Below are 57671 nucleotides of genomic sequence, written 5' to 3'. Positions count from 1 at the left end.
CCGGGGCGGTCACCGGCGGGCCGCCCCGGGCGAGGGCGTGTTGCGAAAGTGGCGCCGTCCGCCCGAAGGGCGGGGCCCGCGGCGTCCGGTGCGTGCAATCGCAAGGCGGAGGGTCGCCCTCGTACTGGACGTACTTGGGCGATTCCGACAACGCGGCGAGTGTGCGTGCCGGGCGTCGCGGGCCAGGCGGGACTTTCGCAACACGCCCTAGGTGTATTGCCCTGTGAGGTTGGGGACGCGGCTGGTGGGTGGTTTGCCTGCGAGTGCGGTGTGTCCGCGGTGGTGATTGTAGGTGTGGAGCCACTGCGGGAACGCTGCCCGGCGTTCTGCTTCTGACTGGTAGGGGCGGGCGTAGGCCCATTCGTCGAGCAGGGTGCGGTTGAGGCGTTCGACTTTGCCGTTGGTCTGGGGTCGGTAGGGCCGGGTTCGCTTGTGGGTGATCCCGGCCGCTGCCAGGGTGTCGCGCCAGGCGTGGGATTTGTAGCAGGCGCCGTTGTCGGTCAGGACGCGTTCGACGGTGATCCCGGCCTCGGTGAAGTATGCGTGGGCGCGGGTCCAGAAGGTGGTGGCGGTGTCCTTCTTCTCGTCGGGCAGGATTTCGCTGTAGGCGAGGCGGGAGTGGTCGTCGACGGCGGTGTGGATGTAGCTGTATCCGGCCCCGGAGCGGGTTTTCCGCCCGGCCTGGCGGCCCAGTGCCTTGTGGCCTCCGCCGTCGGGGATGTTGCCGAGTTTCTTGATGTCGACGTGGACGAGTTCGCCGGGGCGGTCGCGTTCGTAGCGGCGTATGACCCGTCCGGTGGCCCGGTCGAGGTGGGACAGGCGGGCCAGCCGGTAGCGGGTCAGGACCCGGTGGACGGTCGAGGGCACCAGACCCAGGAGGTGGGCGATGCGGGCCGGTCCCCACCGGCGCAGGACACGGACTTTGATGATCCGGCGCTCGGTCCGGTCCGGGGTCCGGCGGGGGCTGTGGTGCGGGCGGGACGACCGGTCAGCCATCCCGGCCTCGCCCAGCACCCGATAGCGGCCGGCCCACCGCTGAGCTGTGGTCGGCGAGACCTGGAAACGTTCGGCGGCCCGCCGCAGTGGCCAGCCGTCCTCGACCACGCACCGGGCCAGGCGAAGACGTCCGGTCTCGGTCAGGGGTGCATTACGGTGGGGCATGAGGGCCTTCTGTCGTTCGGTGGAGATGTCGCAATCCACACCGAACCCGGGAGGCCCTCGCCCATTCAAGACCCCACAGCCGAGACCTCGCTCACCCGTCCACAACCTCCCGGGGCAATACACCTAGGGCGTCAGACCGCCGCGACGGCCGCCCGGCACTCCTCCGCGTAGCGCGCCGCCGCCGCCCGCAGGTCGGCCGGATCCGGACCCTGACGGAGTACGCCCCGGCTGACACTCGGCACCACCTGGCGGACCGCGGCGCCGAAGACCCGCGGCAGATCGGCCGGGGTCGCGCCCTGGGCACCGATGCCCGGGGCGAGCAGCGGGCCGTTGATCGCCAAGTCCACCCCGGCGTCGGCGAGGGTGGCGCCGACCACCGCGCCGACCGAGCCCATCGGGTCGGCTCCGGCGTTCTCGGCGGCCATGTGGTCCAGCATCACCTGGGCCAGCGGACGGCCGTCGGCGGCGGTGGCCCGCTGGACCTCGGCCCCCTCCGGGTTGGAGGTCAGGGCCAGCACGAACACCCCGGCACCGGCGGCCCGGGCGGCGTCCAGCGCCGGGCGCAGGGAGCCGAAGCCCAGATACGGGGAGACGGTGACGGCGTCCGAGAAGAGCGGCGACGCCGGGTCGAGGAAGGCCGAGGCGTAGGCGGCCATGGTGGAGCCGATGTCGCCCCGCTTGGCGTCCATCAGGACCAGCGCGCCCGCGGCCCTGGCCTCCTCGACGGTCTTCTCCAGCACCGCGACGCCCCGCGAGCCGAACCGCTCGTAGAAGGCGGCCTGCGGCTTGAGGACGGCGACCCGGTCGGCGAGCGCCTCGACCGCGGTCCGGGAGAACCGCTCCAGGCCCGCCACGTCGTCGTTCAGTCCCCACTCGGTGAGCAGCGACGCATGGGGGTCGATCCCGACGCAGAGGGGGCCCCGGTCGTCCATGGCGGCCCGCAGCCGGGCGCCGAAGGGGGTGGTTCCGGCGGTCATGCGGCCTGCTCCTGATCCCCGGTGGTCCCGGTGGCGGCGGTACGGACATCGGCGCCGACGGCCTCGGCGAGGGTGGCGTACGGGCTGTCCGCCAGCCGGGCCGCGAGGCCCCGGTGGATCGCCCGGCTCCAGAAGGGGCCCTGGTAGACGAAGGCGCTGTAGCCCTGGACCAGGGTGGCCCCGGCGAGGATCCGCTGCCAGGCGTCCTCGGCGGTCTCGACACCGCCGACGCCGACCAGGGTGATCCGGTCGCCGACCCGGGCATAGAGCCGCCGCAGGACCTCCAGGGACCGCTCCTTGAGCGGGGCGCCGGAGAGTCCGCCGGTCTCGGCGGTCAGCTCCGCCGGGGAGAGCAGGCCCTCGCGGGCGATGGTGGTGTTGGTGGCGATGATGCCGTCCAGGCCGAGTTCGACCGCGAGGTCGGCGACGGCGTCGACGTCCTCGTCGGCCAGATCGGGGGCGATCTTGACCAGCAGCGGGACCCGGCGCCGGGTCTCGGTCCGGTCGGCGGCCTCGCGTACGGCGGTCAGCAGGGGCCGCAGTGCCTCGGTGGCCTGCAGATTCCGCAGTCCGGGGGTGTTGGGCGAGGAGACGTTCACCACGAGATAGTCGGCGTGCCGGGCGAGCCGCTCGGTGGAGGTGACGTAGTCGGCGACGGCCTCCGCCTCGGGGACGATCTTGGTCTTGCCGATATTGACGCCGACGACGGTACGGAAGACCTCGCGCCGCTCCCCCAGCCGCCGGGCGACCTCGGCGGAGCCGTCGTTGTTGAAGCCCATCCGGTTGATCAGGGCCCGGTCGGCGACCAGCCGGAAGAGCCGCTGCTTCGGGTTGCCGGGCTGGGCCAGCGCGGTGACCGTACCGATCTCCACATGGTCGAAGCCGAGCATCGCCAGGCCGTCGATCCCGGCGGCGTTCTTGTCGAAGCCCGCCGCGAGTCCGAAGGGGCCGTGCATCCGCAGGCCGAGGGCCTCGGTGCGCAGCTCCTCGTGGCGGGGGGCGAGTACGGCGGCGGCGTAGGTGCGCAGTACCGGGATCCGGGCCAGCAGCCGGATCCAGCGGAAGGCCAGGTGGTGGGCGGCCTCGGGGTCCATCCGCTTGAAGAAGAGGTTGAAGAAGAGCTGGTACATGGGGTGTGGGGTCCTCGGTCCTGAAGGAGGGGCGGCCTGGGGCGGTCATGAGGAGGGGGACACCGTGTCGTCGGTGTCCCCCTCGTCGGATCCGCTAGTCGCGCGCCGCGGTCAGTTGTTCCGCGTGTTCCTGGAGGGAGCGGACTCCGACGTCGCCGCGGTTGAGCGCGTCGATGCCCTGGACGGCCGCGGCGAGGGCCTGGACCGTGGTGAGGCAGGGGACGGCGCGGGCGACGGCCGCGGTCCTGATGTCGTAGCCGTCGAGGCGGCCCCCGGTGCCGTACGGGGTGTTGACGATCAGATCGACCTCGCCGTCGTGGATCAGCTGGACGATGGTCTTCTCGCCGTTCGGCCCCTCGCCCTCGCTCTGCTTGCGGACGACGGTGGCGTTGAGGCCGTTCCGCTTGAGTACCTCGGCGGTGCCGGAGGTGGCGAGGAGCTCGAAGCCGTGGGCGACCAGCTCGCGGGCCGGGAAGATCATCGAACGCTTGTCGCGGTTGGCGACCGAGATGAAGGCCCGGCCCTTGGTGGGCAGCGGCCCGTAGGCGCCCGCCTGCGACTTGGCGTAGGCCGTGCCGAAGACGGAATCGATGCCCATGACCTCGCCGGTGGAGCGCATCTCGGGGCCGAGGACGGTGTCCACCCCGCGGCCGTGGATGTCCCGGAACCGGGACCACGGCATCACGGCCTCCTTGACCGAGATCGGGGCGTCCATCGGCAGGGTGCCGCCGTCGCCGGTGGCGGGCAGCAGGCCCTCGGCGCGGAGTTCGGCGACGGTGGCGCCGAGCGAGATCCGGGCGGCGGCCTTGGCCAGCGGTACGGCGGTGGCCTTGGAGGTGAAGGGGACCGTACGGGAGGCCCGGGGGTTGGCCTCCAGGACGTAGAGGATGTCCCCGGCCATGGCGAACTGGATGTTGATCAGTCCGCGGACGCCGACACCGCGGGCGATGGCCTCGGTGGAGGCGCGCAGCCGCTTGATGTCGAAGCCGCCGAGGGTGATCGGGGGCAGCGCGCAGGCGGAGTCGCCGGAGTGGATGCCGGCTTCCTCGATGTGCTCCATGACGCCGCCGAGGTACAGCTCGTGGCCGTCGTAGAGGGCGTCGACGTCGATCTCGATGGCGTCGTCGAGGAAGCGGTCGACCAGGACCGGCCGGGTGGGGCTGATCTCGGTGGACTCGGCGATGTACGACTCCAGCCGGGCCTCCTCGTACACGATCTCCATCCCGCGTCCGCCGAGGACGTAGCTGGGGCGGACCAGGACCGGGTAGCCGATCTCGTCGGCGATGGCCTTGGCCTCGGCGAAGGTGGTGGCGGTGCCGTGCTTGGGGGCGGGGAGTCCGGCCTCCTTGAGGACCCGGCCGAAGGCGCCGCGGTCCTCGGCGGCGTGGATGGCCTCCGGGGAGGTGCCGACGACGGGGACGCCGTTGTCCTTGAGGGCCTGGGCGAGGCCGAGCGGAGTCTGGCCGCCGAGCTGGACGACGACTCCGGCGATCGGTCCGGCCTGGGCCTCGGCGTGCACGATCTCCAGTACGTCCTCCAGGGTGAGCGGCTCGAAGTAGAGCCGGTCGGAGGTGTCGTAGTCGGTGGAGACGGTCTCGGGGTTGCAGTTGACCATCACGGTCTCGTAGCCCGCGTCGCTGAGCGCGAAGGAGGCGTGGACGCAGGAGTAGTCGAACTCGATGCCCTGGCCGATCCGGTTGGGGCCGGAGCCCAGGATGATCACGGCGGGCTTCTCGCGCGGGGCGACCTCGGTCTCCTCGTCGTACGAGGAGTAGAAGTACGGGGTCCGGGCGGCGAACTCGGCGGCGCAGGTGTCGACGGTCTTGTAGACCGGGCGGATGCCGAGGGCGTGCCGGACCTCGCGGACGATGTCCTCGCGCAGGCCGCGGATCCCGGCGATCTGGGCGTCCGAGAAGCCGTGCCGCTTGGCCTCGGCCAGCAGTTCGGGCGTCAGCTCGTCGGCGGCGGCCAGTTCGTCCGCGTACTCCTTGATCAGGAAGAGCTGGTCGACGAACCAGGGGTCGATCCGGGTGGCGTCGAAGACCTCGCCGGGGGTGGCCCCGGCGCGGATGGCGGCCATCACGGTGTTGATCCGGCCGTCGGTGGGACGGACGGCCTCGCGCAGCAGCTCCGCCTTGTCGCCGAGGTCGGCGACGGGGGTGGCGAAGTCGAACTGGCTGCCCTTCTTCTCCAGGGACCGCAGGGCCTTCTGGAGGGCCTCGGTGAAGTTGCGGCCGATGGCCATGGCCTCGCCGACCGACTTCATGGTGGTGGTGAGGGTGGCGTCGGCGGAGGGGAACTTCTCGAAGGCGAACCGGGGGGCCTTGACCACGACGTAGTCGAGGGTGGGCTCGAAGGACGCCGGGGTCTGCTCGGTGATGTCGTTGGGGATCTCGTCCAGCGTGTAGCCGACGGCCAGCTTGGCGGCGATCTTGGCGATCGGGAAGCCGGTGGCCTTGGAGGCGAGCGCGGAGGAGCGGGAGACCCGGGGGTTCATCTCGATGACGATGATCCGGCCGTCGTCGGGGTCGACGGCGAACTGGATGTTGCAGCCGCCGGTGTCGACGCCGACCTCGCGGATGATCGCGATACCGATGTCGCGGAGCCGCTGGTACTCGCGGTCGGTGAGGGTCATCGCCGGGGCGACGGTGATGGAGTCGCCGGTGTGGACGCCCATCGGGTCGAAGTTCTCGATCGAGCAGACGACCACGACGTTGTCGTTCTTGTCGCGCATCAGCTCCAGCTCGTACTCCTTCCAGCCGAGGATGGACTCCTCCAGGAGTACCTCGGTGGTCGGGGAGAGCGTGAGGCCCTGTCCGGCGATCCGGCGCAGTTCCTCCTCGTCGTGGGCGAAGCCGGAGCCGGCGCCGCCCATGGTGAAGGAGGGGCGGACCACGACGGGGTAGCCGCCGAGGGTGTCGACGCCCTTGATGACGTCGTCCATGGAGTGGCAGATCACCGAGCGGGCGGACTCGCCGTGGCCGGTCTTGGCCCGGACGGCCTCGACGACGCCCTTGAAGAGGTCGCGGTCCTCGCCCTTGTTGATGGCTTCCACATTGGCGCCGATGAGTTCGACGCCGTACTTCTCCAGAACGCCCTGCTCGTGCATGGAGATCGCGGTGTTGAGGGCCGTCTGGCCGCCGAGGGTGGGCAGCAGCGCGTCGGGGCGCTCCTTGGCGATGATCTTCTCGACGAACTCGGGGGTGATCGGCTCGACGTAGGTGGCGTCGGCGATCTCCGGGTCGGTCATGATCGTGGCGGGGTTGGAGTTGACCAGGATCACCCGCAGGCCCTCGGCCTTGAGGACGCGGCATGCCTGGGTGCCGGAGTAGTCGAACTCGGCGGCCTGGCCGATGACGATCGGGCCCGAGCCGATGACCAGGACGGACTGGATGTCGGTGCGCTTAGGCACGCTGGCCCTCCATCAGGGTGACGAAGCGGTCGAACAGGTAGGCGGCGTCGTGCGGACCCGCTGCCGCTTCGGGGTGGTACTGGACGCTGAAGGCCGGCCGGTCGAGGAGCCGCAGCCCCTCCACCACGTCGTCGTTGAGACAGACGTGGGAGACCTCGGCCCGGCCGTAGGGGGTGTCGGAGACGGTGTCGAGGGGCGCGTCGACGGCGAAGCCGTGGTTGTGGGCGGTGACCTCGACCTTGCCCGTCGTACGGTCCTGGACGGGCTGGTTGATGCCGCGGTGGCCGTACTTCAGCTTGTAGGTGCCGAAGCCGAGGGCGCGGCCGAGGAGCTGGTTGCCGAAGCAGATCCCGAAGAGGGGGGTCTTCTTCTCCAGCACCGCCCTGACGACGGTGAGGTCGGCGGTGGCGGGGTCGCCGGGGCCGTTGGAGAGGAAGACTCCGTCGGGTCCGCCGGGGGCGACCGCGTACACCTCGTCGACCGTGGCGGTGGCGGGCAGGACGTGGACCTCTATGCCGCGTTCGGCCATCAGGGCCGGGGTCATGCCCTTGATCCCGAGGTCGAGGGCGGCGACGGTGAACCGCTTCTCGCCGACCGCGGGGACGACGTACGTCTCGGTGGTGGCGACCTCGGCGGAGAGGTCGGCGCCGGTCATCTGGGGGGCTTCCTTGACCCGGGCGAGCAGGGCGGCGTCGTCGGCGAGGGCGTCGCCGGAGAAGATGCCGACCCGCATGGCGCCGCGCTCGCGCAGATGGCGGGTGAGGGCGCGGGTGTCGATGCCGCTGATGCCGACGACGCCCTGGGCGGTCAGCTCCTCGTCGAGGCCGCGGCGGGAGCGCCAGTTGGAGGGGGTCCGGGCGGGGTCGCGGACCACATATCCGGCGACCCAGATCTTCCGGGACTCGTCGTCCTCGTCGTTGACCCCGGTATTGCCGACGTGGGGGGCGGTCATGACGACGACCTGGCGGTGGTACGAGGGGTCGGTCAGGGTCTCCTGGTATCCGGTCATCCCGGTGTTGAACACCGCTTCGCCGAAGGTCTCCCCCACGGCCCCGTAGGCACGGCCGCGGAAGGTGCGGCCGTCCTCCAGGACGAGTACGGCGGGAGCCGTGGTCCGCCGTGCGGCGGCTCCCCTGGTGGAGGTGGTCATCGTGCGCCTTCCGTCGTGGTGATCAGGTTGTTCAGGGTGGCGACCCAGTCGTTGTGCTCGGCGGCCCGGTCGGAGCGGAAGCCGGAGTCGATCAGCGTGCCGCCGTGCTCCCAGGTGAGGACGAGCAGTCCGCCCTCGGCGAGGACCTTTCCGGCGATGCCCTTGTCGAGGCGGGCCTCGCGCAGGGCGGCCCGGGGGATGTGGAAGTCGCGGGCCCCGGGGCGTACCACATCGAGTCCGGCCTCGGTGAGGGTCAGCTCGACCCGGCTGCGGACGCCCAGGCCGTGGGCGACGATCCGGTCGAGCCACTGTCCGGCGGTGGTGGAGCCGTGGTAGCGGCCTTCGAGGACGGCGAGCGGGGTACCGCCGTCGCCGGTCACCGGCGACGGCTCGGGGAGGTCCGACTGGAGGCTGCCGCGCCACTTCCAGCCCTGGCGCATCAGCCAGTAGACCAGGGCGACGAAGAGCAGCAGTCCGACGACCCAGCCGATCCGGGCGGCCCAGTCGGTGACCTCCGCGGATTTGCGTTCTTCGGCCGCGAGGATCTCGATGCCCGCTGCGATGGTGGTGAGAGTTGTCACGTCAGCTTCCCGTCGACGACCGTTGCCCGGCCCCGCAGGAAGGTGTGGGTGACGCGTCCCGGCAGCTCGAGGCCCCGGTAGGGGGTGTTTCGGCTGCGGGAGGCGAAGTCCGCGGGGTCCACGGTCCCACGGTATGCCGGATCGACCAGGACCAGGTTGGCGGGCTCACCGGAGGCGACGGGACGGCCGTGTCCTTCGAGGCGGCCGATCCGGGCGGGCCGGAAGGACATCCGGTCGGCGACCCCGGCCCAGTCGAGCAGTCCGGTCTCGACCATCGTCTCCTGGACGACGGAGAGCGCGGTCTCCAGACCGACCATGCCCATGGCCGCGGCGCCCCACTCGCAGTCCTTGTCCTCGTGGGGGTGGGGGGCGTGGTCGGTGGCGACACAGTCGATGGTGCCGTCGGCCAGCGCCTCACGCAGGGCCATCACGTCGTTGGCGGTGCGCAGCGGCGGGTTGACCTTGTAGACCGGGTCGTAGCTGCGGACCAGCTCGTCGGTGAGGAGCAGGTGGTGCGGGGTGACCTCGGCGGTCACGTCCCAGCCCTTGGACTTGGCCCAGCGGACGATCTCCACGGATCCGGCGGTGGAGAGGTGGCAGATGTGGACCCGGGAGCCGACGTGCGCGGCGAGCAGGACGTCCCGGGCGATGATCGATTCCTCGGCGACGGCGGGCCAGCCGCCGAGTCCGAGTTCGGCGGAGACGACGCCCTCGTTCATCTGGGCGCCCTCGGTGAGCCGGGGCTCCTGGGCGTGCTGGGCGACGACCCCGTCGAACGCCTTCACGTACTCCAGGGCGCGGCGCATGATCACGGCGTCGTCGACGCACTTGCCGTCGTCGGAGAAGACGGTGACCCCGGCGGCGGAGTCGTGCATGGCGCCCAGCTCGGCGAGCTGCTTGCCCTCCAGGCCGACGGTGACGGCGCCGACGGGCCGTACGTCGCAGTAGCCGGACTCCTTGCCGAGCCGGTAGACCTGCTCGACCACGCCGGCGGTGTCGGCGACGGGGAAGGTGTTGGCCATGGCGTGGACGGCGGTGTAGCCGCCGACGGCCGCGGCGCGGGTGCCGGTGAGGACGGTCTCGGAGTCCTCGCGGCCGGGCTCCCGCAGATGGGTGTGGAGGTCGACCAGACCGGGCAGCAGGATCTTTCCGGCGGCTTCGACGACGGTGGCGTCGCCGGGCTCGATCGTGTCGGCGACGGCGCTGATCGTCGCGCCGTCGATCAGGACGTCCTGCGGCTCCCCGCCGAGTACCCGCGCGCCGCGAATCAGGATCTTGCTCATGGTTACTTGGTCTCCTCGGTACGGGCGGTCTCGGTACGGGCGGCGGGGGCGGCGGACTCGTTGCCGCCGAGCAGCAGATAGAGCACCGCCATCCGGATGGACACCCCGTTGGCGACCTGTTCCACGGCGGTGCAGCGGTCGGAGTCGGCGACCTGTGCGGTGATCTCCATACCCCGGTTCATCGGTCCGGGGTGCATCACGACGGAGTGTTCCGGCATCCGGGCCATCCGGTCGCCGTCCAGGCCGTAGCGGCGGGCGTACTCGCGCTCGGTGGGGAAGAAGGCGGCGTTCATCCGCTCGCGCTGGACCCGGAGCATCATCACCGCGTCGGACTTGGGCAGTACGGAGTCGAGGTCGTAGGAGACCTCGCAGGGCCAGCTGTCGACCCCGATCGGGACCAGGGTCGGCGGGGCGACCAGGGTGACCTGGGCGCCGAGGGTGTGGAGCAGCAGCACATTGGAGCGGGCGACCCGGCTGTGCAGTACGTCGCCGACGATGGTGATCCGGCGTCCGGCGAGGTCGCGGCCCATTCCGGTGTCGCGGCCGACCAGTCGGCGGCGCATGGTGAAGGCGTCGAGGAGGGCCTGGGTGGGGTGCTCGTGGGTGCCGTCTCCGGCGTTGACGACCGAGCCGTCGATCCAGCCGGAGTTGGCCAGCCGGTAGGGCGCGCCGGAGGCGTGGTGGCGGATGACGACCGCGTCGGCGCCCATCGCCTCCAGGGTGAGGGCGGTGTCCTTGAGGGATTCGCCCTTGGAGACGGAGGATCCCTTGGCGGAGAAGTTGATGACGTCGGCGGAGAGCCGCTTGGCGGCGGCCTCGAAGGAGATCCGGGTCCGGGTCGAGTCCTCGAAGAAGAGGTTGACCACGGTACGGCCGCGGAGGGTGGGCAGCTTCTTGATCGGCCGGTCGGCGACGCGGGCCATCTCCTCGGCGGTGTCGAGGATGAGGACGGCGTCGTCCCGCGTGAGATCGGCGGCCGAGATGAGGTGGTGCTTCATCTGGGTGGGCTCCGGTGGGTCGGCTCGGGTCGGCACGTTCGGCGTACGGGGGCACGCCGCCGCGTTCGGGGTGCCGGGGCGCACGGGGGCGCCCGGACGCCGCTCGGGGGGGCGTACGGGGCGAGGGCTAGTGCTGTGACCGGAAAGGTTCACCGGCCCGCGACGTCCGGCACGGCACTTCGCCGCGTTGTCGGACCACGCAAGTACGTCCAGTACGAGCCGTGGACCTCCGCCTTGCGACGCACCGCACCGAACGCCGCGGGCCCACGGCAAACCTTTCCGGTCACAGCACTAGGCGTCGGTGTCGCGGACGCCGAGCAGGACGGTGTCGCGGCCGTCCTCCTCGGAGAGGAGCACCTTCACGGTCTCGCGGAGCGACGTGGGCAGGTTCTTGCCCACGTAGTCGGCGCGGATGGGCAGCTCGCGGTGGCCCCGGTCGACCAGGACGGCGAGCTGGACCGCGCGGGGGCGGCCGATGTCGCCGAGGGCGTCGAGCGCGGCGCGGATGGTGCGGCCGGAGAAGAGCACGTCGTCGACGAGGACGACCAGCCGGCCGTCGATCCCGTCGCCGGGGATCTCGGTCCTGGCCAGCGCGCGGGCGGGCCGCATCCGCAGGTCGTCGCGGTACATGGTGATGTCGAGGGAGCCGACCGGCACGGGGCGGCCGGTGATCTGCTCCAGCTTTCCGGCCAGTCTGCGGGCGAGGAAGACGCCGCGGGTGGGGATGCCGAGGAGCACCACGTCGTCGGCGCCCTTGGCGCGTTCGACGATCTCGTGGGCGATCCGGGTCAGCACCCGGGCTATGTCGGGTGCCTCCAGTACGGGGCGGGCCGTGTCGGCGCCGCCTGCGTGGCTGTTCGTGTCCATGGCTGACATGGAGAAACAGACCTCCTTCTCCGCCTCACGGGACGGACCTTAAAGGACGTCGGATAGTGCGTCCCCTACCGTACCAGGGCCATTCGGGGGAACCCCGCGGGGCCCGGTCCGGACCAGGGGCGATGCGCGTTGTGATCATGACAGGCCACCGGTCTGGACCCGTTCGGCTTGACGCCCCCGAATCACGCTGCGTAACCTCACAGTGAGTCACCAGCAGCGCGGCGGAGCCGCACGTTGTCCCAGCGTCCCGGGAGCTATATGTCCAGCGAATACGCAAAGCAGCTCGGGGCCAAGCTCCGCGCCATCCGTACGCAGCAGGGCCTGTCCCTCCACGGCGTGGAGGAGAAGTCCCAGGGCCGCTGGAAGGCCGTGGTGGTCGGCTCGTACGAGCGCGGCGACCGCGCTGTGACGGTCCAGCGCCTGGCCGAGCTGGCGGACTTCTACGGCGTCCCCGTGCAGGAACTGCTGCCGGGCACGACGCCGGGCGGAGCCGCCGAGCCGCCGCCGAAGCTCGTGCTCGACCTGGAGCGGCTGGCGCACGTCCCGGCCGAGAAGGCGGGCCCCCTCCAGCGGTACGCGGCCACGATCCAGTCCCAGCGGGGCGACTACAACGGCAAGGTGCTGTCGATCCGCCAGGACGACCTGCGCACCCTCGCCGTGATCTACGACCAGTCGCCGTCGGTCCTCACCGAGCAGCTGATCAGCTGGGGCGTGCTGGACGCGGACGCGCGTCGCGCGGTCGCCCACGAGGAGGGCTGAGCGGAGCGGCCGGAGGCCGTTTCGCGCCGGTCGGGTCCCGTGCCGAACGGGTGGGCCGTCGAAGAATCGTCACGCCGTGGGGCGGGACGCCCGGAAGGGTGTCCCGCCCTTCGCCGTTCCCGGGGCCATGCCAGGAGCCGCCCGACCGGGTGCCGCCGATGCCGTACGGGCCCGTACGGCGGCCGTTCCCGTACGCGTACGGCCGTGGCCGCCCGGACTGCGGCGGACCGGCGCAGGCGGGCGCCCACGGGCTCGGCCCGCCCCGTAGCCCGGGGGCCGCTCCCCCGCGTACGGGAAGAGATCCGGCCGCCGCGCGGAGCACCGCGGACATGCCACGGGCCCGGGGCCCGGACCGAGATGGTCCGGGCCCCGGGCCCGTAAAACGGCCGGTCCGTCGCCTCAGGCGCCGTCGCGCCGCAGGGAGGGCTTCAGCTCCTTGAAACGGCCCAGCAGGCCGTTGACGAACGACGGCGAGTCGTCGGTGGAGAACTCCTTGGCGAGCTGTACCGCCTCGTCTATCACCACGGCGTCCGGCGTCTCGTCCACCCAGACCAGCTCATAGGCGCCGAGCCGGATGATGTTCCGGTCGACCACCGGCATCCGGTCGAGGTCCCAGTCGGTGGCGTAGGTCGAGATCAGCTCGTCGATCCGGGTCGCGTAACCCTCGTAACCCTCGACCAGCTGCATCGTGTACTCGTTGACCGGCGGCTGCCGGTCGTCGGTCCGTCCGTGCCGGATCCAGTCGGCGAGCACCGTACGCGCGGGCACACCCCGCTGGTCGGCCTCGAAGAGGATCTGGAAGGCGCGCTTACGGGCCTTGCTGCGAGCGGACACCTTAGCTGTTCACCCGGCTGAGGTAGTCGCCGGAGCGGGTGTCGACCTTGATCTTCTCACCGGTGGTGATGAAGAGGGGGACCTGGACCTCGTAGCCCGTGACCAGCTTGGCGGGCTTGGTGCCACCGGTGGAGCGGTCGCCCTGGACGCCGGGCTCGGTCTCGGCGATCACCAGCTCGACGGCGGCCGGCAGCTCCACGTAGAGCACCGAGCCCTCGTGGGTGGCGACGGTGGCCTCGAAGCCCTCGATCAGGAAGTTGGCGGCGTCGCCGACGGCCTTGCGCTCGATGTGCAGCTGGTCGTACGTCTGCATGTCCATGAAGACGAAGTAATCGCCGTCCATGTACGAGAACTGCATGTCACGGCGGTCGACGGTGGCCGTCTCGACCTTCACACCGGCGTTGAACGTCTTGTCGACGATCTTCCCGGAGAGCACGTTCTTGAGCTTGGTGCGCACGAAGGCCGGGCCCTTGCCGGGCTTGACGTGCTGGAACTCGACGACGGACCACAGCTGGTCGTTGTCGAGCTTGAGCACCATGCCGTTCTTGAGGTCGTTCGTGGAAGCCACGGTTGCGGAATCTCCTGGACTGACGTGGACGACCTGGGGCCACCGCGGTACGCGCCCGCTAGAGCGCGAGCAGCTCCTTGGTCGTGATGGTGAGTAGCTCGGGTCCGCCGTCCGCCTCCTGGCGTACGACGAGCGTGTCATCGATCCGGACCCCGCCCCGGCCCGGAAGGTGGACCCCCGGTTCGACGGTGACCGGCACGCAAGCGTCCAGTTTACCCATGGCCGCCGGGGTCAACTGCGGGTCCTCGTCGATTTCCAGGCCCACCCCGTGCCCGGTGAGCGGCGCGAGCCCGGCGCCGTGGCCCGCGCCGTCCAGGATCCGCCGGGCCGCCAGGTCCACCTCGCGGTAGGCGATACCCGGCCGCAGGGTCTCCCGCGCGGCCCGCTGAGCGGCGAAGACCAGGTCGTACAGTTCGATCTGCCAGTCGGCGGGGGTGGTGCCGATGACGAAGGTCCGGCCGATCTCACAGCGGTAGCCCCGGTAGTCGGCGCCGACACAGACCGTGAGGAAGTCGCCCTCCTCGACCCGGCGGTCGGTGGGCCGGTGGCCGCGCCGCCCGGAGTCGGGGCCGGTGGCGACCGAGGTGGGGAAGGCGGGCCCGTCGGCGCCGTGGTCGACCAGCCGGCGCTCCAGCTCCAGGGCGAGATGCCGCTCCGTCCGCCCCACCAGGATCGACTCCAGCAGTTCGCCCAGCGCCTGGTCGGTGATCTCGGCGGCGATCCGCAGACAGGCGATCTCCTCCTCGTCCTTGACGATCCGCTGGCGCTCCACGGCGAGCCCGACGTCGGTCAGCCGCAGCCGGGGCACGGCGGAACGCATCGCCCGGTGCCGGGCCACGGTCAGATGGTGCTCCTCGACGGCGAGGGACTCCGCCTTCGCCAGCCGGGCCAGCCCGGCGGCGGCGACCGCCGGATCGCCGCCGTCGTCGGGGAGCACGGTCAGCCGGAGCATGTCGTCGGGACGTGCCGTGCCGGTGCCGGGGGCCGGGGCGGCGGGCGAGAGCAGTACGTCCTCGGCGGGCCCGATCAGCAGCACGGCGCCCGGCGGGGCGCCACCGGCGAGATAGCGCACATTGGCCGGGCGGGAGATCAGCGCCCCGCCGCCGTCACCCGCGCACCGCTCCCGCACCCGGTCGCGGCGAGCCGCGAACACCTCTGCCATGATCCGAGCGTACGAGCGATCGCGCCGGGCGGCGCGTCCAGCGCGTCCGACGGTGCGGTGCGCGATGCCCGCGGGCTCGCGTCGGGGGCGGTTCCGCCCTGCGGCCGTGCGTTGTCGTCGGACCGCGGCCCGTCCCTGGCTTGTCGCGCAGTTCCCCGCGCCCTTGGTCGCCCCACCCTGAGGCCCCTGACCAGGCAAGGCCCTCAGGGGAGGCATTGAGGGGCGCGAAGCGGCCCCGGTCTACCAGGACGGCGGGCTGGCGATCGCGCGGGCGAGGGTCTCGTCCAGGACGCGTGCCGTGGTCTCCACGTCGTACTTGGTGTTGTCGATGATCGGCAGACCCGAGCCGTACCAGCCCGCCATCCGGCCGTGGATCCCGGCGACCTCCTCGTCGGCCAGTCTGCGGTTGCCCGTACGCTCCGCGTTCCGTTCCAGCACGGTCTCCAGACCGGGCAGCAGGACGACGGGGAGCAGGCCGGGGCCGACATGGCGCTTCCAGCCGCCGAGGCCGACCACCGGGCGGTCGGGGAAGACGGCGTCGTCGAGGATGCAGGAGATCCCGTTGGCGAGGAAGTTACGGGCGGCGAAGCCGCAGGTTCGGCGGGCGAGCCGGTACTGCGCTTCCGAGTTCTCGTTCCAGCCGGTCTGCGGGTCGGCGAAGCCGGAGCAGACCCATTCGCGGACGTCGTCCAGGCTGATGTGCGCGGTGGGCACCCGGCGGCGGGTGGCCCAGTGCCGGGCGACGGTCGTCTTGCCCGCCCCGGCGGGTCCGATCAGCAGTACGGCGAGCATGGTGGCGCCCGTACCGCCCTCCGGCGCTCCGGGCGGCGGGACCGGCGGGAGCTGCACCTGGCCGGTGGCGTCGCGGGGCGGCGGCCCGGCGGGGTGCGGCGGTCCCGGCTGGGTCCAGCCGGGGGCCTGGGGTACGGCCCCGGAGGGACCGGTCGCCGGTACGGGCGCGGCACCGGGCGGCGGCGGTACGGTACCGGGCGCCCCGGGTGCGGCCGGGGCCCCGTCGGGGCCGTGCTGGGCGTGCTGCCCGGGGCGGTGGGAAGGCGGCAGCGGAGCCCCCACTGCGTGCTGCATCCGGTCCGACTCCGTCTCGTGCGCGTCTGTGGCGGGCAGTTCGCTGCCCCTGCCACCGAACCGTACCCTCCCGCGGCCCCGGTGGCTCCCCCGCCTACCGGACCGGGATCGCCGCGGGCGGTCCGGGACGCCGCGCGCCCCGGACCGTGAGAGCCGCGGTCAGAGCGGCAGTTCCTCCGCGAGGGCCCGCAGGGCGAGGCGGTAGGAGCCGAGGCCGAGGCCCGCGATGGTGGCCGTGGCGACCGCGGCGACGACCGAGGTGTGGCGGAAGGTCTCCCGGGTGTACGGGTTGGAGATGTGCACCTCGATCAGGGGTGCCGTCTTCTGGGCCGCCGCGTCCCGCATCGCGTACGAGTAGTGGGTGAAGGCCCCGGGGTTGAGGACCACCGGGATCGCGCCGTCCGCCGCCTCGTGGAGCCAGCGGATCATCTCGCCCTCGTCGTTGGTCTCCCGGACCTCGACGTCGAGGCCGAGTTCGGCGCCCAGCGCCCGGCAGGTCTCGACCAGGCCCGCGTACGAGGTCGTGCCGTAGACATCGGGTTCCCGGGAGCCGAGCCGCCCCAGGTTGGGCCCGTTGAGGACCAGGACCCGGCGGCTCATCCCGACACCTCCCCGTAGGCGGCGAGCAGCATCGCCGGGTCGGGGCCCTCCAGGGTGTTGGGCTTGCCGAGGCCGTCGAGGACGATGAAGCGGAGCAGGTTGCCGCGGGACTTCTTGTCGACCTTCATGGTCTCCAGCAGCCGGGGCCACTGGTCGCCGCGGTAGGTGAGCGGCAGGCCGACGGAGGCGAGGACGGTGGCGTGCCGGTCGGCGGTGGCGTCGTCGAGCCGGCCGGCGAGCCGCCCCAGTTCGGCCGCGAAGACCATACCGACGGAGACGGCGGCACCGTGCCGCCACTTGTACCGCTCGTTCTTCTCGATGGCGTGGGCGAGGGTGTGGCCGTAGTTGAGGATCTCCCGGCGGCCGGACTCCTTGAGGTCGCCGGAGACGACCTCCGCCTTGACCCGGATCGACCGTTCGATCAGTTCGGCGGTGTGCGGTCCGGCGGGGGTGCGGGCGGCCTCGGGGTCGGCCTCGATCAGTTCGAGGATGACCGGGTCGGCGATGAAGCCGGCCTTGATGATCTCGGCGAGTCCGCTGACGTAGTCGTTGACGGGCAGCGACTCCAGCGCGGCCAGATCGCACAGTACGCCGGTGGGCGGGTGGAAGGAGCCCACCAGGTTCTTGCCCTCGGCGGTGTTGATGCCGGTCTTGCCGCCGACGGCGGCGTCGACCATGCCGAGGACGGTGGTGGGGACGGCGATCCAGCGGACGCCGCGGAGCCAGGTCGCGGCGACGAAGCCCGCGAGGTCGGTGGTGGCGCCGCCGCCGACGCCGACGATCACATCGGTCCGGGTGAAGCCGCTCTGGCCGAGCGCCTTCCAGCAGTAGGCGGCGACCTCGGCGGTCTTGGCCTCCTCCGCGTTGGGCACCTGGACGGCGATGACCTCGTACCCCTCGGCGCGCAGGTCCTCGGCGATCGCCTCGCCGGTCCCGGCCAGCGCCTCCGGGTGGAGGACGGCGACCCGGCGGGCGGCGGAGCCGATGAGTGCGGGCAGTTCGCCGAGGAGCTGCCGTCCCACCAGGACCTCGTAGGAGGCGGTGCCGTCGGTGCCGCCGACCGGGATCCGGGTCACTGACTGCTCGGTCATACGGGGTCGTCCTTCAGTTCCAGGGCGGCGATGATCGCGTCGGCGACCTCGTCGGGGGTGCGGTCGTCGGTGGCCACCTCGACCCGCGCCACCTCGGTGTACAGGGGGAGGCGGGCCGCCATCAGCTCCCGCCACTGCCGCCGCGGATTGACCGCGAGCAGCGGCCGGGCCTGGTTGAGTCCGGTCCTGCGGACCGCCTCCTCCACGTCCAGCGACAGGAAGACCACGGGCAGTCCGGCGAGCAGGGCGCGGCTGCCGGAGTCGAGGACCGCGCCGCCGCCGAGGGCGAGTACGCCGCTGTGGACGGCGAGCGCCTCCCGTACGGCGGCCCGCTCCAGTTCGCGGAAGCGGGGCTCGCCGTCCTCGACGAAGATATCGGCGATCTCACGGCCCTCGGCGGTGACGATGTCCGCGTCGGTGTCCCGGTAGGGGACGCCGAGCCTGCGGGCGAGCACCTCGCCCACCGTGGACTTGCCGGAGCCCATGGGCCCGACCAGGACGATCAGCGGGGCGTTCACCGGATGCGCAGGTGGTCGAGGTAGGAGCGGACGTTGCGGCGGGTCTCGGAGACGTTGTCACCGCCGAACTTCTCCGCGACGGCGTCCGCGAGGACCAGGGCGACCATGGCCTCGGCGACGATTCCCGCGGCGGGGACGGCGGCCACGTCGGAGCGCTGGTGGTGGGCGGCGGCGGCCTCGCCGGTGGCGATGTCGACGGTGGCCAGGGCCCGGGGGACGGTGGCGATGGGCTTCATCGCGGCCCGGACCCGCAGCAGCTCGCCGGTGGACATGCCGCCCTCGGTACCGCCGGAGCGGCCGGAGGTGCGGCGCAGGCCCTCGGGGGTGGCGACGATCTCGTCATGGGCCTGGGAGCCGGGGACCCGGGCCAGGTCGAAGCCGTCGCCGAGTTCCACGCCCTTGATGGCCTGGATGCCCATCAGCGCGCCCGCGAGCCGGGCGTCGAGACGGCGGTCCCAGTGGACGTGGGAGCCCAGACCGACCGGGACGTCGTACGCCAGTACCTCGACGACGCCGCCGAGGGTGTCGCCGTCCTTGTGGGCCTGGTCGATCTCGGCGACCATCGCCTTGCTCGCGTCGGCGTCGAGGCAGCGGACCGGGTCGGCGTCGAGCTTCTCGACGTCGGCCGGGGTGGGGTAGACGCCCTTGGGGGCCTTGGCGGCACCGAACTCCACGACATGGGAGACGATCTCGATGCCCGCGGTCTCCTTGAGGTAGGAGCGGGCGACGGCGCCGAGGGCGACCCGGGCGGCGGTCTCCCGGGCGCTGGCGCGCTCCAGGATGGGCCGGGCCTCGTCCAGGTCGTACTTCTGCATGCCCGCGAGGTCGGCGTGGCCGGGCCTGGGGCGGGTCAGCGGGGCGTTGCGGGCGAGGGCGGCCAGCTCGTCGGGGTCCACGGGGTCGGCCGACATGACCTGCTGCCACTTGGGCCATTCACTGTTGCCGACCATGATCGCGACCGGGGAGCCGAGGGTGAGCCCGTGCCGTACGCCGCCGATGAAGGTGATCTCGTCGCGTTCGAACTTCATCCGCGCGCCGCGCCCGTAGCCCAGGCGCCGGCGGGCGAGGTGGTCGGCCACCATCTCCGTGGTGACCGGGACACCGGCGGGAAGTCCCTCCAGCGTCGCCACCAGTGCGGGTCCGTGCGATTCCCCCGCGGTCAGCCAACGCAACCTGCTCAACGGTGCTCCTCATGCTCGCGCCTCGAACTGCCGGCCCGGCCGGGTGCGCGGCTCCGGCCCGCCTGCCCCGATCCTCCCACGTCCCGGTGACGGGTCCACGCCCCGGTCCAGCAGTCGGACGGCGCGGGGGCGGCGAGCGGGCCCGGTCGGCCGGTGCCGCCGGTCCGGTCCGTGCGGCGGGGCGCCCCGCCGCACGGGCCGTTCGCCGCGGATTCCGGGAGCCGGGCCGTACGGGTCCCGGACAGTCCGGCGGGCCCGGATCAGCGGGTTCCGGTGGTTCAGCGGGCGCGCAGGGCGGCCTCGCCCGCGGCCCGCATCGCCGCCAGCGGCCCGGGGCGGCCGGTCATCAGCTCCACCTGGAGCACGGCTTGGTGGACCAGGAGGTCGAGCCCGCCGACGACGGCCCCGCCGCGCTCCGCCCAGTGGGCCGCGAGGGGGGTGGGCCAGGGGTCGTAGAGGACGTCGAAGAGGGTGCCGGGCCGGTCCGGGACCCGGGCGGCGAAGGCGTCGGCGGATCCGGCGGGGGTGGTGGCGACGACCAGCGGGGCGGTCAGCGCGTCGGCGGCCCGCTCCCAGTCCCGGGTCAGGACCTCCACCCCGAGCCGTTCGCCCCAGCCCCGCATCTCGGCGGCGCGGGCCGGGCCGCGGACATAGGCGGTGACGGGTCCGGTGCAGATCCGGGCGAGGGCGGCGACGGCGGAGGCGGCGGTGGCACCGGCGCCGAGTACGGCGGCGGACGGCACGGACTCCACGCCGCGCTCCCGCAGGGCGGCGACCATCCCCGGGATATCGGTGTTCTCGCCGGTCAGGGTGCCGTCCTCGGCGCGGACGACGGTATTGACGGCCTCCACCGAGGCGGCGTCCGGGCCGATGGAGTCCAGCAGCGGGATGACCGCCCGCTTCAGCGGCATGGTCAGGGAGAGTCCGGCCCAGTCGGTGTCGAGGCCGCGGACGAACGCGGGCAGCGCGGCCTCGTCGACCTCGAACCGGTCGTACGTCCACTCCCCGAGCCCCAGCGCCGAATAGGCGGCCCGGTGCAGGGCGGGCGAGAGCGAGTGGGCGATCGGCGATCCGAGGACCGCCGCCCGCCGCTTCGCCGTGCCGTCCGCCCGGCCGTCGTTCCGGCCGGTGGGCGCTGGGGTCACGGTGGTCACTCCTGGTTCTTCTTCTGCTCTTCCAGATACCGCGCGCGAGCCCGCTCGTGCTCGGCGTTGGTCTCCGAGAAGACGGTCTCGTCCTCGGTCACCGAGACGAAGTAGTACCAGTCGCCCTCGGCCGGGTTCAACGTGGAGTTGATGGCCGCGGCTCCCGGGTTGCCGATCGGGCCGGGCGGCAGCCCGACGATCCGGTAGGTGTTGTACGGGTGGACGAACTTCCGCACCTTGTCGACGCTGCCGATGGCGAGGGTGCTCTCGCCCTTGGCGTAGTTGACGGTGGAGTCGAAGTCGAGCAGGCCGTTGGTCTCGGTGTTGTCGGGCTTCAGCCGGTTGTAGACGACCCGGGCGACCTTCTCGAAGTCCTCCTTGTACTTGCCCTCGGCCTGGACGAGGCTGGCGACGGTCAGCACCTGGAGGGGGTTCTTCAGCCCCAGCTCCTGGGCCTTCTTCTCCAGTCCGGCCTTGGTGTGCTCCTCGTTGGCCCGGGCGACCATCTTCTTCAGCACTGCCTCGGGCTTCATGCCCTTGGCGGCGGGGTACGACGCCGGGAAGAGGAAGCCCTCCAGCGGGTCCATGATGTCGGGGCCGCCCTTGGCCCAGGCCGGGAGTCCGAGCTTGGCCGACTGCTCCTTGGCGGTCTTCGCGGTCGTGCCGGACTTCAGCTGGAGCCGCTTGTCGATCATCGCGTAGATCTCGGCGTTCCGCTTGCCCTCGGGCACGATCATGTTGCTGCTGCTGGCCGGGTCGAGCATGGCCTTGACCGCGTTGGCCCCGGACATCTGCTTGGCGAGGGTGTAGACCCCGGCCTGGATGCCCTTGGCCCGGGGGTTGCTGTCGGCGGCGGAGACGAAGGCGCCGGAGCTCTTGACGACGCCGTTCTCCTTCAGGATGCGGCCGATCTCCGAGAGGCCCGCGCCCGGGGGGATCTCGACGACCACGGAGCCGGAACCGGCGCCGCTGTAGTCGGGGGCGGAACCGAACTGACCCTGCCAGAACTGGTAGCCGAAGTAGGAGACGAGGCCGAGTCCGCCGAAGAGGACCACGGAGACCACGAGACAGGCGAAGCCGTTACGGCTCTTCTTCTTGGGCCGTCCGCGGCCGTCGCCGGAGCCGTCGGAGCCGCCGCGGCGGCGGCCGGACCGGCCGGGCGGGTCCTGGTGGGCCGGGTCGTCGCCGTCGTCGGCACCGGTGAAGAAAGGATGCTTCTCCTCGCCGGGCGGTTCGTCGTCCGGTCCCGTCGCGGCCTCCGGCTCGGCGGAGCGCCGGGCGGGGGGCTGCGGCGGAGGGTAGGCGTCAGGGGTGGCGTAATGGTCGTCCTCGGACTGAGCCTGGTAGCCGGGTACGGGCCCGCTGTAGGTGTCGGCCGGGTTGGCGGTGTAGCTGTCGCCGGGCCCGGGGCCGTACGCCACGGCCGCCTGCGGCTCCTGATGGACCGCCTGCTGGTGGTGCTGCTGGTGCTGGTGCTGTGCCGGGTCCCAGCCGCCCTGGCCGGTTCCGGGGTGCCCGCCGGTGGTGTCGTAGCCGGGCTGCTGCCCGCCGTACTGCTGTCCGCTCGCGTCGTAGTGCTGCGGATCCTGGTGCTGCTGGTACTGCCCGGCGTCCGGCTGCTGCGGATACTGCTGGGCCTGGGGGTGCTGCTGGTAGTGCTGCTGTGCCGCCGGATCGGCGTACTGCTGCTTCGTCAGCGGATCGGGATACTGCTGCCCGCCGTCGTACGCCTGCTGCTGGTACGGGTCCTGTCCGCCGTAGCCCTGTCCCGGCTGCTGATGCTGCTGGGGGTAGTGCTGCTGCGGCTGCCCGCCGTAGGGATCATGGCCGGATCCGGCCTGTGGTCCATAGCCCTGGTCGCCGTAGAGAGGGTCGTCTGGTTGCCACGGTTCGGAGCCGGGCCCCCGGCCATACTCAGTCATCGATCCCCTAGGGCCACGAGTCGGGCGGGCTTCCGTCCCGCTGTCTGATCGGTGCGGCAGCCGTTCGAGAAAAGCCGCCCGATGGCGCGGAACGTTACCGTATCGCGATCAGACAATCCCTTCGACGCTCTCACCGGGGGGCGCCCCCGACGCCCGTTCGGACTCCAGAGCGTTCTGCAGAATCACCACGGCGGCGGCCTGGTCGATGAACGAACGGCCCTTTTTGGCCGTCACACCGGCCGCCCGCAGCCCCTGCCCGGCCGTCACCGTGGTCATTCTCTCATCGACCAGCCGGACCGGAACCGGGGCGATGCCCCGGGCCAGCTCACGGGCGAAGGTCCGGGCCTTGCCCGCGGCCGGGCCCTCCCGCCCGCTGAGCGAGCGGGGCAGCCCGACCACGACCTCGATGGGCTCGTACTCCCCGACGAGGGAGCGCAGCCGCCGGTGGGCGGCCGGGACGTCACGTCCCGGCACGGTCTCCACCGGGGTGGCGAGGACCCCGTCGGGGTCGCACGAGGCGACCCCGATCCGGGCGTCCCCGACATCGATCGCCAGCCGGCGTCCGCGCCTCACGAGACCTCGGCCACCAGTCGCTCGACGGCGGCGACGGCGTCCTCGACGGCGTCCGGGTTCTGTCCGCCGCCCTGGGCGACGTCGGGCTTGCCGCCGCCGCCGCCACCGAGCGTCTTGGCGGCGGTACGAACCAGCTCACCGGCCTTGAGGCCGCGCTCCCGGGCCGCCTCGTTGGTGGCGATCACGGTCAGCGGACGGTCGTTCGCCACCGTGAAGAGGGCGACCACGACGGGCCGGTCGCCGGGGATCCGGCCGCGGACGTCGAGGACCAGCTTGCGCAGGTCGTCGGCGGAGGTGCCGTCCGGGACCCGGCCGGCCACCAGGGCGGTGCCCCGGACGTCCCGGGCGCCGTCGGCGAGCCCGGCGGCGGCGGCCAGCACCTTCTCGGCGCGGAACCGCTCGATCTCCTTCTCGGCGTCCTTCAGCTTGGCCAGCATGCCGGAGACCTTCTCCGGCAGCTCCTCGGGACGGCCCTTGACCAGCTCCTGGAGCTGGGCGACGACCGTGTGCTCCTTGGCGAGGAAGTTGTAGGCGTCCACCCCCACCAGGGCCTCGATCCGGCGCACGCCGGAGCCGATGGAGGACTCGCCGAGCAGCTTCACCAGTCCGAGCTGGGCGGTGTTGCCGACATGCGTACCGCCGCACAGCTCCTTGGAGAAGTCGCCGATGGTGACGACCCGGACCCGCTCGCCGTACTTCTCGCCGAACTCGGCGATGGCGCCCGCCTTCTTGGCCTCCTCCAGACTCATGACCTCGGCCTGGACGTCCAGCTCGCGGGAGAGCACCTCGTTGATCCGCTGCTCGACATCGGTGAGGACGGCGCCGGGGACGGCGGCCGGGGAGCCGAAGTCGAACCGGAAGCGGCCCGGGGAGTTCTCGGAACCGGCCTGGGCGGCGGTGGGGCCGAGGGCGTCCCGCAGCGCCTGGTGGGTGAGGTGGGTGGCGCTGTGGGCGCGGGCGATGGCCCGGCGCCGCCCGGCGTCGATGGCCGCGTGGGCGGAGGCGCCCACGGTGACCTCGCCGACCTGGACGGAGCCCTTGTGCACGGAGACCCCGGGGACCGGCTGCTGGACGTCGCGGACCTCGATCACGGCCCCGGAGTCCAGCCGGATCCGGCCCTGGTCGGCGAGCTGGCCGCCGCCCTCGGCGTAGAACGGGGTGCGGTCGAGGACGACCTCGACCTCGTCGCCCTCCACGGCGGCGGGCGAGGGCACTCCGTCGACGAGCAGGCCGACGACGGTGGCCTCGCCCTCGTTGGTCACATAGCCGGTGAACTGGGTGGAGCCGGTGGTGTCGGCGACCTCACGGTAGGCGGAGAGGTCGGCGTGGCCGGTCTTCTTGGCGCGGGCGTCGGCCTTGGCGCGCTCCCGCTGCTCCTTCATCAGCCGCCGGAAGCCGTCCTCGTCCACGGAGAGCCCCTGTTCGGCGGCCATCTCCAGGGTGAGGTCGATCGGGAAGCCCCAGGTGTCGTGGAGCAGGAACGCCTTGTCCCCGGCGAGGACGGCGGAACCGGCCCGCTTGGCCTCCGTCACGGCGCCGTCCAGGACGTTGGTCCCGGCGTTGAGCGTCTTGAGGAAGCGGGTCTCCTCGGCGAGGGCGACGGCCTCGATCCGGGAACGGTCCGTGATCAGCTCCGGGTACTGCTGCCCCATGGTGCGGATCACGACGTCGACCAGTTCGGCGACGACCGGCCCGGTTGCGCCCATCAGCCGCATGTTGCGGATGGCGCGGCGCATGATCCGGCGGAGTACGTAGCCGCGGCCCTCGTTGCCGGGGGTGACACCGTCACCGATCAGCATCACGGAGGTACGGATGTGGTCGGCGACGACCCGGAGGGAGACGTCGGAGCCGTGCTCGGCGCCGTACCGTACGCCGGTCAGCTCGGTGGCCTTGTCCATGACGACCCGGAGCGTGTCCGTCTCGTACATGTTCTGCACGCCCTGGAGGATCATGGCGAGCCGCTCCAGGCCGAGGCCGGTGTCGATGTTCTTCGACGGCAGCTCGCCCAGGATCGGGAAGTCCTCCTTGCCCTCGCCCGGTCCCCGCTCGTACTGCATGAAGACCAGGTTCCAGATCTCCACGTACCGCTCGTCGTTGACGGCCGGGCCGCCCTCCTCGCCGAACTCCGGACCGCGGTCGTAGTTGATCTCGGAGCAGGGGCCGCAGGGGCCGGGGACGCCCATGGACCAGAAGTTCGGGCCCATGCCGAGGCGCTGGATGCGCTCGGCGGGCACGCCGACCTCGTCGCGCCAGATCCGCTCGGCCTCGTCGTCCTCCTGGTAGACGGTGATCCACAGCTTCTCGGGCTCCAGGCCGTAGCCGCCCTTGTCCCGGGGCGCGGTCAGCAGCTCCCAGGCGAGCTTGATGGCGCCTTCCTTGAAGTAGTCGCCGAAGGAGAAGTTGCCGCACATCTGGAAGAACGTGCCGTGCCGGGTGGTCTTGCCGACCTCTTCGATGTCCGGGGTGCGGACACACTTCTGCACGCTGGTGGCGCGCGGGGCGGGCGGCCTGGTCTCACCGAGGAAGTACGGCTTGAAGGGCACCATTCCCGCGTTGACCAGCAGCAGAGTCGGGTCGTCCGCGATGAGCGACGCGGAGGGCACGACGGTGTGTCCGCGCTCCTCGAAGAAGCTCAGCCAGCGGCGGCGGATCTCAGCCGACTCCATCAGTGGTCCTCATTCCGGTTGTACGGGTGGTAGGTGCGGTTCGGGTGGTTGTCGGGGCCCCCGTCGTCCGGGCCGGGGGCACGGAGGGCGGGACGGGCCCGCTGGGCGGGCAGTTCGGGTCCGGGCGGGGCGTTGATGCCCAGTGCGTCCCCCAACTCCTCCTCGCGCTGGATCATTCCGGCGCGGACGTCGAGGGCGAACTCGCGCAGCCGGTGACCCGCGTCGACCGCCCGGTTCGCGGCCTGGGCCGCGAGGCTCTCGGGGGTGAGCTGCCGGATCTTGCGGTGGACCTTGTTGGTCGCCCAGACGCCCGCGGCGGCACCCGCGGAGAACCAGAAGGCACGGCGGAACATGTCGGCTCAGCCCTTTCCGCCCCGGCGACCGCGTCGGCCGCGCGCCGTGGGCACCGTACGTCCGACGATCACCGTGCGGGCGGACCGGCCCCGGCGGGGCGCGGGCTCGTCGGCTTCGTCCCCGCCGGACCGGCCCATCGCCTTGCGGACGCCGTAGCCGAAGGCCGCGACCTTGACCAGCGGGCCGCCGAAGGTGGAGGCGACGGTGGAGGAGAGCGCGGAGGCGTTGGAGGTGACCTCCTGGACGTCCGAGGCGATCGCGTCGACCCGGTCGAGCTGGGTCTGCGCGGACCGTACGGTCTCGGACGCCTCGGAGAGCAGCGGGACCGCCCGCTCCGTCACCTCCGTCACCAGCCGGGTGGTCGCCCTGAGCGTCTGGGCCAGCCTCACCAGCACTACGGCCAGGAAGGAGACCAGGATCGCCCAGAAGACGGCCACCAGGATCCCGGCAACCTCTCCACCGGTCACACCGCACCGCTTCCTGCTCGTCCGGATGGTCTTGAGGGGGCTCTCCCCGGCTCTCCCGGGGAAAATCCCGTCCTCCGACCCTATCGCGATCCCGGTGGCCCCCCATACCGCATTCCGCGCGGGCGGAACAGGGCGGGACGGGGCTCTCACGGGGAGCGCGCCGGGATCCCGTACGGAGACACGGGCACGGAGGGTACGGAGTCGTACGGCGGGCGCGGCGGCGGTACGCGAAGGCCCGCCGCTCCCCCGCCGGACGGGCGGGACGAGGGCGGGCCGGGGCGCGCGTCGCACCGGTCGCCCGGGACCGGTGGTCCCGGGCGAGGTGGATCAGCGGGCGTAGTACTCGACGACCAGCTGCTCGTCGCAGATGACCGGGATCTCCTTGCGGTTCGGGTCCCGGTCCAGGCGGAACGCCAGCGCCTTCAGGTTCACCTGGAGGTAGCGGGGGGTCTCGCCGTCGGCGGCGAAGCCGCCCTCACGGGCGACCTGGAACAGGGCCTTCTCGCGGGAGCGCTCGCGGATCGTCACGACGTCGTCGGGACGGACGCGGAAGGACGGCTTGTCGACCTTGCCGCCGTTGACCTCGACGTGGCCGTGGACGACCATCTGACGGGCCTGGTAGATCGTGCGGGCGATACCCGAACGGAGCACCAGGGCGTCCAGACGACGCTCCAGCTCGACGACGAGCGCCTCGCCGGTCTTGCCCTCGGCCTTGCGGGCGCGGTCGTAGGCGCGGGCCATCTGCCGCTCGCTGATGTCGTACTGCGCGCGCAGGCGCTGCTTCTCCATCAGACGGACCTTGTAGTCCGAGTTCTGCTTGCGGCCACGGCCGTGCTCGCCCGGCGGGTACGGGCGGGCCTCGAAGTACTTCACGGCCTTCGGCGTCAGGGCGATACCGAGCGCGCGGGACTTCTTGACCTTGGGACGCGACTGGTTAGGCACGTTCTCCAGACCTCCGATATAGGTTAGGTTAGGCTCACCTTACTCAAGGAGATCGCATGTCTCGCCCTGGGAACACCAAGCGCATCGCGGACAGCACAAAGAACACCGACCCCACTTCTACGGGGGTCGAGGCGACGGAGGTCCGATCAGCTCATGGTCAGCCGCGTCCCAGCGGGCTTGAATCCGCCCGGATGCCGTCAGCAGCCGAACGCACACGAACTCTCGTACAGGGTACATGCTCCGCGGTGCTGCTCGTCACGGGCATGGAGACCACCCGTCCGGAGCAGCTGATGCCCACCGCCCGGGTGGTCGGCGCCGACGGAGAGGTCTTTCTGCTCTTCCCCGCCGACTCACCGGCCGTCCGGGCCGCCACCCACGCCCAGGACGACGAACTCTCCGCCGTACTGGAGGTCACCGACGTCGCCCCGGTCGCCGTCCCCCAGCGGGTCCGCGGCCGGGCCTGGGTCTCGGGCTGGCTGACCTGCGCCCCCGGGGTCGCCGCCGCCGGCTCCATGATGCTCCGGCTGGAGGTCGGCGAGGTAAGGGTGGACGATCTGTGGGGCACGGCCGCCGTCGACCCCGACGAATTCGCCCGGGCCTGTCCCGACCCGCTGGCCGTCCACGAGGCCGAGCTGCTCCAGCATCTGCACTCCGCCCACACCGAGCAGGTGCAGGAGCTGTGCGCGCTGCTCGGCGACCGGGCCGCCGCGGCCACGGGGACCGGCGGCGACGGCCGGGCGCCCCGGGCCGTACCGCTGGCCCTGGACCGGTTCGGACTGCGGGTCCGCTTCACCGGCAACCGCTGCTTCGACGCCCGCTTCGACTTCCCCCGGCCGGTACGCGACATCACCGAACTGCGCCGGGCGATGCACACCCTCTTCGAGGCCGCCGCGCACTGACCCGGCGCGGCCGACGGGCCTCCCGCGCCGGTCAGCCGCCGCGCAGCCGCTCCCGCACCTTCTCCACCACATCCGCGTACCGCGCCTCGGCGCCGTACCGCGTGGGCTCGTAGTACCGCTTGCCGTGCAGCGCGTCCGGCGCGTACTGCTGGGCGGCGATCCCGCCGGGGACGTCGTGCGGATAGACATAGTCCCGGGCGTGCCCGAGCGACGCCGCCCCCTTGTAGTGCCCGTCCCGCAGATGGGGCGGTACGGAACCGGCGTGCCCGGCGCGTACGTCCGCGAGCGCCGCGCCGATCGCCGTGGTCGCGGTGTTCGACTTGGGCGCCAGCGCCAGCGCGATCGTGGCATGGCTGAGGGTGAGCGCCGCCTCCGGGAAACCGATCATGGCCACGGCCTGGGCCGCGGCCACCGCCAGCGGCAGGGCCTGGGGATCGGCGAGCCCGATGTCCTCACTCGCCGAGATCATCAGCCGGCGGGCGATGAACCGCGGATCCTCCCCCGCGTCGATCATGCGGGCCAGATAGTGCAGCGCCGCGTCCACGTCCGAACCTCGGATGGACTTGATCAGCGCGCTCGCCACGTCGTAGTGCTGGTCCCCGTCCCGGTCGTAGGTGACCGCGGCCCGGTCGACGGTCTCCTCGACCGTCGCCAGGGTGATCTCCGGCTCGTCCTTGTCCAGCGCCGCGCCCGCCGCGGCCTCCAGCGCCGTCAGCGCCCGGCGCGCGTCCCCGCCCGCGACCCGCAGCAGATGCGCCTCGGCGTCCCCGGGCAGGGTCACCGCGCCGCCCAGACCCCGCTCCTCGGTGAGCGCCCGCCGCAGCAGCCCCTTCAGGTCGTCGTCGGTCAGCGGCTCCAGCGTCAGCAGCAGCGAGCGGGAGAGCAGCGGGGAGATCACCGAGAAATAGGGATTCTCCGTCGTGGCGGCGATCAGGGTCACCCAGCGGTTCTCCACCGCGGGCAGCAGGGAGTCCTGCTGCGCCTTGGAGAAGCGGTGGATCTCGTCGAGGAAGAGGACGGTCTCCTTGCCGTAGCCGCCCGCGGCCCGGCGGGCGCCCTCGATCACCGCCCGGACCTCCTTGACACCCGCGGTGATCGCCGACAGCTCCACGAACCGCTTCTCGGTGGCCTGCGAGACCACATAGGCCAGGGTCGTCTTCCCGATGCCCGGCGGGCCCCAGAGGATCACCGACGACGCCCCGGCCGGACCCCGGCCGCTCTCGCCGACCAGCCGCCGCAGCGGGGAGCCGGGGCGCAGCAGATGCCGCTGGCCGACCACCTCGTCCAGGGTGCGCGGACGCATCCGCACGGCCAGCGGGCTGGCGGTCGGCTCCTTCTCCGCGCGGTCTTCGGCGGCGGCGGTAAAGAGATCGGGCTCCACGGTCGAAAGCCTATGCCAGCCCACTGACAACGCCCCCGTCCGGCCGGTGCCGGTACGGGGGCGGAGGCTCGGGCACGGGGCGCGCCGGGCGGCTCAGCTGGTCCAGAAGTCCCACCAGCGGGTCAGGATCAGCATGCCGATGATCCCGATCCAGAGCACCGGCGGCATCCAGTGGAACTCCAGCAGTCCGCTGCGGAGCCCCTCGGGGACCTTGATGATCCGGTGGCGGACGTTGTGCACGGTGACGTAGCAGAACATCACGATCGTGGCGGCCCAGGCGAGGGAGCACCACAGGCAGAGGGAGTTGATGTTGTACAGCGACTGGTACATCAGCCACATGCAGAAGCTCACACCGAACAGGCAGCCCGCGTTGAGGCCGAGCCAGTACCAGCGCTTGTAGCGGGCCCCCGCCAGGATTCCGACGCCGATGGCGATCACCATCGAGTACGCCACCAGACCCAGCATCGGGTTGGGGAAGCCGAAGACCGACGCCTGGTCGCTCTTCATGATGTTGCCGCAGGAGACCACCGGGTTGAGGCTGCATCCGGGGGTGAAGGACGGGTCCTCCAGCAGCTTGTACTTGTCGAGCGTGATGACCCAGGCGGCGAGCAGTCCCGCCGCTCCCGTGATCACCAGCAGCCAGGCCAGGGAGCGGCTGCCGCCGATCCCGTCGCGCGGAGCGTCGGTCTGCTCGTCCGCGATCACGTCGTCGTCCACCGCCACTGTCGCCATATCGCTATCGCCTGTTCCCCTCGCTCCGGGACCCGCTCGGGCCCGGGTCATTGTGCCGTACTCGGCTGTGTGTCCGTCGTTCGGTGGACGGCGTGATGGACGGAAGGTCGTACCGCGTCCGGACCGCCGTGACCAGGGTGGAGGGCATGACAGAACTCGCGGTGAGGGTGACGGGGCTGCGTAAGCGGTACGGGGACGTCACGGCGGTCGACGGCGTGGACCTGCGGATCCGCCGGGGCGAGGTGTTCGGACTGCTCGGGCCGAACGGCGCGGGCAAGAGCACCACGGTCGGCGTGCTGCTGGGTCTGCGGCGGCGGGACGGCGGCGACGTACGGGTACTCGGCCGGGGCCCGGCGGCCGGAAATCGTCGCTGGCGGTCTCGAATCGGTGTCGTCTGGCAGGATGAATCGGCCCCCGCCGAGTTGACGGTCGGGGAGACGGTCGCCCACTTCGCGCGCTCCTACCCGGGTCCGCGCGACTCCCGTGACGTGCTGGCGCTCGTCGGCCTCGCGGACCACGCGGACCGGCGGACGGCGGCGCTCTCGGGCGGGCAGCGGCGCAGGCTCGATCTGGCGCCGGGGGTGATCGGCCGCCCCGAACTGCTGCTGCTGGACGAACCCACGACGGGCTTCGACCCGGCGGCCCGGCACCGCTTCCGCGAACTGGTCCGGCGGCTCGCCGCCGAGGGCACCACGATCGTCCTCACCACCCACGACCTGGACGAGGCCGGGGCGGTCTCCGACCGGATCGCGGTGATCGCCCAGGGCCGGGTGGTCGCCGAGGGCGATCCGGACGAGTTGCGGCGGCGCCACGGGGCCGGGGCCCGGGTCCACTGGACCGGGCCGGGCGGCCGGCGGCGTACCGAGTGGACGACGGATCCGACCCGTACCGTCACGGCGCTCTCCGCGCGGTACGGAGGTGAGGTGCCGGGGCTGCGGATCGTCCCGCCGACACTGGAGGAGGTCTATCTCCGGCTCACCGGCGAGGCCGACCGGGACACCGGGGCCGACAGCCGACACGAAGACATAACGACCGGGGCGCCGGACGCGGGTGACGCCCCGTGACCCGCTCCCCGTACCGGCCGCCGGACACCCCGGCGGCCCGGCCACCCGGAACCGGCCGCTGCCCGGCGTCCGGCGACTGGGCCTGGCCCGTGGCGCGGTGGAGGCGGACTCCCAGCCAGGGCGTTGCCCTTACCAGGGCCAGGAGACGGACAACCCAGGTGGCGCTGGGGGTCCCCCCATTGCCGAAGGCATAGGGGGCGGAACTGCGCGAACAACCATGGCCGGGCCGCAGGCGGGGAACAACATCAGGCCACGCGGCGCGGCCGGGCCCCGGGGCGGGGCGACAGTACGGGGCGCCGCGACCCGGGGCTGACCGTGGGCCTACGCCGGAGGCGACAGGCGGGTGCGGAGGGCCGTCGCGATCTCCGAGACCGGGACCGGCGTCTGCTCGCCCGACTCCATGTCCTTGAGCTGGACGTGGCCCTCGGCCAGATCCCGCTCCCCGGCCACGATCGCGTACCGCGCCCCGCTCCGGTTGGCCGCCTTCATCGCGCCCTTCAGGCCCCGGCCGCCGTAGGCGAAGTCCGCCGCGATGCCGTCCCTGCGGAGGCGGGTGACGACGCCGAAGAGGACCCGGCGGGCCTCCTCGCCGAGCGGGACGGCGTAGACGCTGGTGGCGGGCGGCAGGTCCAGGACGACGCCCTCGGCCTCCAGCGCCAGGACCGTGCGGTCGACGCCGAGCGCCCAGCCGACGGACGGCAGCGCCGGGCCGCCGATCATCTCGGAGAGGCCGTCGTAACGGCCGCCGCCGCCCACCGCGGACTGGGAGCCGAGCCCGTCGTGGACGAACTCGAAGGTGGTCCGGGTGTAGTAGTCGAGGCCGCGGACGAGCCGGTCGTCGTCCTCGAAGGCGACGCCCGCCTCGGAGATCAGCTCGCGGACCTCCTTGTGGTACGCCCGGCAGGCGTCGCACAGATAGTCGGCGAGTACGGGCGCGCCGGTGAGCTGCCGCCGGACGTCCGCGCGCTTGTCGTCGAGGACCCGCAGCGGGTTGATGTCGATCCGGCGCCGGGTCTCGTCGTCGAGGTCGAGTCCGCGCAGGAAGTTCTGGAGGGCCTCCCGGTAGACGGGGCGGCACTCCTTGTCGCCGAGGCTGTTGAGCAGGATCCGGAAGTGGCGCAGGCCGAGGCTGCGGTACGCCTGGTCCGCCAGGATGATCAGTTCGGCGTCGAGCGCCGGGTCCTCGGCGCCGATGGCCTCGGCCCCGACCTGGGAGAAGTGGCGGTAGCGGCCGGCCTGGGGGCGCTCGTAGCGGTAGTACGAGCCCGAGTACCAGAGCTTGACCGGCAGATTGCCCTGCTTGTGGAGGTTGGCCTCCAGCGCCGCGCGCAGTACGGAGGCGGTGCCCTCGGGGCGGAGCGCGAGCCGGCTGCCGCCCTTGGTGGTGAGGGTGTACATCTCCTTGGTCACGATGTCGGTGGACTCGCCGACTCCGCGGGCGAACAGGTCGACGTCCTCGAAGCCCGGGGTCTCGACGTAGCCGTAGCCCGAGTCGCGCAGCGGCGCGGCGATCGCCTCGCGGACGGCGAGGAAGGTCGCGGAGGCGGGCGGCAGCAGGTCGTAGGTGCCCTTGGGGGCCTGGAAAGTACTCACAACGGTTTCTCTCGTCACATTCCTCGTCGGGGAGCGCCGGCGCTCCCCCGGCCGGCCGCCACCTCGCGCAGATACGGGTTGGTGGCGCGCTCGCGGCCGATGGTCGTCTGGGGGCCGTGCCCGGAGAGCACCACGGTCGAGTCGTCGAGCGGCAGGCAGACGCGTGCCAGCGATTCGAGCATCTCGGCGTGATCGCCACCGGGCAGATCGGTACGTCCGATGGAGCCGGCGAAGAGCAGGTCGCCCGAGAAGAACACCGGCGGTACGTCACCGGCGTCGGGCAGCCCGAAGGTCACCGACCCCTTGGTATGGCCGGGGGCGTGCGACACGGTCAGCTCCAGACCGGCCAGGTCCAGTACCGAGCCGTCGGTCAGCTCGTGGACGTCGGACGGCTCGCCCACGGTCAGTTCGCCCATCAGCTGCGCCCCGAACGCGCGGCCGAGGGCCTTCTCCGGGTCGCTCATCATGTACCGGTCGGCGGGGTGGATCCAGGCGGGCACATCGTGCGCGCCGCAGACCGGGACCACGGAGGCGACATGGTCGATATGGCCGTGGGTGAGGACGACGGCGACGGGCTTCAGCCGATGTTTGGCGATCGCCTCGGCGACACCGTCGGCGGCCTGGTGACCGGGGTCGATGATCACGCACTCCTCCCCGGCGGCGGGGGCGACCAGATAGCAGTTGGTCCCCCAGGCCCCGGCGGGGAACCCGGCAATAAGCACGTTCGTCCTCATGGGGTGATCGGCCGACTGTCCGGCGTGGTGCGGGCGACGCGGAATCGCGACAGGTCAGAGCCTACCGGCCCTGCTGCTCCCACAGCCAACCCGTATACGGTACGGGCACGCGCGACGCACCGGCGCGTGCGTACGGTGGGACATAACGGACCCCACGGCACGTCCGGCACGACACGGCAACCCAGCACCCGCGGAACCCCTCGACACCAGGGGTCGCGTACGGAGAAGGAGCGGACTCGGTGGTCAGCAGCGATCAGCGGCGGCGGCAGCTCGCCCGGGAGAAGTTCGAGCGTCAGCAGGAGCGCCGCGCGGCGACCCGCAGACGGCAGCAGAAGATCGCGGCGATCTCCGTCGCGGTGGTGATGGTCCTGGTCGGCGGCGCGATCGCGGCGGCGTCGATCGTGGACGGCGATGACAAGAAGGACAAGCAGACCGTGGCCGGGGACCAGAGCACCCCGTCGCAGCAGGCGTCCGCGCCGCCGGAGGAGCCCAAGACGCCCGAGCCGAAGATGGCGGTCGACGCCAAGGCGAAGTACACCCTGGCGATGAAGACCAGCCAGGGCGCGATCTCCTTCGAGATGGACGCGGCGAAGACCCCGCGGACGGTGAACTCCTTCAAGTCGCTCGCCGACAAGGGGTACTTCGACGGGACCAAGTGCCACCGGCTGACCACTGAGGGCATCTTCGTCCTCCAGTGCGGCGACCCCAAGGGCGACGGCACCGGCGGCCCCGGCTACAACATCCCGGACGAGAACCTGACGGCCCTCGGCAAGGCCGGTTCGGACGGCACCGTGGTCTTCCCGGCCGGTACGGTCGCCATGGCCAACACGGGCCAGCCCAACTCCGGCGGCAGCCAGTTCTTCCTGGTCTACAAGGAGACCAAGCTCCCGCCGACGTACACCCCGTTCGGGAAGATCGACGCGGCCGGGCTCAAGGCGGTCCAGAAGGTCGCCGCCGCCGGGGTCGAGGGCAACGCCAAGGACGGCGCCCCGAAGTCGGCGGTCACCGTGGAGAAGGTGACCGTGAGCAAGGGGTGACCTCACGGCCCCGGCGCGCGCCGGGGCCGCCTCCCGGCCGGTGCCGGGAAATGCGTGGGCGCCGAGTGCGGACAGCCGGGCGACCGGTCGCCTAGATTGGCGTTGTGCAGGGCGGGCGCGGCTCGCCCCTGGAAACTGTGGACGATGCCCGGGGTGACCCTCGGTGGGCATCAGGTGGAGGAGGCGCTGTGAGCAGCGACCCGTGGGGCCGTGTCGACGAGACGGGCACCGTGTACGTGCGTACAGCCGACGGCGAGCAGGTCGTCGGATCGTGGCAGGCCGGGACCCCCGAGGAGGCCCTCGCCTATTTCGAGCGCAAGTACGAGGGCCTGGTGGTCGAGATCGGTCTCCTCGAGAAGCGGGTGAAGACCACCGACCTGTCGGCCAAGGACGCTCAGACCGCCATCGACCATCTGCGGGAGCAGGTGTCGGAGCACCACGCGGTGGGTGACCTGGCGGCGCTGGGCAAGCGGCTCGACGTCCTCGTCGAGTCCGTGGAGCGGCGGCGCGAGGAGCGCAAGGTCCAGCGCGCCAAGCAGCACGACGAGGCCCGCAAGGCCAAGGAGGACCTGGTCACCGAGGCCGAGGAGCTGGCGCGCAGCGAGCAGTGGCGCTCGGCGGGCGAGCGGCTGCGGGCCCTGGTCGACACCTGGAAGGGCCTGCCCCGGCTCGACCGCAAGTCCGACGACGAGCTGTGGCACCGCTTCTCGCACGCCCGCTCGGCCTTCTCCAAGCGTCGCAAGGCGCACTTCGCGTCCCTCGACGCCCAGCGCGAGGACGCCCGCAAGGCCAAGGAGAAGCTGGTCACCGAGGCGGAGTCGCTCTCCCACTCGACCGACTGGGGAGCCACGGCGGCCCGCTACCGGGAGCTGATGGCCGACTGGAAGGCGGCCGGCCGGGCGCAGCGCGAGGCCGAGGACGATCTGTGGAACCGCTTCCGCGGCGCGCAGGACGTCTTCTTCGCCGCCCGCAGTGGGGCGTTCGCGGAGCGGGACGCCGAGCAGACGGAGAATCTGAAGCTCAAGGAGGAGCTGGCGGCCGAGGCGGAGAAGCTGCTGCCGGTCACGGACCTCAAGGCCGCGCGGGCCGCGTTCCGCGGGATCAACGAGCGCTGGGAGGCCGTCGGCCATGTGCCGAGGGACGCCCGGTCCCGGATCGAGGGCCGGATGCACGCCGTGGAGCGGGCCATCCAGGAGTCCGAGGAGAACGAGTGGCGCCGGACCAACCCCGAGGCGCGGGCGCGTGCCGCGGGGCTGACCGGCCAGCTCCAGGCCGCGGTGGACAAGCTCCGGGACCAGATCGACACGGCGAGGGCGGCGGGCAACAACGCGCGCGCCGACAAGCTCACCAAGGAGCTGGAGGGCCGCCAGGCGCTCCTGGACCAGGCCCTCAAGGGCCTCCAGGAGTTCGGCGGCTGACGCTCCCGATCCCTCTCAAGGCCCTCGCCCTCCCGGGCGGGGGCCTCGGTCTTTCCGAAGCGCCTCGCCCCGGGTGGGTGGTTGCCCTGCTGGGGCACGCTTGCCCGGTGCCGCGTCGGGCAGGGCGTCCGGGGGCGCGGGGAACTGCGCGAGCAACCGCCCGCCGGGGCGCGGGCGGCATACGACGCGAGCCCCTACGGCGGTACGGCCCCGGACCCGAGCCGGAGGCTACGGGCGGCGCGCGGACGTGACCCGGTAGACGTCGTAGACGCCCTCCACGCCGCGGACCGCCTTGAGGACGTGGCCCAGGTGCTTCGGGTCGCCCATCTCGAAGGTGAAGCGGGAGGTCGCGACCCGGTCGCGGGAGGTCTGGACCGCCGCCGACAGGATGTTGACGTGCTGGTCCGACAGGACCCGGGTGACGTCGGAGAGCAGCCGGGACCGGTCCAGCGCCTCGACCTGGATGGCGACCAGGAAGACCGAGGACTGGGTGGGTGCCCATTCGACTTCGAGGATCCGCTCGGGCTGCTGCGACAGGGAGTCGACGTTCACACAGTCGGCCCGGTGGACGGAGACGCCGCTGCCCCGGGTGACGAAGCCGATGATGGGGTCGCCCGGTACCGGCGTACAGCAGCGGGCCAGCTTCACCCAGACGTCCTCGACGCCCTTGACGACGACCCCGGGGTCGGCGTTGGAGCGCCGCTTGCCCCGCTTGGAGCGCGACGGCGGCGCGGACTCGGCGATGTCCTCGTTGGCGGCTTCCTCGCCGCCGAGCGCGGCGACCAGTTTCTGGACAACGCCCTGCGCGGCGACATGGCCCTCGCCGATGGCCGCGTACAGCGACGAGATGTCGGGGTAGCGCATCTCGTGCGCGAGGGTCACCAGGGAGTCCCCGGTGAGGATCCGCTGGATGGGGAGGTTCTGCTTCCGCATGGCCCGGACGATCGCGTCCTTGCCCTGTTCGATCGCCTCGTCGCGGCGTTCCTTGGAGAACCAGGCCCGGATCTTGTTACGGGCCCGGGGCGATTTGACGAAGCCCAGCCAGTCGCGGGACGGTCCGGCGCCCTCGGCTTTGGAGGTGAAGACCTCCACGAGGTCGCCGTTGTCGAGGGTCGACTCCAGCGGGACGAGCCGGCCGTTGACCCGGGCCCCTATGGTGCGGTGGCCGACCTCGGTATGGACGGCGTAGGCGAAGTCGACGGGGGTGGCGCTGGCGGGCAGCGCTATGACGTCGCCCTTGGGCGTGAAGACGAAGACCTCGTTGCGGGAGAGGTCGAACCGGAGGGACTCCAGGAACTCCGAGGGGTCCTCGGTCTCCTTCTGCCAGTCCAGCAGCTGGCGCAGCCACGCCATGTCGTTGAGGTGGTCGTCCTTGCCGGTCTTCTTCGGTACGTCGGTCCGTACCTTGGACGCCCCGGCGACGGCCTCCTGCTTGTACTTCCAGTGGGCGGCGATGCCGTACTCCGCCCGCCGGTGCATGTCGAAGGTACGGATCTGGAGTTCGACGGGCTTGCCGTTGGGTCCGATCACCGTCGTATGCAGCGACTGGTACATATTGAACTTCGGCATCGCGATGTAGTCCTTGAACCGGCCGGGGACCGGATTCCATCGCGCGTGGACCGTACCGAGCGCCGCGTAGCAGTCGCGGACCGTGTCGACCAGGACCCGGATGCCGACCAGGTCGTAGATCTCGGCGAAGTCCCGGCCGCGGACGATCATCTTCTGGTAGACGCTGTAGTAGTGCTTGGGGCGGCCGGTGACGGTCGCCTTGATCCGGGCGGCCCGCAGATCGGACTGCACCTCGTCGGTCACTATGGCGAGGTACTCGTCCCGCTTGGGGGCGCGCTCGGCGACCAGCCGGACGATCTCGTCGTACATCTTGGGGTAGAGGATCGCGAAGGCGAGGTCCTCCAGCTCCCACTTGATGGTGTTCATCCCCAGCCGGTGGGCCAGCGGGGCGTAGATCTCCAGCGTCTCGCGGGCCTTCTTCTCCTGCTTCTCCCGCTTGAGATAGCGCATGGTGCGCATGTTGTGCAGCCGGTCGGCGAGCTTGATCACCAGGACCCGGGGGTCCTTCGCCATGGCGACGACCATCTTGCGGACGGTCTCGGCCTGGGCGGCCTCGCCGAACTTCACCTTGTCCAGCTTGGTGACGCCGTCGACGAGCAGGGCGACCTGGTCGCCGAAGTCCCGGCGCAGGGTGTCGAGCCCGTACTCGGTGTCCTCGACCGTGTCGTGCAGCAGCCCGGCCATCAGGGTCGCCGGGTCCATCCCCAGCTCGGCCAGGATGGTGGTGACGGCCAGTGGATGGGTGATGTACGGATCGCCGCTCTTGCGCTTCTGGCCCCGGTGCCAGCGCTCGGCGACCTGGTACGCCTTCTCGATCTGGCGGAGCGTGGCGGTCTCGATCTTGGGGTCGTTGCCCCGGACGATCCGCAGCAGCGGCTCCAGGACCGGGTTGTACGGCGAGGACCGCTGGACGCCGAGCCGGGCGAGCCGGGCCCGGACCCGGTTGGAGGAGCCGCCGGAGCGGGGCGACGAGGCGGGTGGCGGCGCGGGCCGGTTCGCGGGCGCGGGGCCGCGGCGCCCGGTCTGGGGCGCGGCGGCGCGGACCGCGGCCGAACCCGGGGCGGCCGGATTCGGACCGCCGCGGGCGGGCGTGTTCCGCCCGGGGCGCCCTTCGGGCGTCGGCTCGGGCGTGGCGGACGCCGCCGGGGCCCGGTCGGCCTTCGGGCCGGGCTGTGCGGTGGCGGGACGGGCCTCGTCTGGCAAGAGCGCTCCTCGTGCGGTCCGGGTCCCCCGGGACTGGTCCGGAGAGCCCATCGTATCCACCCGGCCGATGCTATGCCCCCGAGGCCGAAAACAGACCCCCGAGGCCCGGCATTCCCGGGCCTCGGGGGTCTGGTGCGAACACGGTGCGCCACGGTGGGCGCCGGATCCGGTCAGAGGGCGAGCAGCGACTCCACCGGAGCACCGCCGAGTACCGGTTCCAGCCGGTCACGGCCGCCGAGGAAGCCCAGCTCCATCAGGACGGCGACCCCCGCGACCCGGGCCCCGCCGCGGCGGATCAGCTCCGCCGCGGCACCCGCCGTGCCTCCGGTGGCCAGTACGTCGTCGATGACCATGACCCGGTCGTCCGGGCGCAGGTCCTCGGCGTGGATCTCGATCTCGGCGCTGCCGTATTCGAGGTCGTACGCCTGGGAGAGCGTCGCGCCCGGCAGCTTGCCCGCCTTGCGGACCGGGACGAAGCCCAGTCCGGCCCGGACCGCGACCGGGGCCGCGAGGATGAAGCCCCGGGCCTCCAGGCCGACGACCTTGGTCGCGCCGTGCCGCAGGCACAGCTCGGTCAGGGCGTCGGTGAGGGCGGTGAAGGCGGCCGGGTCCGCGAGCAGCGGGGTGATGTCCTTGAACACCACTCCGGGCTGCGGATAGTCGTTCACATCGCGGATCCGGCTGAGCAGCAGCTCCCGGACGTCACCGGGCGCGGTGGTCATCGCCGCCTGCCCGACGACCGGCCCCGGCCGCGCTGTCCGACCACTGCGGACGGTCCCGTGCTGGCCGCCGCGGTGTCACCGGCATCCTCGTTCCGCGGGTCGTCGTCCGCGCCGGTCCCGTCGGAGCCGCCGTCGGCCGCGCTCTCGTCGGGCTCCGTCTCGCCCTTGGCCCGCTTGGCGAGGACCCGCTTGCGCAGGGCCTTCATCTGCGGGTCGCGCTCCTTGAGGTCGGCGACCAGCGGGGTCGCGATGAAGATCGAGGAGTACGCGCCGGCCGCGAGGCCGACGAAGAGCGAGAGCGAGATGTCGTTGAGCATGCCCGCGCCGAGGACGCCGCCACCGATGAAGAGGAGGCCGGCGACCGGGAGCAGGGCCACGACGGTGGTGTTGATCGAACGGACCAGGGTGCCGTTGAGGCTGCGGTTGGCCAGCTCGCTGTAGGTGTAGCGGTTCTGCTTGGTGATCCCCTTCGCCCCCTCCTTGAGACCGTCGAAGACGACGACGGTGTCGTAGAGGGAGTAACCGAGGATGGTGAGGAGACCGATCACCGTACCGGGAGTGACCTCGAAGCCGACGAGGGCGTAGACACCGACGGTGATGGTCAGGTCGTGGATCAAGGCGATCAGCGCGGCGACCGCCATTCTCCATTCGAAGGCGATCGCCAGATAGATCACCACGAGGACCATGAAGATGGCCAGACCGGTCCATGCCTTGTTGGCGATCTGCTTGCCCCAGCTGGGGCCGACCAGTTCGGCGCCGAGCTTGTCGGCGTCGATCTTCAGATCGCGGGCCAGATCGCTCTTGACCTGGGCGGCCTGGTCGGTGTTGAGCTGGGCGACCTGGATCCGGAGGGTGTCGTTGCCGAGCTTCTGGACGATCGCGGGGTGGCCGGACGCCTCCTCCGCGTACTCGCGGGCGTCGGCGACGGACACCTTCGTGCTCGGGGTGGTGAAGACGGCACCGCCCTTGAACTCGATACCCATGTTGAGGCCGCGGATCGCGACCCCGGCGATGGCCGCGATGGTGATCAGGATCGAGACGCCGTACCAGAACTTGCGGTGGCGGACGAAGTCGTAGCCGATCTCGCCGCGGTAGAGCCTGGCGCCGATAGTGCCGAGACGCGACATGCTCACGCCTCCTTCGGGTCGGTGGGGGCGGTGAGGCGGCGGGAGCGGCGCAGCGGCGGCTTGGCGCCGAGGCGCTCCGGGTCGAGCCCGGACCACGGGTGTCCGCCGCCGAAGAACTTGGTCCGCGCCAGCACGGTCATCAGCGGCTTGGTGAAGAGGAAGACCACGACGACGTCGAGCAGGGTGGTCAGGCCGAGGGTGAAGGCGAAGCCCTGCACCTTGCCGACGGTGACGAAGAAGAGCACCGCGGCGGCCAGGAAGGAGACGAAGTCGGAGACGAGGATCGTGCGGCGGGCGCGCGGCCAGCCGCGTTCCACGGCGGGCTGCAGGGTGCGGCCCTCGCGGATCTCGTCCCTTATCCGTTCGAAGTAGACGATGAACGAGTCCGCGGTGATACCGATGGCCACGATGGCACCGCAGACGGCCGGGAGGTTCAGCGCGAAGCCGATGGCCGGGCCGAGCAGCGACATCAGGGAGTAGGTGAGGACCGCGGAGACACCCAGGCTGAGGATGGCGATCAGCGACAGGCCGCGGTAGTAGACCACCAGGTAGATGATGACGAGCGCGAGGCCGATGGCGCCCGCGATCAGACCGGCCCGCAGCTGCTCGCCGCCGAGGGCGGCGCTGACGGTGTCGACGCTCTGCTCCTCGAAGCTGAGCGGCAGGGCACCGTAGGAGAGGATGTTGCCCAGGTTCTGGGCGGACTCCTGGTTGAAGCTGCCGGAGATCTCGGCGTTGGCGCTGAGGGTGGTCTCGACGCTGGGGGCGGACATCACCTCACCGTCGAGCACGATCGCGAACTGGTTCAGCGGCGGCTGCTGCTGGGAGAGCTTGCCGGTGATCTTCTCGAACTTCTTCGAGCCGGACTTGGTGAAGTCCATGGTGACGATCCACATGCCGCGCTGGGGGTCCAGCTGGCCCTTGGCCTCGTCGACGTCCTTGCCGTCCACCTCGGCCGGGCCGAGGATGTACTTCTCCCACTGCTTGGCGCTGTTCTTACCGCAGGCGACGATCGTGTTCTCGGGCTTCACGTTCTCGCTGACGGCGGCGCGGGCCTTGGGGTCCTCGCAGTTCAGCGTGGCGAAGCGCTGCTCCAGATCGGCGGCGGCCGGGTCCGGGGTCTGTCCGTCCGCGGGCTTCTCGGCGTGCTTGTCCGCCGGCTTGTCGGCAGGCTTGCCGGAAGCGTCCGGGGAGCCGGAGGTGCCGGGGGACGGCGCCTTGAGGCCGTCGGTGACGGCCCGGCCCTGCGCGGTGGCGGAGCCGCTGGGCTTGGTGGAGGACTCGGCCTTGTCGCCGTCGGCCTTCTCACCGGCGGGCTTGCCCTTGTCGCCGGTACCGGCGGAGGCGGAGCCGCTCGGCTTGGGCTGCGGGGTCTGCGGCGCGGCCGGGCCACCGGCGGCGACGTTCAGCACCGGACGGAAGTAGAGCTGAGCGGTCGTACCGACCTGCTTACGAGCCTCCTCGGCGTCGGTCCCCTTGGGGATGTTGACGACGATATTGGACTCGCCCTGCGTCTGGACCTCGGCTTCGGAGACACCGAGACCGTTGACGCGGCGCTCGATGATGCCGACCGCCGTGTTCATATTGGTCTCGTTGACGGCGCTTTCCTTGCCGGGCTCCGCCTTCGCCTTCAGCGTGATCGACGTACCGCCCGCGAGGTCGATGCCCAGCCGGGGCGTGGTGTGCCCGGACCAGAACATGCCACCGGCGAGCGCGGCCATGGCGATCATGATGAAGACCAGGGTGCGGACCGGCCTCCCCTGAGCCCCCGCGGGCCTTCGGCCCCTCTTCGGTGCTGCCACCTTCTCGTTTCTCCCTGTCCAACCGTCCCGGGCCGGGTATGCGCCGGAGCGGCCACGAAGTGTAGTGGGGCCCAGCCCCCGCAGAAGTCAACACGATCACGGGACCGCCGGGCACCCTCTTGTGCCCGGCGGTCCCGGTGATGGCTACTTCTCGCCGTCGGCCTTGGCGTCCTTGGACGGTGCGGCGTCCTCGGGCTCGTCCGAGGCGGCCTCGGCGGCACCGGCGTCCTTGCCGGTGGCGTCGTCGGCCTTCTTGCCGAGGTCGATCTTGCCCTCGGGCTTCTCCCCGGACTTCTCCCCGGCCGCCTGCTTCGGCTGCTCGGCCTGCTCGCCCTTCTCGGCCTGCTCGTCTGCGGGCTCCGTCAGCGACGAGGCGTCGTCCGGGACGGCCGGAAGCTCCTCGGCGGGCTCGTCACCGTGGACGATGTGGTTGTACTCCTCGTCCGAGAGGACCGCGCCGATGGCGTTCTTGGCGTAGACCGCGTAGACCCCGGGAGCGACCTCGAGCAGCACGGTGTCGTCGTGGAGCTCCTTGACGGTGGCGTACATGCCGCCGATCGTCCGCACCCCGGTGCCGGGCTGCATGGAGTCGCGCATCTCCGCCGCCTGCTGCTGCTTCTTCTTGGCGGAGCGGGTCATCAGGAACATGGCCCCGATGAGCACGATGAAGGGGAGGAAGGTCAGGAGACTCACGGGAAGAAACTTCCTTCACACGACCGCACAGCGTGAGGCGGCCTATCTACGGGGGTGGGCGCGCCGACCTGGGAAGGGCGGCATCGGCGGAGTCTAGGCGAGTCCGCGGCAATGGAACAACGCCCAGCATCCCACCGTAGTTCCTGGCAGCGGGAGTATCCGCGCCGTCACGCCCCGAACAAGCCCTGTTGTCCGCTTGCGCCCGGTGCCTGCGCGGGCGGGGTGAGCCCGAGATGCGCCCATGCCGCGGGGGTGGCGATCCGGCCGCGGGGCGTACGGGCCAGCAGACCCTCCCGGACCAGGAAGGGCTCGGCGACCTCCTCGACGGTCTCCCGCTCCTCCCCCACGGCCACCGCCAGGGTGGAGAGCCCCACCGGGCCGCCGCCGAAGAGCTTGAGCAGGGCGCCCAGCACGGCCCGGTCCAGCCGGTCCAGGCCGCGGCCGTCGACCTCGTACACCCCGAGGGCGGCGGCGGCGATCGTACGGGTGATCACGCCGTCGGCCTTGACCTGCGCGTAGTCCCTGACCCGGCGCAGCAGCCGGTTCGCGATCCGGGGCGTGCCCCGGGAGCGCCCGGCGATCTCGGCCGCGCCTTCGGTGTCGATCTCGACATCGAGCAACTGGGCCGAACGGTGGACGACCCGTTCCAGTTCGGCGGGGTCGTAGAACTCCATATGGGCGGTGAAGCCGAAACGGTCCCGGAGCGGGGGCGGCAGCAGTCCGGCCCGGGTGGTGGCGCCGACCAGGGTGAAGGGCGGCAGTTCCAGCGGAATGGCGGTGGCGCCGGGGCCCTTGCCGACGATCACGTCGACCCGGAAGTCCTCCATCGCCATGTAGAGCATCTCCTCGGCGGGCCGGGACATCCGGTGGATCTCGTCGAGGAAGAGGACCTCGCCCTCCTGGAGCGACGACAGTATCGCCGCGAGATCCCCGGCGTGCTGGATGGCCGGGCCCGAGGTGATCCGGATGGGGGCCTGCATCTCGGCCGCGATGATCATGGAGAGGGTGGTCTTCCCCAGGCCGGGGGCGCCCGACAGGAGGACGTGGTCGGCGGTGGCGCCCCGGGCCCTGGCGGCCGTCAGCACCAGGTCGAGCTGTTCGCGGACCCGCTCCTGGCCGACGAACTCGTCCAGCGACTTGGGCCGCAGGGCGGCCTCGACCGCCTGGTCCTCCCCGTCGGCGGCGCCGCCGACGAGCCGTCCGTCGGCCGCCGGGTCCGGATCGGCGGGGGGCGCGTACTCCCGGTCGTCGTCGGCGGGGCTGTCGTACCGGTTCACAGGGTGTGTGCCTCGTGTCGTCGGGCGGCCGTGGGCCGCGATGGGGTCGTCGTCCCGTGGTGGGCGGGTGACCTGCCCGGACGCTCCGGCCGGGGTTCGGCCGGGGTGGGTCACCGGGTGCGGTTGAGGGTCTGGAGCGCCGCCTTCAGCAGCGCGCCCACCGCGGGCCGGTCCCCGGCGGCCTCGGCCTGGGGGGTGACGGCGGCGACCGCGTCGTCGGCCTCCCGGGTCGCGTACCCCAGGCCGATCAGGGCGGCGTGCAGCTGATCGCGCCAGGCGGGCTCGGCGGTGGCGACGGGGGCCGCGCCGACCGGGCCGAGCGGGGCGCCGAGCCGGTCCTTCAGCTCCAGCAGCAGCTTCTGGGCGCCCTTCTTGCCGATCCCGGGGACGGCGGTCAGCGCCTTCTCGTCGCCGGTGGCCACCGCGCGCCGCAGGGCGTCGGGCCGGTGCACGGCGAGCATGGCCTGGGCGAGCCGGGGGCCGACCCCGCTGGCGGTCTGGAGCAGCTCGAACACCTGCCGCTCGTCGTCGTCGGCGAAGCCGTAGAGGGTGAGGGAGTCCTCCCGGACGACGAGGGACGTGGCGAGCGCGGCCTGCTCGCCGACCCGGAGCCGGGAGAGCGTGTCGGGGGTGCACTGGAGGGCCATGCCGACCCCGCCGACCTCGACCACCGCGGTGGTGGGGGCGAGCGCGGCGACCTCGCCGCGGACAAAGGCGATCATGCGGTACGGCCTTTCGGGGGTCGGGCTGACGGGGCGGGGGGCCGGTGACGGGCGACGGCCTCCTGGAGGCGGTTCTGCGCCGGGCTGCGCCAGATATGGCAGATGGCGAGCGCCAGTGCGTCGGCGGCGTCCGCGGGTTTCGGCGGGGCCGCGAGCCGCAGCAGCCGGGTCACCATCGCGCCGACCTGGGCCTTGTCGGCCCGTCCCGATCCGGTGACGGCGGCCTTGACCTCACTCGGGGTGTGCAGGACGACGGGGATGCCGCGGCGGGCGGCGCAGAGCATGGCGACGGCGCTGGCCTGGGCGGTGCCCATCACCGTACGCACATTGTGCTGGCTGAAGACCCGCTCGACGGCGACGCGCTCCGGGCGGTACTCGTCGAGCCAGCTCTCGATGCCCTCCTCGACGGCGACCAGCCGGCGGGCGAGGTCGGCGTCGGGCGAGGTCCGTACGACACCCACGCCGACCATGGTCAGCGGGCGGCCCGCCACCCCGTCCACCACCCCGACACCGCACCGGGTCAGCCCCGGGTCGACCCCCAGCACACGCACGCCGCCGCCCCTCCTTCGGTCATCTGTTTGTGCAGGTTATCCGGCGCCACCGACAACGGACGCGAACGAGGGCGGGCCGAAGGGTGTTTCTCCCTTCGGCCCGCCCTCGTTCGGCGAACCGGTACGGCGACCGGACCGACCCGGGTCGGCGGTCCGATCAGGCGTCGACCTTCTCCATGATCTCGTCGGAGACGTCGAAGTTGGCGAAGACGTTCTGGACGTCGTCGCTGTCCTCCAGCGCGTCGATCAGCTTGAAGATCTTCCGCGCGCCGTCCTCGTCCAGCTCGACCTGCATGGTCGGGACGAAGTTGGCCTCGGCGGAGTCGTAGTCGATGCCCTGCTCCTGAAGCGCCGTACGGACCGCGACCAGGTCGGTGGCCTCGCTCAGCACCTCGAAGGACTCACCGAGGTCGTTGACCTCCTCGGCGCCCGCGTCCAGCACCGCGCCGAGCACGTCGTCCTCGGACAGCTCGCCCTTGGGGACGATCACGACGCCCTTGCGGTTGAAGAGGTACGAGACGGAGCCCGGGTCGGCCATCGAACCGCCGTTACGGGTCATGGCGACCCGGACGTCGGAGGCGGCACGGTTGCGGTTGTCGGTCAGACACTCGATGAGCACCGCGACACCGTTGGGGCCGTAGCCCTCGTACATGATCGTCTCGTAGTCCGCGCCGCCCGCCTCCAGGCCGGCGCCGCGCTTGAGCGCGGAGTCGATGTTCTTGTTCGGCACCGACTGCTTCTTGGCCTTCTGGATGGCGTCGAAGAGGGTCGGGTTGCCCTCGATGTCGGCGCCGCCCATCCGGGCCGCGACCTCGATGTTCTTGATGAGCTTCGCGAAGAGTTTGCCGCGCTTGGCGTCGATCACGGCCTTCTTGTGCTTCGTCGTAGCCCATTTAGAGTGGCCGGACATCTGCCTGTCTCCTTCGCGTTACCCAGTGCTGCCGCGTTACCGCTGTGCTCGGACCGCCGATCCTACCGGGACGGAGTCACCCGGCCGCGCGCACCATGGCGACGAACAGGCCGTGCACCCGGTGATCGCCGGTCAGCTCCGGATGGAACGAGGTCGCCAGCGCGTTGCCCTGGCGTACGGCGACGATATGACCACCGTACTCGGCGACGATCTCGACATCCGCGCCGACGGACTCCACCCAGGGCGCCCGGATGAAGACACCGTCCACCGGCCCTTCGATCCCGGCGACGTCGACCGCCGCCTCGAAGGACTCGTTCTGACGGCCGAAGGCGTTCCGGCGGACGATCATGTCGATCCCGCCGACGGTCTCCTGGCCCGACCTCGGGTCGAGGATCTTGTCCGCGAGCATGATCAGCCCGGCGCAGGTGCCGTAGACGGGCAGTCCGGCCCGGACCCGCTCGCGCAGCGGCTCCATCACCCCGAAGAGGGTGGCCAGCTTGGACATCGTGGTGGACTCGCCGCCGGGGATCACCAGGCCGTCGAGCCCGGCCAGTTCCTCCGGCCGCCGGACCGGCCTGGCCGTGGCGTCCGCCGCGGCCAGGGCGATCAGATGCTCCCGTACGTCGCCCTGGAGGGCGAGCACACCGATCAGCGGAGCGGTCACTACCAGCCCCGGTTCGCGTAGCGCTCGGCCTCGGGCAGGGTGTCGCAGTTGATGCCCACCATGGCCTCGCCCAGGTTCCGGGAGGCGTCCGCGACGATCTTCGGGTCGTCGTAGAAGGTGGTCGCCTTGACGATCGCGGCGGCCCGCTTCGCCGGGTCGCCGGACTTGAAGATGCCCGAACCGACGAAGACGCCCTCGGCACCGAGCTGACGCATCAGCGCCGCGTCGGCGGGGGTGGCGACACCACCGGCGGAGAACAGCACCACGGGCAGCTTGCCCAGCTCGGCGACCTCCTTGACCAGCTCGTACGGGGCGCGCAGCTCCTTGGCGGCGGCGAACAGCTCATTGTGGTCGTAGCCGCGGAGCCGGGCGATCTCGTTCTTGATCTGGCGCAGATGACGGACGGCCTCGACGACATTGCCGGTACCGGCCTCGCCCTTGGAGCGGATCATCGCCGCGCCCTCGGCGATCCGGCGCAGGGCCTCGCCCAGGTTGGTGGCGCCGCAGACGAACGGGGTGGTGAAGGCCCACTTGTCGGAGTGGTTGACCTCGTCCGCCGGGGTCAGCACCTCCGACTCGTCGATGTAGTCGACACCGAGGGACTGGAGTACCTGGGCCTCGACGAAGTGCCCGATCCGGGACTTGGCCATCACCGGGATGGAGACCGCCTCGATGATCTCCTCGATCATGTTCGGGTCGGACATCCGGGCCACCCCGCCGTCCTTGCGGATGTCGGCGGGCACCCTTTCGAGGGCCATGACGGCGACGGCGCCCGCGTCCTCGGCGATCTTCGCCTGCTCGGCGTTGACCACGTCCATGATGACGCCGCCCTTGAGCTGCTCGGCCATGCCGCGCTTGACGCGGGCGGTACCGGTCGCGGGAGCGTCGGACTGCGGGGTGCTGGGGAGCGTGCTGGACACGGGGACCTCACTCGAAGACGGTTGCTGCGAAGTGCGACCGGGGGCGGCTGCGCAACCGATGGAACAGCCACGCACCGGGCCGCGACAAGGGCCAATGAACAGCCGGTGGATCGTTTTCGCTGCTCACCGGGGTGGCCGGAGGGCATCGGCATGGCCGATCCCGTACGAGTGGCCCCCGCGCCGCTCCGTCGGCTCCGCCCGCTCCGTCAGCTGCCGGGCCGGTCCGCGAGCGCCGTCGGCGGGGTGTCGTCCATCTCGAACGCGAGCGGGAACGGGGCGTGTCCGGCCAGCCGGAACCAGCGCACCTTGCGATGCCGACGGAGGGCGCGGGCCGCGCGTACGGCGTCGTTGTGGAACCGCCGCGCCATCGGGACCCGGCGTACCGACTGGGCCAGCTCCGTCGCAGCCTCGTCCCCGCCGGGCACCTCACGGACCGCCTCCACCTGGGCGGGCTCCTCGAACACCGCCCGCAGCGCGGCGCTCAACTCGCTCTCCGCGACCTCCCGCTGGTCCTCCTCCGCCTGGCGGGCGGCGTGCGCGGCCTCGTAGAGGACGATCGAGGCGGCGGGATCGAGCACCCCGGACGTCGCCAGCTCCTGCGTCACCGACGCGCGGCGCAGCAACTGCGCGTCGAGCGCGGCGCGGGCGGCGTCGATCCGGGTGTGCAGACGGTCGAGCCGCCCGGCGGTCCAACTGAGATAGAGCCCGACGGCGACGAGCGCGACGAGAATCCAAATGAGCGTTACGGTCACGCTGCGCTAGCTTACGGGGACGAGGCCCCGGGGGCCCCGCGCCCGCGAGCGCCTCGGCCTACGCCCCGGCGCGAAGGGAGTGATCCTTCCGGGATGGTGCGCAGTTGCTCGCGCGGTTCCGCCCCCTGTGCCTTCGGCAAGGGGGGCCCAGCGCCTCGGCCCTCCACGGCGCCGCGCCAAGACCCGGGCCGCACCCGGTGGCCTGGTGTTCTTCGCGGTCCGCACCACCGTCGTGGCTGGTCGCGCGGTTCCGCACGGCCCTGGTTGCCCGACTGCCCGGACTTGGCAAGTGGCGGGCAGCCAAGGCTTTTAGGGGCGCGGGGAACCGCGCGGGCAACCAGCCGCGGCGCGGCGCCCGGCCGACGGCGGAAGCGACCACGGCGAGAACCCCCGGGTGGGTCCGGTGGCCGGAAGAGGTGCGGCGCGCCGGGGAAGCAGGCGGGAACCCTCAGCGGGAGGCGACCCGGCGGGAGAGGCCCAGGCGGGTGCGGAGCCCCGGGCGGTCGTCCGTCGCGACCGACGCCGCGCCCGCCGTCACCGTCTCGTAGACGCCGAGGATGTCCGCCCCGACCGTCGACCAGTCGAACCGCCGGACGTGCGCGAGGCCGCGTTCCCGCAGCTCCGCGCGGCGCTTCTCGTCGCCGAGCAGCCGGATCGCCGCGGCGGCCAGCGCGTCGGGGTCCTCGTTGGCGAAGAGTTCGCCCGCCGCGCCCTGGTCGAGTACCTGGGTGAAGGCGTCGAGGTCGCTGGCGAGGACCGGCGCGCCCGCCGACATCGCCTCGACGAGGATGATCCCGAAGCTCTCGCCGCCGGTGTTGGGCGCCACGTAGACGTCGACGCTCCGCAGCAGCCGGGCCTTGTCCTCGTCGCTGACCATGCCGAGGAACTCGACCCGGGAGCGGATCTCGCGGGGCAGTGACGCCACCGCCTCCTCCTCGTCGCCGCGTCCGGCGACCAGCAGCCGGGTGCCGGGGCGGGCTTCGAGGATCGCGGGGAGCGCCTTCATCAGGACGGGGAGGCCCTTGCGGGGTTCGTCGATCCGGCCGATGAAGCCGAGGACGCCGCCGTCGGGGCCGCCCTGCCATTCGGGCCGGGGTTCGGCACGTTCGAAGAAGGAGACGTCGACCCCGTTGGGGATGGTGACGGCGTCGCCGCCGAGGTGTTCGACCAGGGTGCGGCGGGCGTACTCGCTGACCGCGATCCGCGCGCTGATCTTCTCCAGGGCGGGCTGGAGGATCGGATACGCCGCGATCATGGCGCGGGAGCGGGGGTTGGAGGTGTGGAAGGTGGCCACGATCGGGCCCTGCGCGGCCCAGCAGGCGAGCAGTCCCAGCGACGGCGAGGTGGGTTCGTGGATATGGATCACGTCGAATGTGCCGTCGTGGAGCCAGCGGCGGACCCGGGCGGCCGACAGGAAGCCGAAGTTGAGCCGGGCCACGGAGCCGTTGTACGGGACGGGGACGGCCCGCCCGGCGGAGACGACGTACGGCGGGAGCGGGGTGTCGTCGTCGGCGGGGGCGAGTACGGAGACCTCGTGGCCGAGCCGGATGAGGTGTTCGGCCAGGTCGCGGATGTGGAACTGGACGCCGCCCGGGACGTCCCAGGAGTACGGGCAGACGATGCCGATCCTCATGCCGCACCGCCGTCCCGCGGGGCCACCGGGTCCGTGGCGCCGGTGCCGCGGGCGGGGCCGGGCAGCCCGGAGGCACCCGGTCCGCCGGAGGCGTCCGGCTTCCCGGCCGTCGGGCGCGGCTCCAGGTCCGCGACCCACAGGCGTTGCAGCATGTGCCAGTCCTCCGGATGTTCGGCGATCCCCGCGGCGTAGACGTCCGCCAGGGCCTGTGTCATGGCGGACGTCTTCTCGGCCCGGGTGCCCGAGCCGGGCACCTCGACCGGCGGGTGGACCCGGCCGTGCATCGCGGTGTCGTTCTCGTACCAGAGCGTCACCGGGAGCAGCAGGGCCCCGGTCTGCTGGGCGAGCAGCGCCGGGCCCGCGGGCATCCGCGCGGTCTCGCCGAAGTGGTCGACGCCGATGCCGGAGGAGGACAGATCGCGGTCGGCGACGAGACAGACCAGGCCGCCGTCGCGCAGCCGCCGGGCGAGGGTGCCGAAGGCGGAGCCGCCCGCGTGCGGCAGGACCTCCATGCCGAGGCTCTGCCGGTAGGCGACGAAGCGGTCGTAGAGGGATTCCGGCTTCAGCCGTTCGGCGACCGTGGTGAAGGGGGTTTCGAGGACGCGGGTGACCCAGACGCCCGCGAGGTCCCAGTTGGCCAGGTGCGGCAGGGCGAGGATGACGCCCCGGTCGGAGGCGATGCCGTCGGTCAGCCGGTGCACGTCGTGGATGAAGACGCTGCGGCGGACCTTCTCGGTGCTCCACGCGGGCAGCCGGAAGGACTCCATCCAGTACCGCATGTACGACCGCATCCCGGCCTTCGACAGTTCGGCCAGCCGCTCGGGCCCGGCGTCCGGGACGACCCGGGCCAGATTGGACTCGAGCCGGAGGACACCGGGGCCGCGCCGCCGCCACGCGGTGTCGGCGATGGTCCGGCCGAGCCGGGCGGCGACGGGCTCGGGGAGTTTCTTCACGGCGCCCCAGCCGAGTCCGTACATCCCGTCCACGAGCCGTTCGCGCGCGGTGACGGGGGCGGCTCCGCTCATGCGGTCTCGGCTCCCTCGCCGGTGTCGCGGGCCGCCGCGTCCGCCTCGGCGGACTCCCGGCGGACGGTCACCACGCGCTGGCCGAGGGTGACGGCGCTGCCGACGGCGACGATCCAGAGGGCGATCGGCAGCAGGATCTCGATCCCGGGGACCCCGAAGGCGCCGAGTCCGGCGAGTCCGGCGGCGACCAGGGAGATCACCAGCCGCTCGGCCCGTTCGACCAGGCCGTTGACGGCCACGGGCAGTCCGATGGCCTCGCCGCGCGCCTTCGTGTACGACACGACCTGGCCGCTGGCCAGGCAGAAGATCGCCACGGCGCAGAGGACGTTGTCGTCGCCCCGGCCCGCGTACCAGAGGGCGAAGCCGCCGAAGATCGCGCTGTCGGCGACCCGGTCCAGGGTGGAGTCGAGGAAGGCGCCCCAGCGGCTGGAGATCCCGGCCTGGCGGGCCATATTGCCGTCGACCAGGTCGGAGAAGACGAAGAGGGTGATGACGATCGTGCCCCAGAAGAACTCGCCGCGCGGGAAGAAGACCAGCGCGCCCGCGACTACTCCGGCCGTGCCGATCAGGGTGACCGCGTCCGGGCTCACCCCTCGGCGGAGGAGAAACGCGGCGAACGGGGTGAGGACACGCGTGAAGAATGCACGCGCGTACTTGTTCAGCATGGCCTTCCCGGGGTTCGGTTCCGCCGCGCGGCCCCGACGGCCACCGGCCGCCCCATCGTAGCCACGACCGGAGCCCCGTACCGGCCGGGCACCCGGGCCGAGGTCCCGGGCCCCTCCCGTACGCCCCCGCCGGACGGCGGGCCGGGGGCCGGGAGGAGGGACGGCGGCGCGCGACGTATGGACGTCCCCTGGTGTCGGTGGAAAGCTCGAAGGACGACCTCGGGCACCGCGGAGCGGCTTCCTCCGACCCTCTCCCGAACCCTTACGGCCCCGTTCGCCGCCCCGCCCGCGGCCCGGCATCCCCCTCTTCCCCGCAGGCCCCGCCAGGACACCACCGAAGACGGCGTATCGCGATTTCGACGCATCGTTCCGATCGATCGGGAGGCAGGATTCATGGGCGACAAGGCGAACAACCACCCCGGAGCCGCCGGACGGGCGACTACGGCCGACCGGCCCTCTTCGGTGCGGAACGTGGTGCTGGTCGGCCACAGCGGTTCGGGAAAGACGACTCTGGTCGAGGCGCTGGCGCTGGCCACCGGGGCGGTGAACCGGGCGGGCCGGGTCGAGGACGGCGGCACGATCTCCGACTACGACGAGATCGAGCACCGCCAGCAGCGTTCGGTACAGCTCTCGCTGGTCCCGCTGGAGTGGGACGGCTACAAGATCAATCTGCTGGACACCCCGGGTTACGCGGATTTCGTCGGTGAGCTGCGGGCCGGGTTGCGCGCGGCGGACGCGGCGCTCTTCGTGGTCTCGGCGGCGCAGGAGCCGGGCGCGATCGGCGGGTCGACCAGGGCGGTGTGGGACGAGTGCGCGGCGGTGGGCATGCCGCGGGCGATCGTCGTCACCCATCTGGAGACCGCGCGGGCCGGGTACGAGGAGCTGACCCGGGTGCTCGCGGAGCTGTTCGGCGGCGACGACCCCGATGCCGTACTGCCGCTGTATCTGCCGCAGTACGGGGAGCCGGGGCCCGACGGGCACACCCCGACCACGGGTCTGGTCGGCCTGCTGACCCGGAAGATCTACGACTACTCCGGCGGGCGGCGGGCCGAGGTGCCACCCGGGCCGGAGCAGGAGCCGCTGATCGAGGACGCCCGCAACCGGCTGATCGAGGGGATCATCGCCGAGAGCGAGGACGAGACCCTGATGGACCGGTATCTCGCCGGGGAGGACATCGACGTCAAGACGCTGATCGACGATCTGGAGAAGGCGGTGGCCCGGGGCACCTTCCATCCGGTGGTGGCGGCGGCGCCCGCCGCCGACGGAGCCAGGGAGGGCATCGGCACGGTCGAGCTGCTGGAGCTGATCACCCGGGGCTTCCCGACACCGCTGGAGACCGAGTGTCCCCGGGTGACGTCGCCGCGGGGCGCGGAGCGGCCGCGTCCGGTCTGCGACCCGGAGGGGCCGCTGGTGGCGGAGGTCGTCAAGACGTCGTCGGATCCCTATGTGGGCCGGATCTCCCTCGTCCGGGTCTTCTCCGGCACCCTGCGGCCCGACGCCCCGGTCCATGTGTCGGGGATCTGCGGGCACGGCGCCGACGGCCGGGGCCGGGAGCCGGAGGATCTGCACGAGGCGGACGAGCGGGTCGGCGCGCTCTCCGTCCCGTTCGGCAAGCAGCAGCGGCCGCTGCCCCGGGCCATCGCAGGCGATCTGGCGTGTGTGGCGAAGCTGGGCCGGGCGGAGACCGGTGACACGCTCTCCGGCCGGGACGATCCGCTGCTGATGGAGCCCTGGCGGATGCCGGACCCGCTGCTGCCGCTGGCCGTACGGGCGCACGGCAAGGCCGACGAGGACAAGCTGTCGCAGGGGCTGAACAGGCTGGTGGCGGAGGATCCGGCGATGCGGCTCGAACAGAACCAGGACACCCGGCAGCTGGTGCTGTGGTGTCTGGGCGAGGCGCACGCGGATGTAGCGCTGGAGCGGCTGCGGACCCGCTACGGCGTCGAGGTGGACGTGATCCCGCACCGAGTCGCCCTGCGGGAGACGTTCGGCGGTTCCTCGTCGGGCCGGGGCCGCCATGTGAAGCAGTCGGGCGGGCACGGGCAGTACGCGATCTGCGAAATCGACGTGGAGCCGCTGCCCGCCGGGTCCGGGATCGAGTTCGTCGACAAGGTGGTGGGCGGTGCCGTACCGCGCCAGTTCGTCCCGTCGGTGGAGAAGGGGATCAGGACCCAGGCGGCGCGCGGGGTGGCGGCCGGATATCCGCTGGTCGACATCCGGGTGACCCTGCGCGACGGCAAGGCGCATTCGGTGGACTCGTCGGACGCGGCGTTCCAGACCGCGGGCGCGCTGGCCCTGCGGGAGGCGGCGGCGGACGCCCGGATCCATCTGCTGGAGCCGGTGGCCGAAGTGGCCGTCCTGGTCGCGGACGAGTACGTCGGGCCGGTGATGAGCGATCTGTCGGGGCGGCGCGGCCGGGTCGTCGGCACGGAGCAGTCCGCCGGGGGCAGGACGCTGGTCAGGGCCGAGGTGCCGGAGATCGAGATCGGGCGGTACGCGGTCGATCTGCGGTCGGTCTCGCACGGTACGGGCCGGTTCAGCCGCTCGTACGCCCGGCACGAGCCGATGCCGCAGCAGATCGCGGACCGGCTGCGGGCGGAGACCGGCGAACCGGCCCCGGCCAAGTAGCGCCCGGCGCCGCCCGGCCGCGCGCGTGGCCCGGGCGGCGCCGCCTCGGGTGGCCGGACGGTCCTCCGTACGCGCCGCCCCGGCCGTACGGCCCGAGCCGCGAGCGGCCGACCAGGCGGCCCGGCGACCCGCAAGGGCTCCGGGCGGACCCGGCAGGACGACGGGACGGATGAACCGGACACCGCCGGTTCGCGCACCCGGCATCGGGCCGCCCGCCGCGCCACCGGGTACGGGACCCGGCGCCCGGCGGAACCCTTAGGGGTACGGGGCCGGAGGCCGTACCCCGGGCGCCCTCCGGCCGGGTTTGCGGGCCGTCGCGCCGTACGGAATCCGGCTCCGCCCGCCGGGACGGCGTACGGCGGGCGGTACGTCACCGGAGCCGGATCCGGCCCGGGGCGCGCGAGGCATCGTGCGCCCCGGGTGCGCGCCGTGCGGACGGCGCGCGGCGGCGGCTCCGTACCGTGACACGGGCGCGCTCCCCGCCTGCGCGCCCCCGGGGAGCTGGCACGATCCCCCGGCAGCGCGCCGGGCAGCCGTCCGGCGGCGGTGGGCCGCCGGGCGTGCGCCCGGTGGCCCCCGGGGCGCACCGGGCGGCCTCCGCCGCCGCCCGGCGGCTCCGGCGGACGGATCCGGCCGATTCCGCGCTCCCGTGACGAAGCGCCTACGCCCCGGATACGCTGAGGTGCCCAGTTCAGCAGGTGTGCGGATCAGGGCAGTTGGGAAAAGGCCGCAGCAGAGCGGCAGGCGGCGGCGACCGGGCGTTGGGGGCGGTAGTGGCGGACGGATTCGATTTCTCACCGGGGGCGCAGATCCCCATCCAGGGTTCGGCCGGGCAGACGGCCGCGACGAGCGCCCTGGCGTCGGCGGCGTACCGCGACAGCCCGGTCGAGCAGATCCTCGACGCCAACAACGAGTGGCACAAGTCGGAGGTGAAGAAGGGGCGGATCTCCCTCTTCGAACCGAACCTCGGGGAGGCGTTCTCCCGGGCGGTGCAGGTCCGTACGCTCGGCGGCGGGCGCGGCGCGCTGATCCAGTCCTTCGGCACCGACGCCCGGACGATCGTGGAGCACTGTCTGGCGGCGAGCGGGCTCCGCAAGGAGCGCGACACCAAGCTGACGATCATCACGGCCGTCTTCGGGCTGCTCTTCCTGCCCGGGATGCTGCTGTGGATGGGCGTCTTCCAGCTCCGCAGGACCATGGCCGGGGCGCAGGACAAGCGGGCGGGCACGCTGGGCACGGCGCTGCTGGTGCTGATCGGGCTGGCGGCCGTGGTGCTGCTGATCAAGCTGCCGGTGACCGGGATACTCGGCTGGTACGTCCGGGGCGCCATCGTCGCCCCCGTGGTGGGCTGGTTCCTGGCCAAGCGGATCTGCGAGCAGTCGGCCGTCGACATGCGCGCCCGCTGGGACGGGCTGCTGTCGGGCGGCGGGATCGCGGCGAAGGTGCCCGAGGCCGTACCGGGCAACCCGAACGAGACGGCCCGTGAGGAGTTGCGCCAGGGGCTGGAGAAGCTCTCCGCCGAGCAGCAGGCCAACTCGGTCTTCTACGCGGGCCCCAAGGGGATACTCGGCATGGGCACCCGCTGGGGCAGCTGGCAGATGGCCGAGGAGCTGGTCCCCAAGGAGGCGGGCAAGGAGATCAACCAGTTCCGCAGCTGGGACGTGATACGGGCGATCCACGACCGGCTGAAGCTGCTGGAACGCGGTCCGCTGAACTCGGGCGGCTTCCCCACGCCGTCGGTGAAGCACTGGATCGTCACCCCGGTCGCCGAGGGCGCGGGCGGGGTGTCCCGGCCGGACGGCCAGGACGTGGAGGCGTTCCAGGTCAAGCCGCACGAGATACAGCGGATCTGCAACCACGACCAGTTCGGCAGCGGCAACCGGCACTATCTCGGAGTGCAGTTCACGCTCTGGGACGGCCAGCTGGTGATCACCATGATGATCACGGTGACGGTGCTCCACGAGACGCTGCGGGTGGAGGTCACCGGTCACGCGCTGGGCCCGGTGCACGGTCTGTTCACCACCAAGTCGTCGCCCAAGACCAAGACCGTGAGCAAGACGATCCGGTTCTGGGAAACCCGGGACATCAGCCTGCCGCTGGTGGAGGCCAGGGAAGTGGTCCGGCTCGCGGTCCGCGCGCCCCTCACCTGGTATCCGCCGCTGCTGGAGTACTTCGGCGGCAAGCTGGTCCTGCCGGAGCCCTTCGGGCTGCGGCACGCCTGGGCGGAGCAGCCGTGGCGGCACCGGTTCATGGCGGACGACGCGATGCGCGCGGCGACCCCGGTCCTGCGGGTGGCGCACGCGGCGGCGCTGAAGGTGCTGGAGGAGAACGGCGTGGACACCGAGCGCTTCGCCGGCCGGTCCATGGCGGTCAGCGGCGCGGTCCAGGACCCGGCGCCGAAGAAGGCCGATCTGTACGACGCCTGATCCGTACGACCGCACACACAGGGCGGGCGGCGAGTTCGTCGCTCCCGGCGGAACCGGCGGCCACGGCGGTACGGCCACCGGAGGCACC

At 72.0% G+C, this 57671-nt stretch carries 50 protein-coding genes; 7 read left to right on the top strand and 43 right to left on the bottom strand.

Annotated elements, in window-relative coordinates:
- Positions 1-207: 207 nt before the first annotated feature.
- From AB0G74_RS26925 to pyrR, 9 genes are all read right to left on the bottom strand, one after another.
- Positions 208-1161, bottom strand: coding sequence for an IS481 family transposase (locus tag AB0G74_RS26925; RefSeq protein ID WP_361151037.1), 954 nt, complete (start codon positions 1159-1161; stop codon positions 208-210).
- 131 nt (positions 1162-1292) lie between these two features.
- Positions 1293-2138 carry an orotidine-5'-phosphate decarboxylase gene (pyrF, locus tag AB0G74_RS26920; protein ID WP_361151035.1) on the bottom strand — a complete coding sequence of 282 codons (846 nt, stop codon included), beginning with the start codon at positions 2136-2138 and terminating at the stop codon, positions 1293-1295.
- Positions 2135-3268 (bottom strand): quinone-dependent dihydroorotate dehydrogenase, encoded by a 1134-nt coding sequence (locus tag AB0G74_RS26915; RefSeq protein ID WP_361151032.1) that lies wholly within the window; start codon positions 3266-3268, stop codon positions 2135-2137. Before AB0G74_RS26915 ends, pyrF begins: the two co-directional genes overlap by 4 nt.
- Positions 3269-3362: 94 nt before the next feature.
- Positions 3363-6680, bottom strand: a complete 3318-nt coding sequence (gene carB / locus AB0G74_RS26910) for a carbamoyl-phosphate synthase large subunit (protein WP_361151029.1) — start codon at positions 6678-6680, stop codon at positions 3363-3365.
- Positions 6673-7830: a glutamine-hydrolyzing carbamoyl-phosphate synthase small subunit gene (gene carA, locus AB0G74_RS26905; protein ID WP_361151027.1), complete on the bottom strand. Its 1158-nt coding sequence runs from the start codon at positions 7828-7830 to the stop codon at positions 6673-6675. The genes carB and carA overlap by 8 nt, the downstream gene beginning before the upstream one ends.
- Positions 7827-8411, bottom strand: a complete 585-nt coding sequence (locus tag AB0G74_RS26900; protein WP_361151024.1) for a hypothetical protein — start codon at positions 8409-8411, stop codon at positions 7827-7829. Before AB0G74_RS26900 ends, carA begins: the two co-directional genes overlap by 4 nt.
- Positions 8408-9694, bottom strand: coding sequence for a dihydroorotase (locus tag AB0G74_RS26895; protein ID WP_361151022.1), 1287 nt, complete (start codon positions 9692-9694; stop codon positions 8408-8410). The genes AB0G74_RS26900 and AB0G74_RS26895 overlap by 4 nt, the downstream gene beginning before the upstream one ends.
- A 2-nt stretch (positions 9695-9696) precedes the next feature.
- Entirely contained in the window at positions 9697-10692 is a 996-nt protein-coding gene (locus AB0G74_RS26890; protein WP_361151019.1) for an aspartate carbamoyltransferase catalytic subunit, read from the bottom strand.
- A 291-nt stretch (positions 10693-10983) separates the two neighbouring features.
- Positions 10984-11559: a bifunctional pyr operon transcriptional regulator/uracil phosphoribosyltransferase PyrR gene (gene pyrR / locus AB0G74_RS26885; protein ID WP_361151057.1), complete on the bottom strand. Its 576-nt coding sequence runs from the start codon at positions 11557-11559 to the stop codon at positions 10984-10986.
- 267 nt (positions 11560-11826) lie between these two features.
- Between pyrR and bldD the strand changes: the two genes are divergently transcribed.
- Positions 11827-12327 carry a transcriptional regulator BldD gene (bldD, locus tag AB0G74_RS26880; protein WP_017945577.1) on the top strand — a complete coding sequence of 167 codons (501 nt, stop codon included), beginning with the start codon at positions 11827-11829 and terminating at the stop codon, positions 12325-12327.
- A 399-nt stretch (positions 12328-12726) separates the two neighbouring features.
- Here bldD and nusB read toward each other — a convergent pair whose 3' ends face one another.
- The 15 genes from nusB to rpsD all read right to left on the bottom strand — a co-directional run bounded on the left by nusB (position 12727) and on the right by rpsD (position 27436).
- On the bottom strand, positions 12727-13161 hold the full coding sequence (nusB, locus tag AB0G74_RS26875) for a transcription antitermination factor NusB (protein WP_361151017.1): 435 nt from the start codon (positions 13159-13161) through the stop codon (positions 12727-12729).
- 1 nt (position 13162) lies between these two features.
- On the bottom strand, positions 13163-13729 hold the full coding sequence (efp, locus tag AB0G74_RS26870; RefSeq protein WP_361151015.1) for an elongation factor P: 567 nt from the start codon (positions 13727-13729) through the stop codon (positions 13163-13165).
- A 58-nt stretch (positions 13730-13787) separates the two neighbouring features.
- Positions 13788-14891: an aminopeptidase P family protein gene (locus tag AB0G74_RS26865; protein ID WP_361151013.1), complete on the bottom strand. Its 1104-nt coding sequence runs from the start codon at positions 14889-14891 to the stop codon at positions 13788-13790.
- 240 nt (positions 14892-15131) lie between these two features.
- Positions 15132-15977 carry an AAA family ATPase gene (locus tag AB0G74_RS26860; RefSeq protein WP_361151010.1) on the bottom strand — a complete coding sequence of 282 codons (846 nt, stop codon included), beginning with the start codon at positions 15975-15977 and terminating at the stop codon, positions 15132-15134.
- 159 nt (positions 15978-16136) lie between these two features.
- Positions 16137-16577, bottom strand: coding sequence for a type II 3-dehydroquinate dehydratase (gene aroQ / locus AB0G74_RS26855; protein WP_361151008.1), 441 nt, complete (start codon positions 16575-16577; stop codon positions 16137-16139).
- Positions 16574-17668: a 3-dehydroquinate synthase gene (gene aroB / locus AB0G74_RS26850; protein ID WP_361151006.1), complete on the bottom strand. Its 1095-nt coding sequence runs from the start codon at positions 17666-17668 to the stop codon at positions 16574-16576. Before aroB ends, aroQ begins: the two co-directional genes overlap by 4 nt.
- Complete coding sequence (locus AB0G74_RS26845) at positions 17665-18153, bottom strand: shikimate kinase (protein WP_361151054.1); 489 nt, start codon at positions 18151-18153, stop codon at positions 17665-17667. The genes aroB and AB0G74_RS26845 overlap by 4 nt, the downstream gene beginning before the upstream one ends.
- A gap of 29 nt (positions 18154-18182) precedes the next feature.
- Entirely contained in the window at positions 18183-19367 is a 1185-nt protein-coding gene (aroC, locus tag AB0G74_RS26840) for a chorismate synthase (RefSeq protein ID WP_361151004.1), read from the bottom strand.
- Positions 19368-19645: 278 nt separating this feature from the next.
- On the bottom strand, positions 19646-20512 hold the full coding sequence (locus AB0G74_RS26835; protein ID WP_361151001.1) for a shikimate dehydrogenase: 867 nt from the start codon (positions 20510-20512) through the stop codon (positions 19646-19648).
- A gap of 5 nt (positions 20513-20517) precedes the next feature.
- Entirely contained in the window at positions 20518-22434 is a 1917-nt protein-coding gene (gene mltG / locus AB0G74_RS26830; protein ID WP_361150999.1) for an endolytic transglycosylase MltG, read from the bottom strand.
- 108 nt (positions 22435-22542) lie between these two features.
- The gene (gene ruvX, locus AB0G74_RS26825) at positions 22543-23007 is read right to left on the bottom strand and encodes a Holliday junction resolvase RuvX (protein WP_358824872.1); all 465 of its coding nucleotides are present in this window, start codon (positions 23005-23007) and stop codon (positions 22543-22545) included.
- The gene (gene alaS, locus AB0G74_RS26820) at positions 23004-25673 is read right to left on the bottom strand and encodes an alanine--tRNA ligase (protein ID WP_361150996.1); all 2670 of its coding nucleotides are present in this window, start codon (positions 25671-25673) and stop codon (positions 23004-23006) included. Before alaS ends, ruvX begins: the two co-directional genes overlap by 4 nt.
- The gene (locus tag AB0G74_RS26815; RefSeq protein ID WP_361150994.1) at positions 25673-26026 is read right to left on the bottom strand and encodes a DUF6167 family protein; all 354 of its coding nucleotides are present in this window, start codon (positions 26024-26026) and stop codon (positions 25673-25675) included. The genes alaS and AB0G74_RS26815 overlap by 1 nt, the downstream gene beginning before the upstream one ends.
- 6 nt (positions 26027-26032) lie before the next feature.
- Positions 26033-26494, bottom strand: a complete 462-nt coding sequence (locus tag AB0G74_RS26810; protein ID WP_361150991.1) for a DUF948 domain-containing protein — start codon at positions 26492-26494, stop codon at positions 26033-26035.
- A 327-nt stretch (positions 26495-26821) separates the two neighbouring features.
- Positions 26822-27436 (bottom strand): 30S ribosomal protein S4, encoded by a 615-nt coding sequence (gene rpsD, locus AB0G74_RS26805; RefSeq protein WP_358824876.1) that lies wholly within the window; start codon positions 27434-27436, stop codon positions 26822-26824.
- 191 nt (positions 27437-27627) lie between these two features.
- Here rpsD and AB0G74_RS26800 point away from each other — a divergent pair, with 191 nt between their 5' ends.
- Positions 27628-28335: a DUF2470 domain-containing protein gene (locus AB0G74_RS26800; RefSeq protein WP_361150988.1), complete on the top strand. Its 708-nt coding sequence runs from the start codon at positions 27628-27630 to the stop codon at positions 28333-28335.
- Between the two features lie 31 nt (positions 28336-28366).
- Here the strand turns inward: AB0G74_RS26800 and AB0G74_RS26795 are convergent, their stop codons facing one another.
- Complete coding sequence (locus AB0G74_RS26795) at positions 28367-29716, bottom strand: replication-associated recombination protein A (protein ID WP_361150985.1); 1350 nt, start codon at positions 29714-29716, stop codon at positions 28367-28369.
- Between the two features lie 93 nt (positions 29717-29809).
- Positions 29810-30448 (bottom strand): vitamin K epoxide reductase family protein, encoded by a 639-nt coding sequence (locus AB0G74_RS26790; protein ID WP_361150983.1) that lies wholly within the window; start codon positions 30446-30448, stop codon positions 29810-29812.
- Between the two features lie 146 nt (positions 30449-30594).
- Here AB0G74_RS26790 and AB0G74_RS26785 point away from each other — a divergent pair, with 146 nt between their 5' ends.
- Positions 30595-31512 carry an ABC transporter ATP-binding protein gene (locus AB0G74_RS26785; protein WP_361150980.1) on the top strand — a complete coding sequence of 306 codons (918 nt, stop codon included), beginning with the start codon at positions 30595-30597 and terminating at the stop codon, positions 31510-31512.
- A 321-nt stretch (positions 31513-31833) separates the two neighbouring features.
- Here the strand turns inward: AB0G74_RS26785 and hisS are convergent, their stop codons facing one another.
- Both hisS and AB0G74_RS26775 read right to left on the bottom strand, forming a co-directional pair.
- The gene (gene hisS, locus AB0G74_RS26780; protein ID WP_361150977.1) at positions 31834-33105 is read right to left on the bottom strand and encodes a histidine--tRNA ligase; all 1272 of its coding nucleotides are present in this window, start codon (positions 33103-33105) and stop codon (positions 31834-31836) included.
- A gap of 14 nt (positions 33106-33119) precedes the next feature.
- Positions 33120-33827 (bottom strand): MBL fold metallo-hydrolase, encoded by a 708-nt coding sequence (locus AB0G74_RS26775; RefSeq protein WP_361151052.1) that lies wholly within the window; start codon positions 33825-33827, stop codon positions 33120-33122.
- A gap of 251 nt (positions 33828-34078) precedes the next feature.
- On the opposite strand from AB0G74_RS26775, the gene AB0G74_RS26770 reads away from it, so the two are divergent.
- Complete coding sequence (locus AB0G74_RS26770; protein ID WP_361150975.1) at positions 34079-34876, top strand: peptidylprolyl isomerase; 798 nt, start codon at positions 34079-34081, stop codon at positions 34874-34876.
- A 188-nt stretch (positions 34877-35064) separates the two neighbouring features.
- Positions 35065-36294: a DUF349 domain-containing protein gene (locus tag AB0G74_RS26765; protein ID WP_361150973.1), complete on the top strand. Its 1230-nt coding sequence runs from the start codon at positions 35065-35067 to the stop codon at positions 36292-36294.
- A 228-nt stretch (positions 36295-36522) separates the two neighbouring features.
- Here AB0G74_RS26765 and AB0G74_RS26760 read toward each other — a convergent pair whose 3' ends face one another.
- The 15 genes from AB0G74_RS26760 to pgsA form a co-directional block, all read right to left on the bottom strand.
- Entirely contained in the window at positions 36523-39066 is a 2544-nt protein-coding gene (locus AB0G74_RS26760) for a RelA/SpoT family protein (RefSeq protein ID WP_358824883.1), read from the bottom strand.
- Between the two features lie 170 nt (positions 39067-39236).
- Entirely contained in the window at positions 39237-39788 is a 552-nt protein-coding gene (locus AB0G74_RS26755; RefSeq protein ID WP_361150970.1) for an adenine phosphoribosyltransferase, read from the bottom strand.
- Complete coding sequence (secF, locus tag AB0G74_RS26750) at positions 39785-40915, bottom strand: protein translocase subunit SecF (RefSeq protein ID WP_361151049.1); 1131 nt, start codon at positions 40913-40915, stop codon at positions 39785-39787. The genes AB0G74_RS26755 and secF overlap by 4 nt, the downstream gene beginning before the upstream one ends.
- Before the next feature lie 2 nt (positions 40916-40917).
- Positions 40918-42717 (bottom strand): protein translocase subunit SecD, encoded by a 1800-nt coding sequence (secD, locus tag AB0G74_RS26745; protein WP_361150967.1) that lies wholly within the window; start codon positions 42715-42717, stop codon positions 40918-40920.
- 144 nt (positions 42718-42861) lie between these two features.
- Positions 42862-43410 (bottom strand): preprotein translocase subunit YajC, encoded by a 549-nt coding sequence (gene yajC / locus AB0G74_RS26740; protein WP_361150965.1) that lies wholly within the window; start codon positions 43408-43410, stop codon positions 42862-42864.
- Between the two features lie 167 nt (positions 43411-43577).
- Positions 43578-44687, bottom strand: coding sequence for a Holliday junction branch migration DNA helicase RuvB (gene ruvB, locus AB0G74_RS26735; RefSeq protein WP_361150962.1), 1110 nt, complete (start codon positions 44685-44687; stop codon positions 43578-43580).
- A 110-nt stretch (positions 44688-44797) separates the two neighbouring features.
- Positions 44798-45409 (bottom strand): Holliday junction branch migration protein RuvA, encoded by a 612-nt coding sequence (ruvA, locus tag AB0G74_RS26730; RefSeq protein ID WP_361150960.1) that lies wholly within the window; start codon positions 45407-45409, stop codon positions 44798-44800.
- The gene (gene ruvC, locus AB0G74_RS26725) at positions 45406-45960 is read right to left on the bottom strand and encodes a crossover junction endodeoxyribonuclease RuvC (protein ID WP_361150958.1); all 555 of its coding nucleotides are present in this window, start codon (positions 45958-45960) and stop codon (positions 45406-45408) included. Before ruvC ends, ruvA begins: the two co-directional genes overlap by 4 nt.
- A gap of 157 nt (positions 45961-46117) precedes the next feature.
- Entirely contained in the window at positions 46118-46870 is a 753-nt protein-coding gene (locus tag AB0G74_RS26720; RefSeq protein ID WP_358824890.1) for a YebC/PmpR family DNA-binding transcriptional regulator, read from the bottom strand.
- 76 nt (positions 46871-46946) lie between these two features.
- The gene (pdxT, locus tag AB0G74_RS26715) at positions 46947-47534 is read right to left on the bottom strand and encodes a pyridoxal 5'-phosphate synthase glutaminase subunit PdxT (RefSeq protein WP_361150954.1); all 588 of its coding nucleotides are present in this window, start codon (positions 47532-47534) and stop codon (positions 46947-46949) included.
- Entirely contained in the window at positions 47534-48454 is a 921-nt protein-coding gene (pdxS, locus tag AB0G74_RS26710; protein ID WP_361150952.1) for a pyridoxal 5'-phosphate synthase lyase subunit PdxS, read from the bottom strand. The genes pdxT and pdxS overlap by 1 nt, the downstream gene beginning before the upstream one ends.
- A gap of 206 nt (positions 48455-48660) precedes the next feature.
- The gene (locus AB0G74_RS26705; RefSeq protein WP_361150950.1) at positions 48661-49206 is read right to left on the bottom strand and encodes a hypothetical protein; all 546 of its coding nucleotides are present in this window, start codon (positions 49204-49206) and stop codon (positions 48661-48663) included.
- A 448-nt stretch (positions 49207-49654) separates the two neighbouring features.
- Positions 49655-50839: a glycosyltransferase family 4 protein gene (locus AB0G74_RS26700; protein ID WP_361150948.1), complete on the bottom strand. Its 1185-nt coding sequence runs from the start codon at positions 50837-50839 to the stop codon at positions 49655-49657.
- On the bottom strand, positions 50836-51864 hold the full coding sequence (locus tag AB0G74_RS26695; protein WP_361150946.1) for a phosphatidylinositol mannoside acyltransferase: 1029 nt from the start codon (positions 51862-51864) through the stop codon (positions 50836-50838). The genes AB0G74_RS26700 and AB0G74_RS26695 overlap by 4 nt, the downstream gene beginning before the upstream one ends.
- Positions 51861-52529, bottom strand: a complete 669-nt coding sequence (pgsA, locus tag AB0G74_RS26690; RefSeq protein WP_361150944.1) for a phosphatidylinositol phosphate synthase — start codon at positions 52527-52529, stop codon at positions 51861-51863. Before pgsA ends, AB0G74_RS26695 begins: the two co-directional genes overlap by 4 nt.
- A 393-nt stretch (positions 52530-52922) precedes the next feature.
- On the opposite strand from pgsA, the gene AB0G74_RS26685 reads away from it, so the two are divergent.
- Positions 52923-55157 carry an elongation factor G-like protein EF-G2 gene (locus AB0G74_RS26685; protein ID WP_361150942.1) on the top strand — a complete coding sequence of 745 codons (2235 nt, stop codon included), beginning with the start codon at positions 52923-52925 and terminating at the stop codon, positions 55155-55157.
- Positions 55158-55930: 773 nt separating this feature from the next.
- Complete coding sequence (locus tag AB0G74_RS26680) at positions 55931-57583, top strand: hypothetical protein (RefSeq protein WP_361150940.1); 1653 nt, start codon at positions 55931-55933, stop codon at positions 57581-57583.
- Positions 57584-57671: the final 88 nt, after the last annotated feature.

It is taken from the genome of Streptomyces sp. NPDC020875 (assembly GCF_040641415.1).
GTDB lineage: Bacteria > Actinomycetota > Actinomycetes > Streptomycetales > Streptomycetaceae > Streptomyces.
The sequence above is the reverse complement of the archived record's forward strand: the minus strand, read 5'-3'. Positions and strand labels throughout refer to the sequence as shown.

Bases quoted from the DNA above. Each gene is read 5' to 3' on its own strand.
- AB0G74_RS26925 (WP_361151037.1), bottom strand. From the start codon at position 1,161: ATGCCCCACCGTAATGCACCCCTGACCGAGACCGGACGTCTTCGCCTG.
- pyrF (WP_361151035.1), bottom strand. From the start codon at position 2,138: ATGACCGCCGGAACCACCCCCTTCGGCGCCCGGCTGCGGGCCGCCATG.
- AB0G74_RS26915 (WP_361151032.1), bottom strand. From the start codon at position 3,268: ATGTACCAGCTCTTCTTCAACCTCTTCTTCAAGCGGATGGACCCCGAG.
- carA (WP_361151027.1), bottom strand. From the start codon at position 7,830: ATGACCACCTCCACCAGGGGAGCCGCCGCACGGCGGACCACGGCTCCC.
- AB0G74_RS26895 (WP_361151022.1), bottom strand. From the start codon at position 9,694: ATGAGCAAGATCCTGATTCGCGGCGCGCGGGTACTCGGCGGGGAGCCG.
- AB0G74_RS26890 (WP_361151019.1), bottom strand. From the start codon at position 10,692: ATGAAGCACCACCTCATCTCGGCCGCCGATCTCACGCGGGACGACGCC.
- pyrR (WP_361151057.1), bottom strand. From the start codon at position 11,559: ATGGACACGAACAGCCACGCAGGCGGCGCCGACACGGCCCGCCCCGTA.
- bldD (WP_017945577.1), top strand. From the start codon at position 11,827: ATGTCCAGCGAATACGCAAAGCAGCTCGGGGCCAAGCTCCGCGCCATC.
- AB0G74_RS26865 (WP_361151013.1), bottom strand. From the start codon at position 14,891: ATGGCAGAGGTGTTCGCGGCTCGCCGCGACCGGGTGCGGGAGCGGTGC.
- AB0G74_RS26860 (WP_361151010.1), bottom strand. From the start codon at position 15,977: ATGCAGCACGCAGTGGGGGCTCCGCTGCCGCCTTCCCACCGCCCCGGG.
- aroQ (WP_361151008.1), bottom strand. From the start codon at position 16,577: ATGAGCCGCCGGGTCCTGGTCCTCAACGGGCCCAACCTGGGGCGGCTC.
- aroB (WP_361151006.1), bottom strand. From the start codon at position 17,668: ATGACCGAGCAGTCAGTGACCCGGATCCCGGTCGGCGGCACCGACGGC.
- AB0G74_RS26845 (WP_361151054.1), bottom strand. From the start codon at position 18,153: ATGGGCTCCGGCAAGTCCACGGTGGGCGAGGTGCTCGCCCGCAGGCTC.
- mltG (WP_361150999.1), bottom strand. From the start codon at position 22,434: ATGACTGAGTATGGCCGGGGGCCCGGCTCCGAACCGTGGCAACCAGAC.
- alaS (WP_361150996.1), bottom strand. From the start codon at position 25,673: ATGGAGTCGGCTGAGATCCGCCGCCGCTGGCTGAGCTTCTTCGAGGAG.
- AB0G74_RS26815 (WP_361150994.1), bottom strand. From the start codon at position 26,026: ATGTTCCGCCGTGCCTTCTGGTTCTCCGCGGGTGCCGCCGCGGGCGTC.
- AB0G74_RS26800 (WP_361150988.1), top strand. From the start codon at position 27,628: ATGCCGTCAGCAGCCGAACGCACACGAACTCTCGTACAGGGTACATGC.
- AB0G74_RS26790 (WP_361150983.1), bottom strand. From the start codon at position 30,448: ATGGCGACAGTGGCGGTGGACGACGACGTGATCGCGGACGAGCAGACC.
- AB0G74_RS26785 (WP_361150980.1), top strand. From the start codon at position 30,595: ATGACAGAACTCGCGGTGAGGGTGACGGGGCTGCGTAAGCGGTACGGG.
- AB0G74_RS26755 (WP_361150970.1), bottom strand. From the start codon at position 39,788: ATGACCACCGCGCCCGGTGACGTCCGGGAGCTGCTGCTCAGCCGGATC.
- secF (WP_361151049.1), bottom strand. From the start codon at position 40,915: ATGTCGCGTCTCGGCACTATCGGCGCCAGGCTCTACCGCGGCGAGATC.
- ruvA (WP_361150960.1), bottom strand. From the start codon at position 45,409: ATGATCGCCTTTGTCCGCGGCGAGGTCGCCGCGCTCGCCCCCACCACC.
- AB0G74_RS26720 (WP_358824890.1), bottom strand. From the start codon at position 46,870: ATGTCCGGCCACTCTAAATGGGCTACGACGAAGCACAAGAAGGCCGTG.
- AB0G74_RS26700 (WP_361150948.1), bottom strand. From the start codon at position 50,839: ATGAGGATCGGCATCGTCTGCCCGTACTCCTGGGACGTCCCGGGCGGC.
- AB0G74_RS26695 (WP_361150946.1), bottom strand. From the start codon at position 51,864: ATGAGCGGAGCCGCCCCCGTCACCGCGCGCGAACGGCTCGTGGACGGG.
- pgsA (WP_361150944.1), bottom strand. From the start codon at position 52,529: ATGCTGAACAAGTACGCGCGTGCATTCTTCACGCGTGTCCTCACCCCG.
- AB0G74_RS26685 (WP_361150942.1), top strand. From the start codon at position 52,923: ATGGGCGACAAGGCGAACAACCACCCCGGAGCCGCCGGACGGGCGACT.